Origin of the sequence: Pseudorhodoferax sp. LjRoot39 (assembly GCF_964253035.1) — a bacterium.
GTDB lineage: Bacteria > Pseudomonadota > Gammaproteobacteria > Burkholderiales > Burkholderiaceae_C > Pseudorhodoferax.
On record NZ_CAXUQL020000001.1, the window covers coordinates 6053445 to 6110051 of the forward strand.

The 56607-nt window shown below is 70.8% G+C and carries 50 protein-coding genes (2 of these 50 running past the window's edge); 23 read left to right on the forward strand and 27 right to left on the reverse strand.

Annotated features, from left to right (window positions below; genetic code table 11):
* Positions 1-526, forward strand: the end of a protein-coding gene (locus ACSQ4M_RS28255) for an ATP-binding protein (protein ID WP_436192705.1). It extends 1142 nt beyond the left edge of the window; only the last 526 of its 1668 coding nucleotides appear in the window; the start codon falls outside the window, past its left edge; its stop codon occupies positions 524-526.
* Here ACSQ4M_RS28255 and ACSQ4M_RS28260 read toward each other — a convergent pair.
* Entirely contained in the window at positions 523-2424 is a 1902-nt protein-coding gene (locus ACSQ4M_RS28260; protein ID WP_436192706.1) for an FAD-binding monooxygenase, read from the reverse strand. The two genes, ACSQ4M_RS28255 and ACSQ4M_RS28260, sit on opposite strands and share 4 nt — an antisense overlap.
* 83 nt (positions 2425-2507) lie before the next feature.
* On the opposite strand from ACSQ4M_RS28260, the gene ACSQ4M_RS28265 reads away from it, so the two are divergent.
* Together ACSQ4M_RS28265 and ACSQ4M_RS28270 are read left to right on the forward strand one after the other, a co-directional pair.
* Positions 2508-2993, forward strand: coding sequence for a MarR family winged helix-turn-helix transcriptional regulator (locus tag ACSQ4M_RS28265; RefSeq protein ID WP_436192707.1), 486 nt, complete (start codon positions 2508-2510; stop codon positions 2991-2993).
* A 113-nt stretch (positions 2994-3106) separates the two neighbouring features.
* Positions 3107-4039, forward strand: a complete 933-nt coding sequence (locus ACSQ4M_RS28270) for an exopolyphosphatase (RefSeq protein ID WP_436192708.1) — start codon at positions 3107-3109, stop codon at positions 4037-4039.
* A gap of 18 nt (positions 4040-4057) precedes the next feature.
* Here ACSQ4M_RS28270 and ACSQ4M_RS28275 read toward each other — a convergent pair whose 3' ends face one another.
* From ACSQ4M_RS28275 to ACSQ4M_RS28285, 3 genes are all read right to left on the reverse strand, one after another.
* Positions 4058-4996 carry an MYG1 family protein gene (locus ACSQ4M_RS28275; protein WP_436192709.1) on the reverse strand — a complete coding sequence of 313 codons (939 nt, stop codon included), beginning with the start codon at positions 4994-4996 and terminating at the stop codon, positions 4058-4060.
* A gap of 72 nt (positions 4997-5068) precedes the next feature.
* Complete coding sequence (locus ACSQ4M_RS28280; RefSeq protein ID WP_436192710.1) at positions 5069-7306, reverse strand: NADP-dependent isocitrate dehydrogenase; 2238 nt, start codon at positions 7304-7306, stop codon at positions 5069-5071.
* Between the two features lie 45 nt (positions 7307-7351).
* Positions 7352-9007, reverse strand: a complete 1656-nt coding sequence (locus ACSQ4M_RS28285) for an acyl-CoA dehydrogenase family protein (protein WP_436192711.1) — start codon at positions 9005-9007, stop codon at positions 7352-7354.
* A 122-nt stretch (positions 9008-9129) separates the two neighbouring features.
* Between ACSQ4M_RS28285 and dinB the strand changes: the two genes are divergently transcribed.
* On the forward strand, positions 9130-10332 hold the full coding sequence (dinB, locus tag ACSQ4M_RS28290) for a DNA polymerase IV (protein ID WP_436192712.1): 1203 nt from the start codon (positions 9130-9132) through the stop codon (positions 10330-10332).
* A 188-nt stretch (positions 10333-10520) separates the two neighbouring features.
* The gene (locus ACSQ4M_RS28295; RefSeq protein WP_436192713.1) at positions 10521-11954 is read left to right on the forward strand and encodes a YncE family protein; all 1434 of its coding nucleotides are present in this window, start codon (positions 10521-10523) and stop codon (positions 11952-11954) included.
* A gap of 67 nt (positions 11955-12021) precedes the next feature.
* Here the strand turns inward: ACSQ4M_RS28295 and ACSQ4M_RS28300 are convergent, their stop codons facing one another.
* From ACSQ4M_RS28300 to ACSQ4M_RS28315, 4 genes are all read right to left on the reverse strand, one after another.
* A complete protein-coding gene (locus ACSQ4M_RS28300) occupies positions 12022-12867 on the reverse strand; it encodes an alpha/beta hydrolase (RefSeq protein ID WP_436192714.1) in 846 nt (281 codons plus the stop codon).
* Positions 12864-13658 (reverse strand): ABC transporter ATP-binding protein, encoded by a 795-nt coding sequence (locus ACSQ4M_RS28305; RefSeq protein WP_436192715.1) that lies wholly within the window; start codon positions 13656-13658, stop codon positions 12864-12866. Before ACSQ4M_RS28305 ends, ACSQ4M_RS28300 begins: the two co-directional genes overlap by 4 nt.
* A gap of 56 nt (positions 13659-13714) precedes the next feature.
* Positions 13715-14785 (reverse strand): FecCD family ABC transporter permease, encoded by a 1071-nt coding sequence (locus ACSQ4M_RS28310; protein ID WP_436192716.1) that lies wholly within the window; start codon positions 14783-14785, stop codon positions 13715-13717.
* 186 nt (positions 14786-14971) lie between these two features.
* On the reverse strand, positions 14972-16072 hold the full coding sequence (locus ACSQ4M_RS28315) for an ABC transporter substrate-binding protein (protein WP_436192717.1): 1101 nt from the start codon (positions 16070-16072) through the stop codon (positions 14972-14974).
* Between the two features lie 259 nt (positions 16073-16331).
* Between ACSQ4M_RS28315 and ACSQ4M_RS28320 the strand changes: the two genes are divergently transcribed.
* The 8 genes from ACSQ4M_RS28320 to ACSQ4M_RS28355 are packed head-to-tail and all read left to right on the forward strand — an operon-like array spanning position 16332 to position 26684.
* Entirely contained in the window at positions 16332-17240 is a 909-nt protein-coding gene (locus ACSQ4M_RS28320; RefSeq protein ID WP_436192718.1) for an alpha/beta hydrolase, read from the forward strand.
* A gap of 2 nt (positions 17241-17242) precedes the next feature.
* A complete protein-coding gene (locus tag ACSQ4M_RS28325; protein ID WP_436192719.1) occupies positions 17243-18466 on the forward strand; it encodes an MFS transporter in 1224 nt (407 codons plus the stop codon).
* A 56-nt stretch (positions 18467-18522) separates the two neighbouring features.
* Positions 18523-20163 carry a (2,3-dihydroxybenzoyl)adenylate synthase gene (locus tag ACSQ4M_RS28330; RefSeq protein ID WP_436192720.1) on the forward strand — a complete coding sequence of 547 codons (1641 nt, stop codon included), beginning with the start codon at positions 18523-18525 and terminating at the stop codon, positions 20161-20163.
* Positions 20164-20166: 3 nt separating this feature from the next.
* Entirely contained in the window at positions 20167-20403 is a 237-nt protein-coding gene (locus ACSQ4M_RS28335) for a phosphopantetheine-binding protein (protein ID WP_436192721.1), read from the forward strand.
* The gene (locus tag ACSQ4M_RS28340; RefSeq protein ID WP_436192722.1) at positions 20400-24314 is read left to right on the forward strand and encodes an amino acid adenylation domain-containing protein; all 3915 of its coding nucleotides are present in this window, start codon (positions 20400-20402) and stop codon (positions 24312-24314) included. The genes ACSQ4M_RS28335 and ACSQ4M_RS28340 overlap by 4 nt, the downstream gene beginning before the upstream one ends.
* Entirely contained in the window at positions 24305-25507 is a 1203-nt protein-coding gene (locus ACSQ4M_RS28345; protein WP_436192723.1) for an isochorismate synthase, read from the forward strand. Before ACSQ4M_RS28340 ends, ACSQ4M_RS28345 begins: the two co-directional genes overlap by 10 nt.
* A complete protein-coding gene (locus ACSQ4M_RS28350) occupies positions 25504-26151 on the forward strand; it encodes an isochorismatase family protein (RefSeq protein ID WP_436192724.1) in 648 nt (215 codons plus the stop codon). The genes ACSQ4M_RS28345 and ACSQ4M_RS28350 overlap by 4 nt, the downstream gene beginning before the upstream one ends.
* Positions 26148-26684, forward strand: coding sequence for a hypothetical protein (locus ACSQ4M_RS28355; protein ID WP_436192725.1), 537 nt, complete (start codon positions 26148-26150; stop codon positions 26682-26684). Before ACSQ4M_RS28350 ends, ACSQ4M_RS28355 begins: the two co-directional genes overlap by 4 nt.
* A 4-nt stretch (positions 26685-26688) precedes the next feature.
* Here the strand turns inward: ACSQ4M_RS28355 and ACSQ4M_RS28360 are convergent, their stop codons facing one another.
* From ACSQ4M_RS28360 to ACSQ4M_RS28375, 4 genes are all read right to left on the reverse strand, one after another.
* A complete protein-coding gene (locus ACSQ4M_RS28360; protein WP_436192726.1) occupies positions 26689-27009 on the reverse strand; it encodes a DUF2845 domain-containing protein in 321 nt (106 codons plus the stop codon).
* Between the two features lie 16 nt (positions 27010-27025).
* Entirely contained in the window at positions 27026-27442 is a 417-nt protein-coding gene (vapC, locus tag ACSQ4M_RS28365) for a type II toxin-antitoxin system tRNA(fMet)-specific endonuclease VapC (protein ID WP_436192727.1), read from the reverse strand.
* Positions 27430-27669, reverse strand: a complete 240-nt coding sequence (locus tag ACSQ4M_RS28370; protein WP_436192728.1) for an antitoxin — start codon at positions 27667-27669, stop codon at positions 27430-27432. Before ACSQ4M_RS28370 ends, vapC begins: the two co-directional genes overlap by 13 nt.
* A gap of 77 nt (positions 27670-27746) precedes the next feature.
* A complete protein-coding gene (locus ACSQ4M_RS28375) occupies positions 27747-28613 on the reverse strand; it encodes an alpha/beta fold hydrolase (protein WP_436192729.1) in 867 nt (288 codons plus the stop codon).
* A gap of 90 nt (positions 28614-28703) precedes the next feature.
* On the opposite strand from ACSQ4M_RS28375, the gene ACSQ4M_RS28380 reads away from it, so the two are divergent.
* Positions 28704-30599 carry a bifunctional metallophosphatase/5'-nucleotidase gene (locus tag ACSQ4M_RS28380; RefSeq protein ID WP_436192730.1) on the forward strand — a complete coding sequence of 632 codons (1896 nt, stop codon included), beginning with the start codon at positions 28704-28706 and terminating at the stop codon, positions 30597-30599.
* A 12-nt stretch (positions 30600-30611) separates the two neighbouring features.
* Here ACSQ4M_RS28380 and ACSQ4M_RS28385 read toward each other — a convergent pair whose 3' ends face one another.
* The 13 genes from ACSQ4M_RS28385 to ACSQ4M_RS28445 all read right to left on the reverse strand — a co-directional run bounded on the left by ACSQ4M_RS28385 (position 30612) and on the right by ACSQ4M_RS28445 (position 43932).
* Entirely contained in the window at positions 30612-32738 is a 2127-nt protein-coding gene (locus ACSQ4M_RS28385) for a GAF domain-containing protein (protein ID WP_436192731.1), read from the reverse strand.
* Entirely contained in the window at positions 32735-33298 is a 564-nt protein-coding gene (locus ACSQ4M_RS28390) for a biliverdin-producing heme oxygenase (protein WP_436192732.1), read from the reverse strand. Before ACSQ4M_RS28390 ends, ACSQ4M_RS28385 begins: the two co-directional genes overlap by 4 nt.
* Positions 33299-33387: 89 nt before the next feature.
* Positions 33388-34632 carry a PEP-CTERM sorting domain-containing protein gene (locus ACSQ4M_RS28395; RefSeq protein WP_436192733.1) on the reverse strand — a complete coding sequence of 415 codons (1245 nt, stop codon included), beginning with the start codon at positions 34630-34632 and terminating at the stop codon, positions 33388-33390.
* A 115-nt stretch (positions 34633-34747) separates the two neighbouring features.
* Positions 34748-35593 carry an NADPH-dependent 7-cyano-7-deazaguanine reductase QueF gene (gene queF, locus ACSQ4M_RS28400; RefSeq protein WP_436192734.1) on the reverse strand — a complete coding sequence of 282 codons (846 nt, stop codon included), beginning with the start codon at positions 35591-35593 and terminating at the stop codon, positions 34748-34750.
* Positions 35580-36443 (reverse strand): 2OG-Fe(II) oxygenase, encoded by an 864-nt coding sequence (locus ACSQ4M_RS28405; protein ID WP_436192735.1) that lies wholly within the window; start codon positions 36441-36443, stop codon positions 35580-35582. Before ACSQ4M_RS28405 ends, queF begins: the two co-directional genes overlap by 14 nt.
* A gap of 19 nt (positions 36444-36462) precedes the next feature.
* The gene (gene yaaA / locus ACSQ4M_RS28410; RefSeq protein ID WP_436192736.1) at positions 36463-37236 is read right to left on the reverse strand and encodes a peroxide stress protein YaaA; all 774 of its coding nucleotides are present in this window, start codon (positions 37234-37236) and stop codon (positions 36463-36465) included.
* A gap of 51 nt (positions 37237-37287) precedes the next feature.
* A complete protein-coding gene (locus ACSQ4M_RS28415) occupies positions 37288-38079 on the reverse strand; it encodes a 2-keto-4-pentenoate hydratase (RefSeq protein ID WP_436192737.1) in 792 nt (263 codons plus the stop codon).
* Between the two features lie 101 nt (positions 38080-38180).
* The gene (locus ACSQ4M_RS28420) at positions 38181-39005 is read right to left on the reverse strand and encodes an SDR family NAD(P)-dependent oxidoreductase (RefSeq protein ID WP_436192738.1); all 825 of its coding nucleotides are present in this window, start codon (positions 39003-39005) and stop codon (positions 38181-38183) included.
* Positions 39002-39778, reverse strand: coding sequence for an SDR family NAD(P)-dependent oxidoreductase (locus tag ACSQ4M_RS28425; RefSeq protein ID WP_436192739.1), 777 nt, complete (start codon positions 39776-39778; stop codon positions 39002-39004). Before ACSQ4M_RS28425 ends, ACSQ4M_RS28420 begins: the two co-directional genes overlap by 4 nt.
* Positions 39775-40176 (reverse strand): Zn-ribbon domain-containing OB-fold protein, encoded by a 402-nt coding sequence (locus tag ACSQ4M_RS28430; protein WP_436192740.1) that lies wholly within the window; start codon positions 40174-40176, stop codon positions 39775-39777. Before ACSQ4M_RS28430 ends, ACSQ4M_RS28425 begins: the two co-directional genes overlap by 4 nt.
* 1 nt (position 40177) lies before the next feature.
* Positions 40178-41344: a thiolase domain-containing protein gene (locus tag ACSQ4M_RS28435; RefSeq protein ID WP_436192741.1), complete on the reverse strand. Its 1167-nt coding sequence runs from the start codon at positions 41342-41344 to the stop codon at positions 40178-40180.
* A gap of 16 nt (positions 41345-41360) precedes the next feature.
* A complete protein-coding gene (locus ACSQ4M_RS28440) occupies positions 41361-42893 on the reverse strand; it encodes an AMP-binding protein (protein ID WP_436192742.1) in 1533 nt (510 codons plus the stop codon).
* A gap of 37 nt (positions 42894-42930) precedes the next feature.
* Positions 42931-43932 carry a Bug family tripartite tricarboxylate transporter substrate binding protein gene (locus tag ACSQ4M_RS28445; RefSeq protein ID WP_436192743.1) on the reverse strand — a complete coding sequence of 334 codons (1002 nt, stop codon included), beginning with the start codon at positions 43930-43932 and terminating at the stop codon, positions 42931-42933.
* Positions 43933-44038: 106 nt separating this feature from the next.
* On the opposite strand from ACSQ4M_RS28445, the gene ACSQ4M_RS28450 reads away from it, so the two are divergent.
* A complete protein-coding gene (locus ACSQ4M_RS28450) occupies positions 44039-44821 on the forward strand; it encodes an IclR family transcriptional regulator (RefSeq protein WP_436192744.1) in 783 nt (260 codons plus the stop codon).
* Positions 44822-44838: 17 nt separating this feature from the next.
* On the opposite strand, the gene ACSQ4M_RS28455 is transcribed toward ACSQ4M_RS28450, so the two are convergent.
* Positions 44839-45705 (reverse strand): amidohydrolase family protein, encoded by an 867-nt coding sequence (locus ACSQ4M_RS28455; protein WP_436192745.1) that lies wholly within the window; start codon positions 45703-45705, stop codon positions 44839-44841.
* Positions 45706-45808: 103 nt separating this feature from the next.
* Here ACSQ4M_RS28455 and ACSQ4M_RS28460 point away from each other — a divergent pair, with 103 nt between their 5' ends.
* The 7 genes from ACSQ4M_RS28460 to ACSQ4M_RS28490 all read left to right on the forward strand — a co-directional run bounded on the left by ACSQ4M_RS28460 (position 45809) and on the right by ACSQ4M_RS28490 (position 54435).
* A complete protein-coding gene (locus tag ACSQ4M_RS28460; protein ID WP_436192746.1) occupies positions 45809-46582 on the forward strand; it encodes a crotonase/enoyl-CoA hydratase family protein in 774 nt (257 codons plus the stop codon).
* 23 nt (positions 46583-46605) lie between these two features.
* Positions 46606-48510, forward strand: coding sequence for a feruloyl-CoA synthase (locus tag ACSQ4M_RS28465; RefSeq protein ID WP_436192747.1), 1905 nt, complete (start codon positions 46606-46608; stop codon positions 48508-48510).
* A 10-nt stretch (positions 48511-48520) separates the two neighbouring features.
* A complete protein-coding gene (locus ACSQ4M_RS28470; RefSeq protein WP_436192748.1) occupies positions 48521-49285 on the forward strand; it encodes an SDR family NAD(P)-dependent oxidoreductase in 765 nt (254 codons plus the stop codon).
* 193 nt (positions 49286-49478) lie between these two features.
* Positions 49479-50468, forward strand: a complete 990-nt coding sequence (locus ACSQ4M_RS28475; RefSeq protein ID WP_436192749.1) for a Bug family tripartite tricarboxylate transporter substrate binding protein — start codon at positions 49479-49481, stop codon at positions 50466-50468.
* A 39-nt stretch (positions 50469-50507) separates the two neighbouring features.
* A complete protein-coding gene (locus ACSQ4M_RS28480; protein WP_436192750.1) occupies positions 50508-52199 on the forward strand; it encodes a tannase/feruloyl esterase family alpha/beta hydrolase in 1692 nt (563 codons plus the stop codon).
* Positions 52200-52222: 23 nt separating this feature from the next.
* Positions 52223-53932, forward strand: coding sequence for an acyl-CoA dehydrogenase family protein (locus tag ACSQ4M_RS28485; protein ID WP_436192751.1), 1710 nt, complete (start codon positions 52223-52225; stop codon positions 53930-53932).
* Between the two features lie 17 nt (positions 53933-53949).
* The gene (locus ACSQ4M_RS28490) at positions 53950-54435 is read left to right on the forward strand and encodes a MarR family winged helix-turn-helix transcriptional regulator (protein ID WP_436192752.1); all 486 of its coding nucleotides are present in this window, start codon (positions 53950-53952) and stop codon (positions 54433-54435) included.
* Between the two features lie 5 nt (positions 54436-54440).
* On the opposite strand, the gene sodC is transcribed toward ACSQ4M_RS28490, so the two are convergent.
* Positions 54441-54962 carry a superoxide dismutase [Cu-Zn] SodC gene (gene sodC / locus ACSQ4M_RS28495; RefSeq protein ID WP_436192753.1) on the reverse strand — a complete coding sequence of 174 codons (522 nt, stop codon included), beginning with the start codon at positions 54960-54962 and terminating at the stop codon, positions 54441-54443.
* Positions 54963-55153: 191 nt separating this feature from the next.
* On the opposite strand from sodC, the gene ACSQ4M_RS28500 reads away from it, so the two are divergent.
* Positions 55154-56607 carry the 5' portion of a valine--tRNA ligase gene (locus ACSQ4M_RS28500; protein WP_436192754.1) on the forward strand. The gene runs 1426 nt beyond the window's last position, so 1454 of the gene's 2880 nt are visible here — the first part of the coding sequence; its start codon is at positions 55154-55156; its stop codon lies off the right edge, out of view.

Genomic DNA, 56607 nt, shown 5'->3' on the forward strand with positions numbered 1-56607 from the left:
CGACACCGGCATCGGCATCGCGGCGCAGGACCAGGCCCGCATCTTCGAAGCCTTTTCCCAGGCCGATGGTTCGGCCAGCCGGCGCTTCGGCGGCACGGGCCTGGGCGTCACGCTGGCGCGGCAACTGGTCGAACGCATGGGCGGCACGCTCACGCTGCAGAGCACGCCCGGCCAGGGCAGCGTGTTCCGCGTGCTGGTGCCGCTGCAGGACGGCGCCGTGCCGCGGGCCACGCAGGCCGCCGACGGCGCGCCTTCCACTTCCCTGCACGAAGCACCCTTGCCCGCCGGCCTGCAGGCACTGTTCGATGCGCCCGACCCCGACGAGCAGCCCTGGCACGACTCGCTGCGTGCCACGGCGGCTGCCCTGCGCAACGGCGAGCAAGGCGAGGCAGACCTGCCCGTCCTGCTGCAACGCCTGCGCGGCCAGGGGCTCGCGCAGCATGCGGCCCAGGTCGAACAGGCGCTGGCCCGGTTCGACCTGGACCGTGCGGCCGAGCTGCTGGAAACGCTGCCGGCGCGGCGTTAAGCCGCCTGCATGAAGCCGGCGAAGAAGCCGGCCAGCGCCTGGTGCGCATCCAGCGGCAGCACCTGCGCCACGTACTGGTCCGGCCGCACCACCACCAGCGCCCCGCGTGCGCGGGCGATGCCGCGCAACGCGTAGATGCCCTGCCCCGGCCTGTCGTCGGCCGCGAAGACCTTCTCGTAGTCGATGAGGCCGTGCCGGCCCTTGCGCGGCAGCAGCAGCGGCGGCATGGCTTCCAACGCCAGTTCGTCGTGCCGCTGCGGGAACACGGCGCGCAGGTCGAACACGGCGTCCGGGTCCTGGCCAGCCGGCGTGTAGCGGCGCACCGGCGAGTCCGGCGCCTCGGCAAGGAAGCGGCACAGCGCACGCAGGCCGGTGCTGGCATCCCGGTGGTCGCCGGCTGCGGCGAAGGCGTACAGCCGCCAGCGGCCGTCGGCGCGCGCCACGTGGCCCAGCTGCAGCGGCCTGGCATCGGCCACGCGCACCACGGGCGCGGAGTGGAAGCGCGTGCCGACCACGAAGCCGCTGGCCAGCGCCTGGTGCGCGGCGTCGCCGCAGACCAGCGAGGGCCGGTACTGCGTGCCCACGCCGGCCGTGAAGCGGCCATGCTGCTCGAAGTAACGCTGGAAGGCCTTGGGGTCCACGCCACCGGCGCCGCCCTCGGCGGGCCGGTCGCTGAACATGCGCGCCCAGTCGCGGTCGAAGTCGATGAGCTGCTGGGCCACGGCCTGGCGCTCTTCGGTGTAGCTGCTCAGCAGTGCCGGGGTGCACTGGCCGCGCAGCACGGCCGCCAGCTTCCAGCCCAGGTTGAAGCTGTCCTGCATGGAGACATTCATGCCCTGCCCGGCCTTGGGGCTGTGGGTGTGGCAGGCGTCGCCGGCGATGAACACGCGCGGCAGTTGCTGGCCCGCCCGCTCGGCCGGCACGTCGTCGTAGCGGTCGCAGATGCGCTGGCCGATCTCGTAGACCGACCACCAGGGCACGTCCTTCACCTCCAGGGTGTAAGGATGCAGGATGCGCTGCGCCGCGGCGATCAACTGCTCCAGCGTGATGCCGCGCTGGGCGGCGCGTTCGTCCTCGCCCAGCTTGTCCATCTCCACGTACAGGCGCACGAGGTAGCCGCCCTCGCGCGGGATCACGAGCAGGTTGCCGTGTTCGGACTGCACGGCCACCTTGCTGCGGATGTCGGGAAAGTCGGTCACGGCGAGCAGGTCCATCACGCCCCAGGCCTGGTTGGCCGAGTCGCCCACGAGCTGCCGACCGATGGCCTTGCGCACGGCGCTGCGCGCGCCGTCGCAGCCGACCAGGTAGCGGGCGCGCACGGTCTCGGTCTGGTCCGACCCGTCACGCGCGAGCCGCACCGTCACGGGATGGTCGGCGGCCTGCGCATCCACCGCCACATCGACCACGCTGCGGCCGTAGTACGGCGCCATGCGGCCGGGCGCGTTGCGCATCTGCTCCAGGTAGAAGTCGTGCACGCGTGCCTGGTTCAGCACCACGTGCGGGAACTCGGAAAGCCCATCCGGCGTGTCCTGCACGCGGCCGTGGCGCACGATGCCGCCGTCCTGCGCGCCGGGCTTCCAGAAGGTCACCTCGTTGATCCAGCAAGCCTCCTGCAGCACGCGCTCGCTGAAGCCGAAGGCTTCGAACATCTCCATGGTGCGGCAGGCGATGCCGTCGGCCTGACCCAGCTGCAGCGGGCCGTCCTTGGCCTCCACGACGCAGGTGCGGATGTCGGGGAAGGCGGCCAGCTGCGCCGCCAGCGTGAGGCCGGCCGGGCCGCAGCCCACGATCAACACGTCCACCTGGGCCGGCGGCCGGTCCCGTGGCTGTTGCGCGGTGGCTGAAGCGGGTCGGACGCGGGGATCGCCGGCCTGAAAGCCGTCCAGATGGAATTGCATGGCGTGTCTCCTGTTGAGGTCAATTTCCGTATGCATCAATATTATCAGCATACGTATTATTTGCGCAATGAGAGAATACGGAGATGAGACAGACCAGCGCCAGCCAGCCGCCAGCCGACATCGACCTGCGCTCGCAGCCCGGTCACAGCATCCGGCGCCTGCAGCAGATCGCGTTCGCCGTGTTCATGCAGGAGGCGGCCAGCGCGGGCACCACTCCGGTGCAGTACGCGGTGCTGCAGACGCTGTCGGACCAGCCCGGCATCGACCAGCGCACACTGGCGCGGGCCGTGAGCCTGGACACCTCGACCATCGGCGGCGTGGTCGACCGGCTGGAAGCGCGCGCCCTGCTCGTGCGCAGCCTGTCGCCGCAGGACCGGCGCGTGCGGCTGCTGCATCTGACAGCCGAAGGCGAGGCGCTGCGCCGGGAACTGCTGCCCACCATGCTGCAGGCGCAGCAGCGCATGCTGGACCCATTGACGGCGGCCGAGCGCGGACTCTTCATGAACATGGTGCAGCGCGTCATCGCCCACCATGCCGGCGTGGACGACAGCACCACGCCCGAGGGCTGACACCGCTCGGCAGCAGCGCCACGCCTTCCGTCAGCGCAAGTCCGGCGCAGCGTGGCGGCCGTCGCAAGGCGCCACCACAATCGCGCGTTTATCCCTTCGGAAAGAGAGCGCGCATGCCCACGCCCAAGTACCGCCTCGTCACCCGCAGCGACTTCGACGGCCTCGTCTGCGCCGTGCTGCTGAACGAGCTGGACATGATCGACGACATCCTGTTCGTCCATCCCAAGGACATGCAGGACGGCAAGATCGCCATCACCCAGCGCGACATCACGACCAACCTGCCCTATGCGCCGGGCGCCCATCTGGCCTTCGACCACCACCTGTCGGAGACCATCCGCAACCAGGACGCGGGCAGCAACCACATCATCGACGCCAATGCGCCCTCGGCCGCGCGCGTGGTGTACGACCACTACGGCGGCAAGCAGCGCTTCCCGCGGATCTCCGACGAGATGATGGAGGCCGTGGACAAGGCCGACTCGGCCCAGTACGAACGCGACGAGATCCTCGCGCCCACCGGCTGGGTGCTGCTGAACTACCTGATGGATGCGCGCACCGGCCTGGGCCGCTTCCGCGAGTTCCGCATCAGCAACTACGCGCTGATGATGGACCTCATCAAGTACTGCCGCGACCACAGCATCGACCAGATCCTCGAACTGCCGGACGTGAAGGAGCGCGTGGACCTGTACGACGAGCATGCCGGCAAGGCGCGCGAGCAGATCCTGCGTTGCGGCAAGCTGCACGGCCATGTCGTGGTGCTGGACCTGCGCCACGAGGAAACCATCTGGGCCGTCAACCGCTTCATGGTCTACGCGCTGTTCCCGCGGGCCACGGTGTCGATCCACGTGATGTGGGGCGTGCAGAAGCAGAACACCGTGCTGGCCACCGGCAAGTCCATCCTGGACCGCAGCAGCAAGGCCAACATCGGCGAACTCATGCTGCAATACGGCGGCGGCGGCCACCAGGCCGCCGGCACCTGCCAGGTGGACAACGCGCAGGCCGACGCCACGCTGCGCGAGGTGGTCGAGAAGATCAACGCGGCCGGCTGACGCCGCCGCGCCGCGGCCTCACTTCGGATCGAAGGAGGCCGCCACGGCCAGTTCCGCGAGGCGCAGCGCGCCTTCCAGAGAGCGCGCACCGGCGATGAAGCGGCCGTTGTGGCAGAACACGGCATCGGCCACGCCGCTGGCTGCCGCCAGTTCGGCATCGCGCAAACCGGCCCAGGCGCGCGGCAGGTCCTTGCGGGCCGTGAACGACTGCGGCTCCACCGTCACCACATGCACCTGGTGCTGCTGGTCGCTGGCATCGGGGTAGACCACGAACCACAGGTCCGGCATCTCGGCGCTGGCCACGTCGCGCCACGGCAGGCCGCCGCGCGGCAACAGCAGCACGCGGCCGTCCAGCAGCGTTTGCGCCTCGCGCACCTGCTGCGCGCCCTGGTGGCGGGCCCGCTGCTGGTCCAGGGCGGCCAGCAGAAGCTGCGTGACCACGCCCATCGCCTGCTCGAAACGCGCCAGCGACGCGGCATCGTCTTGGGCGGCGCTGCCACGCCCGTCCCAGGGCAGGTTGAACTGCGCCAGCAAGGCCGACAGGCCGAACAGGCCCGGCGCGGCATTGGCGGCGCCGGTGTCGGCCCGGTCCAGGTGCTGGACCAGTTCGCGGTCCAGGCTGTCGGCGATGGCCTGGGCCTGCGTCGGCTCCATCACGCCACACTGCTGCGCAACCAGGGCCGGGCCATGTGCGGCCCAGACCAGGCCGGCGCTGGCATAGACCACGCCGCTGGCGCGCGCGCCTTCGAAGCCGCGCTGGTGGTGGTCGAAGCGGCCACGCGCGGCGTCCCATTCGCCGCCCACGTCGACAGCGAAGTCGGCGCCGGCAATCAGCGCCGCATCGCGCGTGCGCAGCAGGGTGGCGCCGGGGTACAGCAAGCGCAGCACGGCCACGCCGAACACGTCGTCCGCGTGAAAGGAGCCGTTGTGCGTGGCGATGGTGATCGGGGTATTCATCGTGTTCTGATCCCTATGAAAAAAGGGCCGGGAGCATCCGCTCCCAGCCCTTCGTGCCCAAGGTCCTGAGGATCAGGCCGTCAGCGCCGCCAGCGCGTCGTTCAGCGTCTTGCTCGGACGCATCACGGCCGCCACCTTGGCCTCGTCGAGCTTGTAGTAGCCGCCGATGTCCACGGGCTTGCCCTGCACTTCGAGCAGCTCCTTGGCGATGGTGGCTTCCTGCTCGGTCAGCGTCTTGGCCAGCGGCGCGAACTTGGCTGCCAGGTCCTTGTCCTCGGTCTGCGCGGCCAGTTCCTGCGCCCAGTACAGCGCGATGTAGAAGTGGCTGCCGCGGTTGTCGATCTGGCCGGTCTTGGGGCTCGGGCCCTTGTTGTTGTCCAAGAGCTTGCCGGTGGCCGCATCCAGCGCCTTGGCCAGCAGCTTGGCCTTGGGGTTGTTGTTCTTGAGGCCCAGGTCCTCGAAGCTCACGGCCAGGGCCAGGAACTCGCCCAGCGAATCCCAGCGCAGGTGGTTCTCTTCGACCAGCTGCTGCACGTGCTTGGGCGCCGAACCACCGGCACCGGTCTCGTACATGCCGCCACCGGCCATCAGCGGCACGATGGACAGCATCTTGGCCGAGGTGCCCAGTTCCATGATGGGGAACAGGTCGGTCAGGTAGTCGCGCAGGATGTTGCCGGTGGCGCTGATGGTGTCCAGGCCGCGGATCACGCGCTCCAGCGTGTAACGCATCGCACGCACCTGGCTCATGATCTGGATGTCCAGGCCGGCCGTGTTGTGCTCGTGCAGGTACATCTTGACCTTGGTGATCATCTGCGCCTCGTGCGGACGGTACTGGTCGAGCCAGAACACCACCGGCATGCCGGAATTGCGCGCACGCGTGACGGCCAGCTTGACCCAGTCGCGGATCGCGGCGTCCTTGACCTGGCACATGCGCCAGATGTCGCCCTGCTCCACGTTCTGCGACAGCAGCACTTCACCGGTGTTCAGGTCGGTGATGTTGGCCACGCCGTCTTCAGGCACTTCGAAGGTCTTGTCGTGCGAGCCGTATTCCTCGGCCTGCTGGGCCATCAGGCCGACGTTGGGCACCGTGCCCATGGTCTTGGGGTCGAAGGCGCCGTGCCACTTGCAGAAGTTGATGATCTCCTGGTAGATGCGGGCGAAGGTCGACTCGGGCATCACGGCCTTCACGTCCTTCAGGCGGCCATCGGCGCCCCACATCTTGCCGCCGTTGCGGATCGCCGCGGGCATCGAAGCGTCGACGATGATGTCGTTGGGCGAATGGAAGTTGGTGATGCCCTTGGCCGAATCGACCATGGCCAACTCGGGCCGGCCCTCATGGCAGGCGTGCAGGTCGCGCTTGATCTCGTCCTGCTTGCTCTGCGGCAGCGCGGCGATCTTGGTGTACAGATCGACCATGCCGTTGTTGACGTTGACGCCGAGCTCCTCGAACAGCTTGGCGTGCTTCTCGAAGGCTTCCTTGTAGAAGATCTTCACGCAGTGGCCGAACACGATGGGGTGCGAGACCTTCATCATGGTGGCCTTCACATGCAGCGAGAACATCACGCCGGTCTTGTGCGCGTCCTCGATCTCCTTCTCGTAGAAGGCCACGAGCGCCTTCTTGCTCATGAACATCGAGTCGATGATCTCGCGGTCCAGCAACGCCACCTTGGGCTTGAGCACGATGGCCTTGCCGCTCTTGGTGATGAGCTCCATCTTCACGTCGCGCGCCTTGTCCAGCGTCATCGACTTCTCACCGTGGTAGAAGTCGCCGGCGTGCATGTGCGAGACGTGCGAGCGCGAGGCCTGGCTCCACTCGGCCATGCTGTGCGGGTTCTTGCGCGCGTACTCCTTGACGGCCTTGGGTGCGCGGCGGTCGGAGTTGCCTTCGCGCAGCACGGGGTTCACGGCCGAGCCCGTGCACTTGTTGTAACGCGCGCGGATGTCCTTTTCTTCGTCGGTCTTGGCGACTTCCGGGTAGTCCGGAATCTTGTAGCCCTTGTCCTGCAGTTCCTTGATGGCCGCCTTGAGCTGGGCCACCGAGGCGCTGATGTTGGGCAGCTTGATGATGTTGGCCGAGGGCTTGAGCGTGAGCTTGCCCAGTTCGGCCAGGTTGTCGGCCACGCGCTGCTCAGGCGTCAGCAGCTCGGGAAACTGGCCCAGGATGCGGCCGGCGACCGAGATGTCGCTGGTTTCGACGTCGATGCCGGCCGGCGCGGCGAAGGCCTGCACGATGGGCAGGAAGGAATGCGTCGCCAGCAGCGGCGCCTCGTCGGTGAGGGTGTAGATGATCTTGGGTTTGGTCTCTGCCATGACGATTCCTAGAGAGCAGTGGTGAAACGGTAAAAAAAACGGTAGTCAGGCCAGGGCCTTCTCGAAGAGGCCGCGGGCGATGACCTTGAGCGCCAGAGTTTCCTCGGCGCCCTCGAAGATGGACAGCACGCGGGCGTCCACGAAGTAGCGGCTCACCGGCGTCTCCTCGGCGTAGCCCATGCCGCCGTGCAGCTGCAGGGCCTCGCGCGTGAGCAGTTCGGCCGAGCGGCAGGCCAGCAGCTTGATCTGCGCGGCCTCGATGCGGCCGTCGGCAGCCTCCAGCCGGCTGCCGACCGCATACGCGGTCTGGCGGCAGGCCGCCAGGCGCGCAGCCATGTGGGCCAGCTTGGACTGCGTGAGCGGGAAGCTGATGAGCGGCTGGCCGAAGACCTTGCGGTCTTGCGTGTAGCGCAGCGCCTCGCGCAACGCGGCGCGCATGACGCCGGTGGCGCGCGCCGAGGTCTGCATGCGCCCGCCGACCATGCCGGCCATGTTGAAGTAGAAGCCTTTGCCCAGGCCGGCCTCGCCGCCCAGCACATGGCTGTCGGGCACGAAGAAGTCCTCGAACGCGAGTTCATAGGAATGCATGCCGCGGTAGCCGATGGTCGGGATGGCCTTGCCGCGCAGGCGGCCTCCACCTTCGGGCTGGAAGTCGAAGGCGTGGTCCTCGGTCGAGGGTTTCTCGACCAGCAGGATGGACAGGCCCTTGTAGCCGGCCGCCTTGTCGGGATCGGTGCGCGCCACCACCATGAGCAGCCCGGCCTTGCCGGCGAAGGTGCACCAGGTCTTGGCACCGTCCAGCCGCCAGCCGCCCGCCACGCGCGTGGCCTTGAGCGCCAGGCTGGCCACGTCCGAGCCGTGGTCGGGTTCGGTCATGGCGATCGCGCAGAGCGGCGCGCCAGCGGCGATCTTCGGCAGGAAGGCCTGCTTCTGTTCCTCGGTGCCGCCCGCGAGCAGCGCGCGCGACAGGATCTCGGGCCGCGTGATCAGGCTGCCGGCCGCGCCCAAAGAGGCCTCGGACAGCGCCTCGGTCACCGCGATCATCATGGCAGTGTCGTCGTGCTGGCCGGGTGCGCTGCCGCCGTATTCCTGCGGGATCGACAGGCCGAACACGCCCATCTCGCGCAGCGGGCCGAGGATGGTCTCGGGAATCGTCAGGTCCTGCGCATGGATCTCGGCGGCCAGCGGCGCGACGACCTCCAAGCCGAAGCGGTGGAACGCGTCACGCGCCATGGCCACCTCCGCGCTGACCGTGACGGGGCCGATCTCGGACTCGGCCGCAGCGAGTGCGCGCGTGGCGGCCGCCAGCGCGGCGGGGCCGGCCGCGGCGCGGCGCAGCGCCGGCCATTGCGGGTCGGCGGCCCAGGAGCGCAGCGGGGCGCCATCCAGGTCGGCGTCGATGGCCACGGATTCGAGACGCCCCAGCACCGCACGCATGGCCTCGGTCGCGAACAGCAGCGCCAGCGCGCGGTCCAGGCCGGCGGCGGCGGGGGCCTGCAGCACGGTCTGCGCGGCCAGCAGCTCGGCACTGGCCCAGGCCAGCTCGTAGGACACGCCCTGGGCCGCGTCCAGCGCGGCCGGATCGAGCCGGCCGGCGTTGCCGCAGCGCCGCGCCACAGCCTGCACGGCGGTGTCGAACAGGGCCTGCAGGCCATCGCGCAGGCGGCGGGCAGCGTCAACGAGGTCCGGGTCGGACGTCATGGAAAAGGGCTCCGAGGGGGTGGGGTCGGAGGCGATGATAGCGACAGGGCCGACGCCCCCTGTACCCATCGGCTCAAAACCCGACACTGTATACCACCGCGATCCGCTCGTCGCCAGCACGTATGCTCGCGGGCTTGACCCCGCCTGCGCCCCTGCCCCGCCGCATTGCCCACCTCGACATGGATGCGTTCTACGCCTCCGTCGAACTGCTGCGCTACCCGCAGTTGAAGGGCCTGCCCGTGGTGATCGGCGGCGGCCGGCGCCGGACCGACAGCGTGCTGGCGCAGCGCGAGAACCTGCCGGTGGAGGCGTTCCCGCTGCTGGGCGACTACGTGGGCCGCGGCGTCATCACCACCGCCACCTACCCCGCGCGCGCCTTCGGCGTGGGCTCGGCCATGGGCATGATGAAGGCGGCCAAGCTGTGTCCGCAAGCCATCCTGCTGCCGGTGGACTTCGACGAGTACCGGCGCTTCTCGCGCATCTTCAAGAGCACCATCCTGGAGATCGCGCCGCGCATGGAGGACCGCGGCGTGGACGAGGTGTACGCGGACTTCACCGACGTGCCCGGCGGCCAGCGCGAGGGCGGCCGCGTGCTGGCCCGGCTGATCCAGAAGTCGATCTTCGAGCGCACCGGCCTGACCTGCTCCATCGGCGTGGCGCCCAACAAGCTCATCGCCAAGATGGCCAGCGAGTTCGACAAGCCCAACGGCATCTCCATCGTGCATGAGGCCGACCTCGAGACCCGCATCTGGCCGCTGCCCGCGCGCAAGATCAACGGCATCGGCCCCAAGGCCGACGCCAGGCTGCAGGCGCTGGGCATCACGACCATCGGCGAGATGGCCGCCAAGGACCGCGCCTGGCTGGTCGAGCATTTCGGCCGGGCCTACGGGGCCTGGATGCACGAGGCCTCCTGGGGCCGCGACAGCCGGCCCGTGGTGACCGAGAGCGAGCCCGTCTCCATGAGCCGCGAGACCACCTTCGAGCGCGACCTGCACGCCGTGCGCGACCGCGCCGAGCTCTCGGCCATCTTCACGCAGCTGTGCGAGAAGGTCGCAGAAGACCTGCAGCGCAAGGGCTACGTGGGCAAGACCATCGGCATCAAGCTGCGCTTCGACGACTTCAAGATCGCCACGCGCGACCAGACCATCGCCCAGCACACGGCCGATGCGCGGCTCATCCGCCAGACGGCGGGACAGTGCTTGAAACGCGTGCCACTGGAGCGGCGCCTGCGGCTGCTGGGCGTGCGCGTGGGCACATTGGCCCGGCCGCAGGAACTCGCACAGCAGGCCGAAGCGCCGTTGCCCGTCACGGGCGAGCTGTTCTGACGCTGGCGCAATGCAAAGAATTGCGAAGTAAGGGCATTCGCCCCGGGGCCAGGCCACACGACATTTAGAATCTTCTGCCAATACAAATCATTCTCATCCACTTTGCGCACCCGGCCTGCCCGGATTGCTGCAGTGCCACGGCCGACGACGGCCGTGCGCCGTTTTTCTTCAACCACTTGGGAGATTGCATGAACAACCGACGTACTGCTGCACGCTGGGCCCGCCCGGTCCAGACGGTGCTGGCCGTGGCCATGGCCCTGGGCCTGGCGGCCTGCGCTTCGGGCCCGCAGTTCGACGCCAACGACGCCGCCTTCAAGGGACGCATCAGCGTGACGGACACGCCAGTCGTGCTGGCAGGCAAGCCCGTGACGCTGGCTGGCCGCGACTTCAAGCCGGGCCAGAAGGTCACGGTGAGCTACGGCGGCGTGGCCCTGGGCCAGACCGCCACGGCCGACAAGGACGGCAACTTCCGCACCCAGTTCGTGCTGCCGGCCAACGCCGACGTCGGCCGCTATTCGCTGGTGGCCAGCGCCGCCGAACCGGCCGCCTCGCTGCTGGTGCCGCTCAAGATCTCGCCGAACGTGCCGCTGTCGGGCCAGGAACGCTTCAACGTGCAGTCGCAGACGCTGGTGCCGGGCCTGTACCAGGCTGGCTACTCGGCCAAGAGCAACGCCGTGTTCGTGACCTCGGCCGTGGGCCGCCCGCCCGTCACACGCAGCGAGCTCGTGAAGGTCAACGCCCAGACGCTGGCGATCGAGCAGCGCGTGACGGCCCCCGTGGCCCCCACGCCGCCGGCCCGTCCGGGCGCCCCCGCCCCTGCCGCCAACGCGCAGCCGGGCGTCTACGCGGTCTACGGCGTGGGCGTGGACGATGCCAACGGCAACGTCTGGGTCACCAACACGCGCCAGGACACGGTGGCGGTGTACCGCCAGTCCGACCTGGCCGTCGTCAAGCAGTTCGAGCCCGGCGTGGTGCCGCATGCGCGCGACGTGCTGGTCGACGACGTGCAAGGCAAGGCCTACGCCTCGCCGGTCGGTGAGCCGCAGATCGCGGTGTTCAACACCAAGACCCCGGCCCTGCTGAAGAACATCGCCATCCAGACCGGCATCCGCGGCCCGCAGGCGAAGGACTTCTCGCCCATGAGCCTGGCGCTGGACAAGGCCTCCAGCCGCCTGTTCGTGGTCAGCTCCGGCGGCGAAGTCGCTGTGATCAACACCAGGACCGACACCGTCGAGAAGGTGTTCGCGGTGGAAGGCGCCGTGTCGGCCTCGGGCATCGCCTACGACGCCCAGACCGACCGCGTGTTCGTCGCGGCCCAGGGCTCGGACAACGTGGTCATCGTCGACGTCAAGACCGGCAAGGTGTTCAAGGACGTGAAGGTCGGTGCCGGCACGTTGAACGTGAGCTTCGACCCCGCCAAGCGCCTGGCCTACGCCGCCAACCGCGCCAGCGACACCGTGACCATCCTGGACGCAGACGGCAAGATCGTCGGCAACCTGGACGTGGGCAGCTTCCCCAACCACATCGCCGTCGACGGCAAGGGCACGGCCTACACGGTCAACAAGGCGCGCGGCTCGGAAGACGGCGAAGGCGACCGCATCGGCCGCATCGTGACGCGCTGAGCGCCAGTTGCACCAACGCAAACGCCCCGGGCTGCAAAGCCCGGGGCGTTTTTTCATGGGGGCCGTGTCAGGAGCAGGCCAGGCGCAAGCTGCGCTGCGCGGCGACCAGCACGACGGAGGCATGGTCCTCGTCGGGGAACAGCCGGAACACGGCCTGCGCGTCGCCGAGCCAGGTGCGCAGGTCGGCGGCGAGTGCCTGCGCGCCGCCCACCATGTCGCGCCGCGCGCGGCGCGCCACCAGGTCCGCGTGGCCGGGCTGGCTGCGCTGCCAGGGCGGGATCTCCTTCTCCCACTCGCCCACCGCGAGCAACACGCGCAGGCCGGTGCGGCCAGGCAGCGTGGCGGCCAGCGCGGCCCGCAGGCCGGCCTCGTCCCACCAGACCGAGGGGCTGATGGCGGCCCAGCAGCGGAAGGCGTCCGGCCGCGCGGCCAGCGCCCGCAGCGCGAAATGGCCGGCCAGCGAGTGGCCGAACAGGGTCTGGCGCGCCGCATCCAGCGGGAACTCGGCGCGCAGCGCGGGGCCCAGCTCGTCGGCCAGGAAAGACAGCAGGGCCGGCCCGCCGCCCACGGTGCCGGCCGCGGGCGCCGGCTCGCCCGCGGGCGGGCCGAACGTGAAGTCGCGCCGGCGCAGCGCGTCGTCGTACAGGCTGTCGCCGTCGTGCGCGATGCCGACCACCGCCATCGGCTGGATGCCGGTCGCATCCGGCCGCCGGCCGGAGCGCTGCGCCAGTTCCACGAAGGTGGCGAACAGCGCATTGGCATCGAGCACGTAGACCGCGGGAAAGCCGCCGGGCGGCGGCGTGCCGGAGGGCAGCCAGACGCTGATGCGGTAGCGCTGGCCATTGGCCTGGGCCAGCCAGCGCCGGGTTTGCGCGCGCGGCAGTTCCACCGCGGACCAGTGGCCTGCGCTCACAGCGTGTCGTCCACCATGATCTGCAGCCCACCGCGCGAGCAATGCTCCACGCGCGCCTGCACGCCGTAGACCTGGGCCAGCGAGGCCGGCGTGATGGCCTCGCCCGGCGTGCCGGTGGCCACCACCGCGCCCTTGGCCAGCATCACGATGCCGTCCGACCAGCGCGCCGCGATCTGCAGGTCGTGCAGCACCATGATGGCCATCATGCCGCGTTCGCGTGCGAGCTCCTGCACGAGGCGCATCACGCGCAGCTGGTGCTGCAGGTCAAGCGCGCTGATGGGCTCGTCCAGCAGCAGCACGCGCGGCTCGCGCACCAGGGCCTGGGCCAGCGACACGAGCTGGCGCTGGCCGCCCGAGAGATGGTCCAGCCCCTCCAGCGCCAGGTGCAGGATGCCCACGCGCTGCAGGATGGCCACGGCGCGCTGCTGTGCGGCGGCGTGGCTGTCGCCGTCGGGGTGGCCCGTGGCTGAAGCTTGCAGCGCGCCCAGCACGCTTTCGAGCACCGACAGCGCCACGCCCTGCGGCAGCGTTTGCGGCATGTAGGTCACGCGGCGCGCGTGTTCAGCCAGCGGCAGGCCCACCAGCTCCTGGCCTGCGAGCTTGACCGAGCCGCGCGCGGGCTGCAGGCCGGCCAGCGCGCGCATCAGCGTGCTCTTGCCGGCCGCGTTGGGGCCGACCAGGGACAGCACCTCGCCGGCGCGGATGTCGGGCAGGTCCAGGCCCTGGATGATCTGGCGGTCCTTGTAGCCCGTGGCCAGGCCACGGACCTGCAATACGTCGGCGCCAATCACTGGACAACCTTCGCCTTCGGCTCCAGAGCGAGCGCCTTCGGGCGGCCGGGCGGCGCTCATGCGCGATCCTTGCGGCGGAAGATCAGGAACAGAAAGACGGGCACGCCCACGATGGCCGTCACGATGCCGACCGGCATGATCGCGCCCGGCACCAGGGTCTTGCTGGCCACCGAGGCCAGCGACATGATCAGCGCGCCGCACAGCAGGCTGGCCGGCAGCAGGAAGCGGTGGTCCTCGCCCAGCAGCAGCCGCGCCATGTGCGGGCCGACCAGGCCGATGAAGCCGATGGTGCCCGCGAAGGCCACCGAGGTCGCGGCCAAGAGGCTCACACGCAGCAGCGCCAGGAAGCGCAGCCGCCCCACGTCCACACCGAAGCTGCGCGCGCGGTCCTCGCCCAGGCGCAGCGAGGTCATGCGCCCGGCCGCCAGCAGCGAGAACGGCACGACCACGGCCAGCACCACGCCCAGCACGCCCAGGTGGCCCCAGGTGGCGCGCGACAGCGAGCCCATGCTCCAGAACACCAGCTGCTGCAGCGCCTCCTGCGAGGACACGAACTGCACCAGCGCGACCAGCGCGTTGAACGCGAACACCAGCGCGATGCCCAGCAGCACCACGGTCTCCACGCCGGCACTGCGCCGGCGCGCCATCAGCTGCAGCAGCAGCACCGAGCCGAAGGCGAACACGAAGGCGTTGATCGGCACCATCCATTCCAGCGGCACGAAGGGCAGGCTGATGCCCATCACGATGGCCAGCGCCGCGCCGAACGAGGCGGCCGAGGACACGCCCAGCGTGAAGGGGCTGGCCAGCGGGTTGTTCAGGATGGTCTGCATCTCGGCACCGGCCAGCGACAGCGCGGCGCCCACCAGCACGGCCATCAGCGCATAGGGCAGGCGCACCTGCCAGACGATGGCCTGCTGCGGCAGGCTCAGCGTCTCGGGCGACCACAGGCCGCCAATCACCTGCGCGGCCGTCAGCGAGGACGGGCCGGTCACGAGGTCGAGCAGGAAGGCCGCCACGCACAGCACGGCCAGGCCGGCCACGGTGAACACGCGCCGCGCGACGATGCGGCGGTAGGCGGCCAGCACCTCGTCCGCGCCCATGCGCGGCGCGGTCAACTCAGTTCCCATTTCAGTTGTCCATGGCGCAATGCGCCACCCTCAAAGTACGAAACCGGATAGCAAGGCGCTGCTCGAACGGCCGCGGAGCGGGCCATGCCAGCAGACGCCGCGGAACTGGCTCTGCCAGGCCGCTGGCGGCGCCCCTGGAGGGGGATGGGATGTCTACACGCAGTGAGACATCCAAACGGGGTGGTTTCATTTCAAGCCGGTCCAGCCCGTGCCCTGGTAGGGCACGGCCAGGAACTGCTGGTTGATCTCGGCCAGCGTCCTGGCCGGGTCCACGTCCTTGAACAGCGCGGGGTGGATCCAGGTCGCGAAGGCCTCGACGGCCACGATGTCGATAGGCGAGTTGATGAGCTGGTGCGCCAGGCCGAAGCTGTTGCCGCTCTTTACGGCCGACAGCTGGGCGATGCCCTGGCGCTGCACGATGGCCGCCAGCGAGGCGCGTGCGCGTGCGGCGTCGTAGCCCGCACCCAGCACCAGGCCGCCGGCCTTCTCCAGGTGCGCGCCGCCGGTGGCGATGTAGACCTGGGGGTCGCGCGAGATCACGTACTCGATGTTGAGCTTGCCGACCGGCGCCTTGAGCACGTCGGCGCCGATGTTGTGGCCGCCCACGAAGTCGATGTACTCGCCCATGTTGCCCTTGCCCGGCGAGTTGCAGCAGTCCTTGCTGATGCCGGCATGGGCTTCCAGGAACACGGTGGGCCGGTCGCTCGGCGCGAGCTTGGCCACGCGCTGGGCGATCCTGTCCAGATGCTGGCGCCGGAACGCGACATAGGCCTCGGCCTTGGCCTGGCCACCCGTCAGCTGGCCCAGGATGCGCAGGCTCGCGTCCTGGTTCTTGAACGGGTTGTCGAAGAAGTCGATGAACACCACCGGGATGCCGGCCGCCTTGAGCTGGGCGGTCTGGGCCTCCGTGGGGCCGGAGCCGACCGAGACCACGGCCACGTCAGGCGCGGCGGACAGCACGGCCTCCAGGTTGAAGCTGCCGGCCGAGGACGCCACCTGCGGCACGCTGCGCAGCGCCGGAAACTTGGCGACGAACTGGGCGTAGGTGGCATCGCCGATGCGGTGCACGTCGCGCGGCCAGGCCGCCAGCCACTTCACCGGGTCGGCCTGGATCAGCGACAGCGCCACCAGGAAGCGGCCGTCGTCGATGGAGATCTTGCGCACCTGGTCGGGCACGGTCACCTTGCGGCCGTTCAGGTCGGTGAGCTCCGCCGCGCCAGCGGGGGAAACCAGGGCGGCCAGCACCAGGCCGCAGGCCAGGAGGACGCGGTACAGGCTAGTTTTCAAGAACGATTCCTATCTGCAAGGCAAACCGCGGATGTTGCCACAGGGCCCTGCGCGCCCTGCCCCGGCCAGCCCTACGCCAATGCAAAGTATTGCGAAGCAAAGGCCCGACCGGCGCCACGGCCATCGCCGGCACCTAGAATCCGGCAGTACAAATCATTCTCAACTGGCTGGTGGGCCGCCTCGCGTGGTCCCAGCGCAGGGCCCTGGCTCCGGCACCGTCCGGCGTGGCGGTCCGCCGTCAACCCAGCCGCCGGAGCCCGTGATCCCCAGTTCTTCGTCTTCGTTTGTCCCGTTGCCGCGCCGCAGCCTGCTGCTGGCGCTGGCGGGCGCCGGCCTCGCGGCCTGCGGCGCGCCCGGCCCGGCCGCCATGCCCAACCGCCGCACCCAGTTCAGCCTCGCCTCCGCCGACGGCCAGCGCCGCTACCGCGTGCAGCTGGCGCTGCCCGGCACACCACCGCCGGCCGCGGGCTACCCGCTGCTCGTGATGCTGGACGGCAATGCCGCCATGGCCGCGCTGAGCGACGAGATACTGGCCGGCCAGACCCTCGCCATCGCCGCGCTGGGCTACGAGACCGAGGAGCGCAACGAGATCAACCAGGCCCGCGCCTTCGACTACACACCGCCCGTGCCCGGCGAGCAGCCGACCTGGGACGACGCCCAGCGCCAGCGCCCCGGCGGCGGCGCCGACCTGTTTCTGGACCTCGTGGAGCAGCAGGTGCTGCCCGCCATCCGCAGCCAGGTGCCCTGCGACCCGGCCCGCAGCACGCTCTGGGGCCATTCCTATGGCGGCCTGTGTGCGCTGTACGCGCTGTTCACGCGGCCGCAGCTGTTCACGCGCTATGCCGCGGCCGACCCCTCGCTGTGGTGGCACGACGGCTTCCTGCTGTCGGTGGAAGAGCGGGCGCGCCCGCTGCCGCCAGGGCGGAGCACGCAGGTGCTGCTGATGGCCGGCGGTGCCGGCACGGCCACCCGTTCGCAGCGCCCCGGCATGGAAGAGCAGGCGCGCAACCGCCGCGCCATGCTCAGCGACGCCACGCCCCACCTGGCCGAGCGCCAGGCGCAGCGCGCCGGCATGGCGCTGCGCTACCAGGCCTTCCCTGGCGTGGGCCACGGCCCGATGCGGCCGGCCTCGATCCCGCCCACGCTGGCCTTCGCCGCTGCCGCATGACCATGGACGCCACCTCTCCTCCCACGGCCGTCCCGGCCACGCCGCCGCCCATGCGCGCGCTGGTCTTCGCCGCGCTCACGGGCACCATGGCCATGATGGCCTTCGTCGCCGTGGTCGGCCCCATCGTGCGCCGGCTCGCGCTGCCCGAATGGGTGGCCGGCCTGTCGGTCACGGCCGGCGGCCTGCTCTGGATGCTGCTGGCGCGCTGGTGGGGCGGCGTGGGCGACCGGCGCGGCCGCAAGCCCGTGCTGCTGATCGGCTTCGCAGCCTTCGCCGTTGCTTATTGGGTGCTGGCCGTCGGCATCGACCTCGCGCTGCACCAGAAGATCGGCGGCCTGGCCGCGCTGGCGCTGCTGGTCGGTGCGCGCGCCATGATCGGCGCCTTCTACGCCGCCGTGCCGCCGACCGCGGCCGCCGTGGTGGCCGACCACACGCTGCCGCGCGAGCGCCCTGCCGCCATGGCCAAGCTGGGCTCGGCCAACGCCATGGGCCTGGTGCTGGGGCCGGCCGCGGCCGGCTGGCTGGCAGGGCACGACCTCTCGCTGGCGCTGTACGCTGCGGCGGCGCTGCCCGTCATCGCCTTGGCAGTCGTCTGGTTCTGGCTGCCAGGCGGCAAGCCGGCTGCGGCCAAGCGCCCGCCCGGCGCCAAGCCCATGGGGCTGCTCGATGCGCGCCTGCGCGTGGCTGCGTTGACCGGCTTCGCGGCCATGGGCTCGGTCGCCATCGCCCAGGTGCTGGTCGGCTTCTTCGCGATCGACCGGCTGGCCCTGCCCGTGGACCAGGGCGCGCGCGTGGCCGGCTTGGCGCTGACCTGCGTGGGCTGTGCGCTGATCGTCTCGCAGCAGTGCGTGATGCGCTTCAAGACCGTGCCGCTGGCCCGCTGGATCGTGCTGGGCGCGCTCGTCGCCGGCGGCGGCTTCGCCAGCGTGGCGGCCGTGCAGTCGCAAGGCATGTTGTTGGCCAGCTATGGCGTGGCGGCCTTCGGCATGGGCCTGATCTTCCCGAACTTCCAGGCCATGGCGGCCAATGCCGTGCAACCGCACGAACAGGGTGCGGCCGCCGGGACCTTGTCGGCCGCGCAGGGTCTGGGCATGGTGCTCGGGCCCCTCGTCGGCACGCTGCTGTACCGGGTCTCGCCCGCCATGCCCTACCTGCTCGTGGGCGTCGGGCTGTGGGCCCTGGCCCTGTTTTCCTTCGTGCGCCTGCGGCGCGCGACCACCGCATGAGCGCCGCCCGGCCGCCCGAAGGCGCTCGCACCGAAGGCGAAGCCGAAGGTATTCCGATGACTGAACCCCTGATCCCCCTGCGCCAGACCTGGCCCGCCGAGCTGGCCGCGCGCTACCGCGCGGCCGGCCATTGGCGTGGCGACACCTTCCCCGCCATGCTGCGCGAACGTGCCGCGCGCTTCGCCTCCCGCACCGCCATCGTCGGCGGCGACGAACGCTGGAGCTATGCCGAGCTGCACCGCCGCGCCGAGACCATCGCCGCCGGCCTGCTGGCGCGCGGCCTGCAACCCGGCGAACGCGTGGTCGTGCAGCTGGGCAACATCCCGGCCTTCTACGCCGTGGTGTTCGGCCTGTTCCGGGCGGGCCTGGTGCCGGTCTATGCGCTGCCCGCGCACCGCAGCACCGAGATCGCCCACTTCGTGAAGAAGGCCCAGGCCAGCGCCTATGTGGTCGCCGACAGGTACGACGGCTTCGACTACCGCACCCTGGCCCGCGAGATCCTGGCCATGGACATCGGCCTGCGCGAAGTCGTGGTGGTCGGCGAGGCCCAAGAGTTCACGGCGCTGGCCAGCCTGCAAGGCAACCCCTCCCTGCTGCCCCAGGACGACCCGGAACCGCAGTCCGTCGCCTTCCTGCAGATCTCGGGCGGCTCCACGGGGCTCTCGAAGCTGATCCCGCGCACGCACGACGACTACATCTACAGCTTCCGCGCGTCGAACGCCATCTGCGGCATCCGCGAGGACTCGGTCTACCTCGTCGCGTTGCCGGCCGCGCACAACTTCCCCATGAGTTCGCCGGGTGCCTTCGGCGTGTTCCACGCGGGCGGCACCGTGGTGCTGTCGCCCTCGCCCTCGCCGGACCAGGCCTTCCCGCTGATCGCCCGCGAGCGCGTGACCGACCTCGGCCTGGTGCCGCCGCTGGCCCTGCTGTGGGCCCAGGCCGCCGCCACCACGCCGCACGACCTCAGCAGCCTGCGCGTGCTGCAGGTCGGCGGCGCCAAGCTCACGCCTGAGGCCGCGCGCCGCGTGGTGGCCGGCCTGCCCGTCAAGCTGCAGCAGGTCTTCGGCATGGCCGAGGGCCTGGTCAACTACACGCGGCTGGACGACGACGAGGACACCATCCTCGGCACGCAAGGCCGCGCCATCAGCCCCGACGACGAGGTGCTGATCGTGGACGACGCCGGCAACCCCGTGCCCGAAGGCGAGGTCGGCTACCTGCTCACGCGCGGCCCCTACACCATCCGCGGCTACCACAACGACGAGGCCGCCAACGCGCGCAGCTTCACGGCCGACGGCTTCTACCGCACCGGCGACATGGTGCTGCGCAAGCCCGGCGGCTACCTCGTCGTGCAGGGCCGCGCGCACGACCACATCAACCGCGCGGGCGAGAAGATCTCGGCCGAAGAGGTGGAAGACCACCTGCTGGCCCACCCGCAGGTCTTCGACGTGGCCGTGGTCTCCATCCCCGACGAGTACCTGGGCGAGCGCATCTGCGCCTTCGTGATCCCGCAGGGCGACACCAAGCCGCGCCCGCCCGAGATCAAGGCCTGGATGCGCGGCCGCGGCGTCGCGGCCTTCAAGATCCCGGACCAGATCGTGTTCGTGGCGGCCTTCGACCAGACCGCCGTCGGCAAGACCAGCCGCAAGGAACTGCGCGCCCGTCTGCGCGCCGAATTTCTGGCCAACGAGGCCCAATGACCCATGCCTGAAGCTTTGACCCTGGAACGCATGCGCGCCGACGTGGCCCGCATGCTGCGCGAAGACCCCGCCGACATCGGCCTGGACGACAACCTCATGGACTGGGGCCTGGACTCCATGCGCCTCTTGAACCTCGTGCTGGCCTGGAACGAGGCCGGCCTGCAGCTGGACCTGTCGGAGATCGGTGCCGAGACCTCGCTCAGCGGCTGGTGGAAACTGGTCCAGCAACGCCAGGCATGACAGCAGCATACGCGCGCGACGCCGCGCGCTGGCCGCTGACCGAGGCCCAGAGCGGCCTGTGGTACGCCCAGCAGCTGGCCCCCGCCAACCCGGCCTTCAACTGCGGCCACGCGCTGTGGATCGATGGCCCGCTGGACGTGGCGGCCTTCACGGCCGCCGCCGAACAGGCCGCAGCCGAGTGCGAGTCGCTGGCGCTCGCGCTGTGCGACACGCCCGAAGGCCCGCAGCAGTGGTTCGACGCATCGCGCCGCCCGGCCCTGCAGACCATCGACCTCTCCAGCCACCCGGATGCCGCCGAGCGCGCACTGGCCGCCATGGGCGCGGACATGCAGACGCCGCTGGACCCCACGCGCGACGCACTGGCCGTGCAGCGCCTGTACCGACTGGCCCCCGACCGGCACTGCTGGTACCAGCGCGCCCACCACCTGGCCAGCGACGGCTACGGCATGGCGCTGTGGAGCCAGCGCCTGGCCGAGCTCTACGCCGAACGCATGGCTGATGCCCCCGCACGCACGCCGCTGGCCCCGTTCGCGCAGCTGGTGGCCGAGGACGCGGCCTACCGCGACAGCCCCAAGCGTGCCCAGGACGCCGCCTACTGGCGCGACGCCTTCACACCCATGCCCGAGGTGGCCGGCCTGGCCGCGGGCCGCGCGCACGCGGCGCACACCTGCCACCGCCTCAGCGCCCCGCTGGACGCCGATCTGCGCGCCGCGCTGCTGGCCAAGGCCCAGGCGCTGGACACCAGCTGGCCCGACCTGCTGACCGCATGGACCGCGCTGTACTGCCTGCGCATGGCCACGGCCGAAGCAACCGTGCTCGGCATCCCCTTCATGGGCCGGCTCGGCAGCGCGGCCTCGCGCGCCAGCGCCACCACCATGAACGTGCTGCCGCTCGCGGTGCGTGCCACGCCGGGCCAGCTGCTCGCGGAGTTCACCGAGCAGCTCGTGCGCGCCCAGACCCGCGCGCGCCGCCACGGCCGCTACCGCAGCGAGCAGCTGCGCCGCGACCTGAACCTGCTGGGCGGCCAACGCCGGCTGCATGCCGCGCTCATCAACGTGCAGCCCTTCTATAGGCCGCTGGTGCTGCCGGGCCTGGCCACGCGCCTGGAAGTGCTGGGCACCGGCCCCATCGACGACCTGACCATCGGTTTCCGCGGCGACGGCCAGCAGCAGCTGGAACTGGAGATCGAGGCCAATCCCGGCCTGTACAGCGCCGAGGCCGTGGCCGGCCACCTGGCGCGGCTGCCCGCCTTCCTGCGCGCCGCGTTGACGGCCGAGCGCGTGGACGACATGCCGCTGGCCAGCCCCGAGGAGGCCCAGCGCCACCTGTTCGCGCTCAACGCCACCGACCATGCCGTGCCCGCCACCACGCTGGCCGCGCTGATCGAGGCCCAGATGGCGGCGCGGCCCGAGGCCGTGGCGCTGGCGTTCGAAGGCACCAGCCTCACGTACACCCAGCTGGAGCAGCGCTCGCGCGCACTGGCGCTCACGCTGCGCGCGCGTGGCGTGGGCCGTGACAGCCTCGTGGCCGTGGCGCTGCCGCGCTCGCTGGAGCTGCTGGTCGCGCTCGTGGCCGTGCTGCGCGCGGGCGGTGCCTACCTGCCGCTGGACCTCGCGCACCCGCCCGAGCGGATCGCGCGCGTGGTGGCGTTGTCCAAGCCGGTCTGCGCGCTCGTGCGCGCCGAGGACGCGGCGCGCCTGCCGCCCACGCTCACACGCCTGCGCGCAGCCGACTGGCCCCAGCAATCCGACGCCGCGCTCGACGCCCCGCCCGCCCCGGGCGACGCCGCCTACGTGATCTACACCTCGGGCTCCACGGGCGAACCCAAGGGCGTGCTGGTCGAGCACCAGGCCATCGTCAACCGGCTCGAATGGATGCGCCAGCACTACGGCTTCGCGCCCGACGAGCGCATCCTGCAGAAGACGCCGGCCACCTTCGATGTCTCGGTCTGGGAGTTCTTCCTGCCGCTCATCACGGGCTGCACGCTGGTCATCGCGCCGCCCGAGGCGCACCGCGATCCGGCCGCGCTCGCGCACATCATCCGCGCGCAGCGCATCGGCACCTGCCACTTCGTGCCCTCCATGCTGGCCGCCTTCCTGGCCCACCCGGCCGCGCGCGGGCTCACGATGCAGCGCATCTTCTGTAGCGGCGAGGAACTGCCCGCGCCGCTGCGCGACCGGCTGCACGCCACGCTCACGAGCGAGCTGCACAACCTCTACGGCCCGACCGAGGCGGCCGTCGATGTGAGCTACTGGCCCGCCAGTGCCGACGACCACAGCCGCCCCGTGCCCATCGGCCTGCCGGTCTGGAACACGCGGCTCTACGTGCTGGACGCGCAGATGCGCGCGCTGCCGCCCGGCGTCGCGGGCGACCTCTATCTGGGCGGCGTGCAGCTGGCCCGCGGCTACCTGGGCCGGGACGACCTCACGGTCGAGCGCTTCCTGCCCAACCCGCACCGCCCAGGCGAACGCATCTACAGGACCGGCGACCTCGCGCGCTGGCGTGCCGAGGACGGTGCCGTGGTCTTCCTGGGCCGCAGCGACCACCAGGTCAAGCTGCGCGGCCTGCGCATCGAGCTCGGCGAGATCGAGGCCGCGCTGCACGCCACCGGCCTCGTTGCGCGCGCCGAGGTCATGCTGCGCGAGGACAACGCCGGCGACAAACGCCTGGTGGCCTATGTGCAGCTCAGCGAGATGGGCGCCGCCGCCTCGGCCGAGGAACTGCGCCAGCGCCTGGCCGCCCGTGTGCCCGACTACATGCTGCCCGCGGCCACGGTGGCGCTGTCGGACTGGCCCGTCACCGCCAACGGCAAGCTGGACCGCCAGGCCCTGCCCGCGCCGCGCTTTGCCGACGGCGCAGCGGCTGGCCGCGCCCCGCAAACCGCCACCGAGGAAGCCATCGCCGCGCTGTTCGCCGACCTGCTGCGCCTGCCCGCCGGCACGGTGGTGGGCGCCGAGGCCGACTTCTTCGCACTCGGCGGCGACTCGCTCTCGGCCGTGCAGCTGCTGCTGCAGATCGAGGAACGCTGGCACCGCAACCCGGGCCTGGGTTCGCTGTTCGAAACGCCCACCGTGGCCGCGCTGGCCGCCGCCATCGACGGCGAGGCCGTGCGCTTCGACAGCGGCCTCAAGCCAATCATCCGGCTGGCCGCAGGCGATGCGGCGCAGGACCCGCTGTTCGTCATCCACCCGGCCGGCGGCATCGCCTGGGGCTACCGGCTGCTGGCACGCGCCATCGCACCGGGCCGCAGCGTCTGGGGCCTGCAATCCCCTGCCCTGGCGCCCGAGCATCCGCTGCCCGACGGCATCGAAGCGCTGGCGCAGGACTACGCCGCCCGCGTCGCCACGCTGCAGCCCACCGGCACGCTGCACCTGGCCGGCTGGTCGGTCGGCGGCATCATCGCCCAGGCCATGGCCGTGGCGCTGCAGCAGATGGGCCGCAGCGTCGGCCTGGTCGCGCTGCTGGACGCCTACCCGGCCGACTGCTGGCGCGATGAGCCCGAGCCCACGCCGCTGCAGGCGCTGTGCGCGCTGCTGGCCATCGCGGGCTACGACCCCGAGGGCCACCCCGAACTGGACACGCGCGACAAGGTGATCGACTTCCTGCGCGCCGGCGACACCGCGCTCGGCAACCTGCCCGCCGCTGCGCTGGAGGGCGTGGTCCGCGTGGTGACCGACACCAACCGGTTGATCCGCCAGCACCGCCACCAGCGCATGGCCGGCACGCTGACCCATGTGCGCGCCGCGCGCGACCACGCCGGCAAGCCGCAGCTGCAGGCCGCGCGCTGGCTGGACTACGCCGACCACGTCGACACGCTGGAGGTGCCCATGCTGCATGCGCAGATGACGGGGGCCGACGCCACGGCCCTGATCGCGCCGCTGCTCGCGGCAAGGATGGCCGCATGGGCATGATGCGCGAAGACTTCACGCGGCCCGCGCAACAGACGGACGACGGTCGCACACGCATGCTGCTGCTGTCGCACGCAGGTGGCCTGCTCAGTGAAGGCGTGCAGGCGCAGCTGGCCGTGCCGGCCGCGCAGCTGGGCGACGCCGTCGCGCAGCACTTCGACCGGGCCGCCCCCGATGCACAGCTGGTCGGCGCCCTGCCCTTCGACCGCAACGCCCCGGCGCATCTGCTGGCACCGCGCCGCGTGTGCGACGCCGACACCGCGGCCGCCTGGCTGCATGGCATGGCCCAGCAAGCCGAGGCACCGCAGGACTGGTCGCTGCAGGCCGAGCCCACGCGCGCCGGCTACGCCGCGGCCGTGGCCGAGGCCGTGCAACGCCTGCAGCCGGGCGGCGCCCTGCACAAGGTGGTGCTGGCCCGCACGCTGCGCGCGTGCAGCGCCACGCCCATCAGCCCCTGGTGGCTGGCCCGGCGCCTGGCCGGCGACCCGGGCGTGCTGCGCTACGTGCTGCCGCTGCCCGTGCAGGCCGACGCCGCACCGGCCTGGCTGGTCGGTGCCACGCCCGAACTGCTGCTGTCGCGCCGCGGCGCCACCATCGTCAGCGAGCCGCTGGCCGGCTCCGCCGCGCGCGGCCCCGACCTGGCGGCCAGCGAGGCGCGTGCGCAAGCCCTGCGCGACTCCGCCAAGGACCAGGGCGAGCACCGCTACGTGGTGCAGGCCATCGCCGACCTGCTCGCGCCGCTGTGCCGCCAGCTGCGCGTGCCGGCCACGCCCGCGCTGCACGCCACGGCCAGCATGTGGCACCTGGGCACGCGCATCGAGGGCGAACTCAAGGACGCGTCGCCCGCCGGCCTGCCGCAGGCCAGCGCCGCCGCGCTGGCCGCGCTGCTGCACCCCACGCCCGCGGTCTGCGGCACGCCGCGCGCCACGGCGGCCCAGGCGATCGCCGAACTCGAGCCCGTGCCGCGCGGCTTCTACGCCGGCGCGGTCGGCTGGTGCGATGCCGCCGGCAATGGCGACTGGCATGTGGCGCTGCGCTGCGCCCACGTGCAGGGCCACGAGGCCCGGTTGTTCGCCGGCGCCGGCATCGTGGCCGATTCCCGGCCCGAGGCCGAGGCCGCCGAGACGCGCGCAAAATTCAACGCCATGCTCTACGCGCTGGGCATTCCCCCCGCATTGCTTTTCGACGACCGATGACCGACACCCCACGCCGCCTGCCCAGCATCCCCGCCTACGCGCTGCCGCGCGCCGACGAACTGCCGCCTTCGCGCGCGCCCTGGCGCCTGGAGGCCCCACGTGCCGCGCTGCTCGTGCACGACATGCAGGACTACTTCCTCGCCGCCTTCCCGCCCGCGGCCGAGCCGCTGCAGGGCGCCACCGCCAACCTCGCGCGGCTGCTGGCCTGGGCCCGCGCGGCCGGCGTGCCGGTGTTCTACACGGCCCAGCACGGCAACCAGGACCGGCGCGACCGCGGCCTGCAGGCCGAACTCTGGGGCCCGGGCATGCGCGCCACCGCCGAGCACGAGCAGATCGCCGCCGCGGTGGCGCCGCAGCCCGGCGACCAGGTGCTGACCAAGCACCGCTACAGCGCCTTCCAGCGCAGCAACCTGGAGACGCTGATGCGCGTGCGCGGCCGCGACCAGCTCGTCATCACGGGCGTCTACGCCCACATCGGCTGCCTGTGCACGGCCGCCGAAGCCTTCCAGCGCGACATCGAGCCCTTCTTCGTCGCCGACGCGCTGGCCGATTTCTCGCGCGAGAAGCACGACATGGCGCTGCAATGGGTGGCCGCCACCTGCGGCCAGGTGCTGACCACGGCGCAACTGCTCGAAGCGGCATGAACATGCGCGCATGCCACCGCACCGCACTGCTGGCCTGCGCCGCGGCCTTCGCGCTGCAGGCCCAGGCCCAGAGCCGCCACCCGCTGCTGACGCCGCCCGCCGCCCAGCGCTACCCCGAGGAGTTGAGCAAGGAGATGCAGCGCATCGCCGGCGGCACCACCGCGCAGGAACGCGCAAGGCAGCTGGTCGCCGCGCTGGCGAAGAGCCTGGCGCAGCCGCGTGAAGGCATCCGCACCCTCGTCGTTCCCGAACGGCCCATCGCCGGCCAGCTCTCGGCCGTGGCCATCGTGCCGCCCAGCAGCAAGCCCGGCGTGCCCATCGGGGTGTGCCTGCAACAGGGCATCGTCGGCGAGGACGGCCAGATGACGCACACCAACATCGGCATGCTGCAGATTGCCAGCGACGGCTCGGTCGCGCCGCACCTGTGGACCGGCGAACGCGTCGGCGCCGAGGTCGACGGCAAGCTGCAGGCCGCCTGCGCGCCGTACCGCGCCGGCTACATCACCTACATCCAGAGCGCAGCGCCCGGCTGAAAGGCTATTGCCGCGGCCCGTACTTCATCTCGCGCAGCTCGCCTTCGCGGAACTGCAGGATGGTGATGAACTGCCCGATGCCGGGCTTGTAGGTCCACTCCTCGACCATGTCGCAGGCCACGTGCGGCGGCCGGCCCACCGTGCTGGGCGCGATGCCGATCGGCTTGCAGAAGCTGTCCTTGGCGGCCGGCGCGCCGCACTTGGACTCGATCACGAACTTGGTCTCGCCGATCTGCGCGAAGTCGCGGCCGCAGCGCAGGGATTGGGCGCTGACCTGAGCACCACAGGACAGCAGCGCACAGGCCAGGATCAAGGGCTTCAGCATGGCAACACTCCTCGGGTCACACCCAGTTGTCCAGCACCAGGTCTGGGACCCGCTGGAACTCGCGCACATTGTTGGTCACGAGCACGCACCCCAGGGCCAGCGCGTGCGCGGCGATCAAGGTGTCGAGCGCACCGATCGGCGTGCCCAAACGCTCCAACTGGCTGCGCACCGCACCGTAGTGCCGCATCGCCGCGTCGTCGAAGGCGCACACGTCCAGCGGCGCCAAGAACTTGTCGAGCGCCTGCTGGTTGCGCGCCGACCCGCTCTTGGCCACTCCGAATGCGAGTTCCGCGCCGGTGATGCTGGAGATGCCGACCTCGCCGACCGCGAGCGCCTCGAAACGCACGAACACCTCGGCTGGTCGCCGGTTGATGATGTAGATGCAGGTGTTGGTGTCCAGCAGGTAGCGCGGGCCGGCGCTCAGCGCAGCCATTCTTCGCGCTCCTGCACCGGCGGTTGCTCACGCTCCAGCGCAAAGCCCGGCTCGAATTCGTCCAGCGCCTCGCGCATGAGCTGCCAGGGAGCCGCTGCGGGCAGCAGCAGCACGCCGTTGCCAAAGCGCCGTGCGATCACCTCCTCGCCCTCGAAACGCAGGCTCTTGGGCAGGCGCACAGCCTGGCTGCGGCCGGACATGAACAGCTTGGCGACGGCAGTGGTCATGGTGCACTCCTCGGTTGGTGGTTATCAATGATAACCACCACACCACAACCAGGCCAGGCGCTGGACAATGCCCTTGTTCAGAACCCGGGCGGTGCCGCGGTCAACACAGCGGCCAAAGCCGCGTCGAAGGCCGCGGCGCGCTCGTACTGCACCCAGTGCCCGGCGTCGTCGATCAGCGTCAGCCCCTGGAACTGCGGCCCGCGCGCGAAGGCCTCGGCCAGCAGGTCCATGCGCCCCGTGTACAGCACGTCCTCACGCCCGTAGATCGCCCAGACCGGGCAGCGCACCTGCTGCAGCGCGTCCTTGAGTGCCTCGGTGCGCGCCAGCCGGCGCCGCTGCATGCGGTCGCGCACCACGTTGGCACTGTGCAGGGCCAGCGCGAGTGCGTCGATGGCCTCGGCGCGGTGCAGCATCAGCACGCCCAGGTTGTGGCGGTGCACGGCGTCGCGTGCGGCGGCGTCTTCGAGGTGGCGCCAACCGCGCAGCACGATGCGGCCGGCGTCGGACACGCCCATGGCCGGCGCGCCGACCACCACCAGCCGCGCCGCGCGCTGCGGGTGCGCAGCCGCCAACAGGCCGGCCGTGAGGCCACCGAACGAGAAGCCGACGAGGTCGCAGCGCTGCGGGCCCAGCAGTTCGGCCAGGCCCTGCTCCACCGCGGGTGCCACGTCGTCGGCATCGCCGCCCCCTGGCGGGCGCGCAGAGTCGCCGAAGCCCGGCAGGTCGGGCACCAGCACCTGGCGGCCGGCAGCGACCAGCGCATCGATGTTGCGCACCCAGTGCGTCCAGCCGCCACTGCCGCCGTGCAGCAGCACCACGGGGCCGGCGGGGCCGGCATCGGCCGGACCCCAGCGGTGCCATTGGATGTGGCCATCGCCGCAGGGCGTCTGCAAGGCCTGAGCCGCGGCCTGCAGCCGCGCGATCGGATCGGGAAGAACGGACATTGGCGGTTTATACCGCCGGGCATTTCATGCCCATGTCACCGACGCTCACCAACATGACGGCTCCCTCTATCCGAATGATCTGGAGTTGCGATGACGATGTGGCGCAAGGGCCTGGTGGCCGTGGCGGTGGTGATGCTGGTGGTGGCCTGTGGCGGCTCCGACGACAACGGCCAGCCGCTGGAGCTGACCATCCTGCACATCAACGATCACCATTCCACGCTGGACAGCAAGGCCAAGACGCTCAAGCTGTCGGCTGGTGGCGCCGCGGCGCAGGACGTGACGGTGGACGCCGGCGGCTTCCCGCGCGTGACGGCGGCCATCGCCGAGCTGGCCGCCGCTTCGCCCAACGTGCTCAAGCTGCATGCCGGCGACGCGCAGACGGGCACGCTGTACTTCAACCGCGCCGGCGCCGACGGCGAGGCCGATGCGGCCATGATGAACACCGTCTGCTTCGACGCGTTCACGCTGGGCAACCATGAATTCGACAAGGGCGACAGCGGCCTGAAGGCCTTCATCGACCGCCTGCACGCCGGCAGCTGCCAGACGCCGGTGCTGAGCGCCAACGTGCAGTTCGGCGCCGGCTCGGCCCTGAACGCGAGCCGCGCGCCCGGTCTCGTGCGCCCGTCCACCGTGGTCGAGCGCAGCGGCCAGAAGATCGGCATCGTGGGCCTCACGATCGCCGGCAAGACCAAGGCCTCCTCCAGCCCCGATCCCGACACCAGCTTCGAGGACGAAGCCGTGGCCGCGCAACGCGAGATCGACAAGCTGCGCGCGCAGGGCATCGACAAGATCATCGTCATGAGCCACATCGGCTACGAGTACGACCAGGAAGTCATTGCCAAGCTGTCGGGCGTGGACGTGGTCGTGGGCGGCGACTCGCACACGCTGCTGGGCCCGGCCGCGTTGACCACGACTGGCGTGGGCACGCCGGGCGGCGCCTACCCCACGCGCGTGGCCGACAAGGACGGCAAGAACGTCTGCCTGGTCCAGGCCTGGGAGTACGCCCAGGTGGTGGGCGAGCTCAAGGTCAGCTTCGACGCCAAGGGCGAGATCACCAGCTGCAACGGCACGCCGCATGTGCTGATCGGCAACGACTACCGCATGGGCACGGCCCTCACCGCCCCCGCGGCCACCGACACCCAGCGCACGGCCATCGCGGCCAGCGTGGCGGCCACCGGCTTCCTGCGCGTGACCGCGCCGCAGGCCGCGGCCACGGCCGTGCTGCAGCCGTTCAAGGACAAGGTGGCGGTGTTCAACCAGACCCAGGTGGCGGTGGCGCCCCAGGAACTGTGCTCGCGCCGCGTGCCCGGTGGCCCGGGCTCGGCCGACTACGGCCGCTCCAGCGCGGCCTGCAACGCCGAAGGCAGCGTGAGCGTGCGTGGCGGCGACATCCAGCAACTCGTGGCCCAGGCCTACCTCGAGGTGGCGAACGCCAGGTACGGCGGCGCCGACATCACGCTGCAAAGCGGCGGCGGCGTGCGCGTGCCGCTGCTGGGCACGGTGACGGCGGCCCAGACGATCGCGGTGCTGCCCTTCGGCAACATGCTGTTCCGCCTCGACGTGACGGGCCAGGAGGTCAAGGGCATGCTGGAGGACGGCCTGGAAGCGGTCTACGGCACGGGCGGCTCGACCGGTCCCTACCCCTACACGGGCGGCATGCGCTTCGACGTGAACGCCCGCGCAGCCTTCGGCAGCCGCGTGAGCGGCATCGAGGTACGCGACAAGGCCACCGGCAACTGGGCGGCGCTGGACCTGGCCAGGACCTACAGGCTGTTCGTGCTGAGCTTCAACGCCACGGGCGGCGACGGCTACACCACGCTGAAGAACGTGCCGGCCGCGCGCCGCCTGGACATCGGGGTGCTCGACGCCGACGTGTTCTTCAGCTACATCGAAGGGCTACCCAAGGACACGGCGACCGGCCTGCCGCTGCTGGGCCGCCTGCCGCACGCGCTGTACAGCACCAGGAGCTTCGTCGGCCCCAACTGAGGCCGCACCGGCCTACGCCAGCAGCCGCAGTGTGAACACCACGTAGGGCTCGGCGTAGGCGTATTCCAGTTCGCCGCCGTGCGCCCGCGCGATCTGGCGGGCGATGTACAAGCCCAGCCGCAGGCCATCGCCGCCGGCACCCAGGCCGGCAGCCCCCGGCTGGAAGGGGTCGAACAACGCGGCCAGCACGGGGACCGCGATCTCGGGCGCCACGTTGCTGACGTCCAGCACCACGGCCTCGCCCTCGCGGCGCAGCTGCACCACCACCGCTTCGTCCACCGTGCCATGGCGCGCGGCATTGCCGACCAGGCAGGCCAGCGCCTGGCGCAGCCGCGCGGCGTGGCCGTCCAGCACCAGGCTGCGCGGCAGCTCGCGGATGAAGCGCTGCGCCGGCTGGCCCGCCTGCACCTCGTCGACGACGGCGTGCACCAGCTGCGCGAGGTCCACCGGCGCCAGCGGCAAGTCCAGGCCGGTGCCGCCGCGCACACGCGCTGCGTCCAGCACCTGGGCCACCAGGCGCTGCATGCGGCTGCCGGCCGGTTGCGCGTCGACCGGGCCGGGCACGCCACCGTCGACGCCCGCGCTCAGCAGTGCCAACAGATGGCTGCGTGCACGGTCCAGGTCGACGCTGCGCGCGGCGGCGGCCCGCGCCAGCTCGCTGAGCAGGGGCCGCGCGATCTCCAGGTCGGTCTCGCTCCAGGGCACGCAGCGGCCGCGCACCGTCTCCTTCCACACGTCGAAGCTGCCGCGTGGCGTGAGCCGCGGCCCCAGCGGGCCATGGCTGTATTCCTTGTCGGGCTGGCCGCCCCAGGCGATGGTCTCGACCTGCTCCTTGCGCAGCAGCATGAGCCAGCCGTCGGTGGCGTCCGAAAAGCGCAGCGCCAGCACGCCGCACCAAGGTCCCAGGGCCTCGCGCAGCGCGGGTGGCATGCCGTCCTGGCTGTCGCCCAGCCACAGGCCGCTGCGCAGCGGGGTCTGCGCGGCGAGGAAAGGCAGCAGCTCGCGTGCAGCCTCCGGTGCCACACCGGTGGTGGCCAGCACATGGCCGCGTTCGGCCAGCACCAGGCCATGGGCCTCGAACATGCTGGTCAGCGCCTCGGCCTCGCGCGCCAGCGCCTGCACGCCGTCCTCGGCGTGCAGCAGGGTCTCGATGGCGCGCGCACGCACGCCGGCCGCAGCGGCCAGGCGCTCGGCGCTGGCCCGCGCCAGCGCGGTCTGCACGTCGGCCGCCAGCACATGGGCCAGCACGTCGCAGGCACTGCGCACGCGGTAGGGCACGTGGCGCGGCCGCCTGTGGTGGCAGGCCAGCATGCCCCACAGCCGGCCCTGCACCACGATGGAGATGCTCATGGACGCGGCCACGCCCATGTTGGTGAGGTACTCGATGTGCACGGGTGAGACCGCGCGCAGCACGCTGTGCGAAAGGTCCAGCGGCGCGGCACCTTCGTCCTCGGCTTCGATGGGCACCGCCTGGCTGCCCGCCGCGACGATGGTGCGCAGCGTGTTGAGCAGGTACAGCCGGCGCGCCTGGGCCGGAATGTCGCTGGCGGGATAGCGGCGGCCGGCGAAGGGCTCCAGCGCGGCGTCGCGCGCCTCGGTCACCACGTCGCCGCTGTCGTCGTGGCGGAAGCGGTAGGCCATCACGCGGTCGAAGCCGGTCAGCGCGCGCACCTCCTGCGCGGCCACGGCCAGGAGATCGTCCACGCTGCGCTGGCGCTTGAGCCGCACCAAGGCCTTGTGGCCCTTGAAGGCGTCGTCGGCCAGCAGCGCGGCCTCCTCGCCCAGCAGTTCGAGCTCCAGCAGCAGCTGGCGGCCCTGGCGGTGGCCGATCAGCTCGAAATGCCGGTCAGCCAGCGTGACCTGGATGGCCACGGGCTGCGATTCGTCGGCCTCGGCCGACAGGCAATCCTGCACCAGGCCGTGCATGGCTGCGTCGGCGGCGAAGCAGGTCTCGCCGAGCGGCTGGCCCAGCACCGGCGCCGCGGCGCCCAGCAGGTCGCCGGCGTTGGCGCTGCGGTGCGACAGGCGGCCATCGGCGCCGAAGGCCAGCAGCACGCCGTGCGACTGGATGCGGCCAGGGATGTGGATGGGCTCCTGGTCGCAGTTGGACAGCCCCAGCGCAGCGGCTTGCGTGTTCACGGCATCAAGCCCCCCTGCCGAAAGCGCGCCAACAGGTCTTCGAACGCCCAGCGGGCGGCGGCACAGGCGGCGGCCACGTCGGCTGGCTGCACGAGCGCGGCACGCAGCGCCTGCAGGAAACCGTTCCAGTGCGAACCGGTGCCCGTGCCGCGGCCTTCCAGGTAACGCAACGGCGCATCGACGCCCGCGCGCCGCAGGCGCTGGTGCAGCACGCGGCCGCCCAATTGCGAGCCCTCGACCACATAGGCCACGCCCCAGGCGGCGGCATCACCGTCCAGCGGCGGCCGGGTGGCCCCCGCGGGAGCGGCGGCAAGGCTGGCACCGCCGAGGTCGGCGCACAGCGGCTCCAGCAGGCCCTGGCCCCAGCCGGTGCGGTGCAGCAGCGGCGTCAGGTCCGACAGCCAGCCGTGCAGCACGCGCAGGTGCTGGTGGTAGTGGTGCAGAGATTGGGTGGCATCGGCTGGCTGTGCCAGCGGCAGCTGGCTGTCCAGTCGAGCATGCAGCGCCTGCGTGGCACTGCGCAGCGCCTGCAGGGGATCACCCAGTGCAGCCGCCCGCATGGCGTCGTTTGACAAGGAAGAAATCGCCCCCGGGCGAGGTGGATGAGTGACGGGGCCGATGGTAATGCCGCGCCCTGCGGCGCTCTACATCATTTGATGGGCCGGCGCCGCCGCGCAAGCGCCCATCCGGCCGCCGCCAGGCCCAGCAACGCCGCCAGCGGGGGCTCGGGCACCTCGTTGCCGGGCGCGAAGCCCAGCTGCAGGCTGGCCACACGCTGCAGCAGCTCCGCATCGCGCCCGGAGATGCCCAGGTCGCGCGCGGCGATCTCGCCGGCGCCGAAGGCCGCCGGGTCCAGGCCGGTCAGCGTGCCGTACAGCGTCAGCGCGCTCAGGTAGGAGCCGTACAGGCTGGCGTGGGTGCCGTCGTCCCACCACAGGTCGGGCAGCCCATCCGTGCCGGCATCGGGCGCGTAGTGGTTGGCCGTGGCCACGCCCATGGCCAGCGCGAGCATGAAGGCCTCGCCCACGGGCGCCACGGCGGTGATGCCGCCGCTGCCGTCGGCACCGGCGTCCTGCGCGGCCTGCGCGTAGGCGTCGCGCAGGTCGACCGTCATGTCCTGCAGCGATGCGTAGAACGGGGTGGCCGGCGTGTCCGTGAAGCTGACGGCGCCGGTCACGGGATCGGTCACCGTGGTGAACGGCGCATTGACGAGGTTGGGCCGGGCCCAGGTCTGGTACAGGTAGACCTCGGTGTCGGCACTGGCGTTGGGATTGGCCGGGATCTCGCGCAGGTTGCCGCAGGTGCCGGTGGAGGCGCCCGTGATCGCGGCGCAGGCGGCATTGCTGCCGCCGATCAGCTCGCGCTCGCGGTAGGCCAGCGCCTGGCCCTGGTGGATGTAGTTCTCCAGCAGGTTCACGTAGGTGTTGAAGTAGGCCGGGTTGGAGGCGAGCCCGGCCTGCTTGGGCAGTGGCTCGTCGCTCTGCTCCTGCAGCACGACCTTGCTCCAGGCCTGGCTGGCGACATTGCCGCGCAGGTCCCAGCCGGCCGGGTTGCTGTTGAGGAAGTGGCCGCGCAGCGAGGCCGCGTTGCGCGTGGACAGCGCCACCTGGTAGTCGAGCCCGGCCTGCACGGTGAGCTGCTTGAAGATGCCGGCCACACCGCCCCAGGGGTGCGGCTCGAAGGCATTGCTGCCGGTGCTGTTGGCGGCGGCCATCGGCGCCGTGAGGTCGCGCACGTTGGCGGTGTTGTAGCTCATCACCGGGTCGACGCGGCCGAAGGTGTAGCTGTTGCCGACGAACAGCACGCTGATGGGTTCGGCCTGGGCGGCCGCGCAGGCCAGCAGGGCCGGCAGTGCCAGGGCGCGCAGCGTGGCGCGCGCGGTGGTGCGGTTCATGGATCTGTCTCCGTGTCGTTGGGGCGCCGATGCTAGGGCGGCCCCCAAGCCAGATCAAATACCTGAAACCGCTGCTCCGCATACGTTCTGCATATGCGGTGCGGAGCCTTGTCGGCTACTGCCGCGCCGTGCGCACGTTGGCCGGCACCGCGCCCGGATGGCTGGTGCGCCAGGGGTTGATGTCCAGGCCGCCACGCCGCGTGTAGCGCGCATAGACGGTCAGCTTGACCGGCCGGCAACGGCGCCAGATGTCCATAAAGATGCGCTCCACGCACTGCTCGTGGAACTCGTTGTGGTTGCGAAAGCTCACGATGTACTGCAGCAGGCCGGCCTGGTCGATCTGAGGCCCGGAGTAGCTGATCTGCACGCTGCCCCAGTCGGGCTGGCCCGTGACCAGGCAGTTGCTTTTGAGCAGGTCGGAGGTCAGCACCTCGGTGACGGGCGATTCATCGAAGGCCGCCGTCAGCAGCGTGGGGTCGGGCTGGTACTGCGTGCATTCGAGGTCGAGCCGGTCTAGGCTCAGGCCGTCGAGCTCGTGGATGGGCTGCTGGTCGAACTGTTCGGGCAGCAGCACGCGCACGCCCACCGTGGCCGGCGTGGCGCTGCCGCGCCAGACCGCCTCGGAGATGTCGGTGCGCAGGCGCGCGCGCACCTCGTCCACGCTCTCGAACTTCGTGTTCGTGAAGCTGCCCAGGTAGAGCTTGAAGGACTTGCTCTCGACGATGTTGGGCGTCTCGCAGGGGATGGTGAACTGCACCAGCGCCACCTGCGGCTTGCCGCGCGGGTTGAGCCAGCTCAGCTCATAGGCCGTCCAGAGGTCGGCGCCGAAAAAGGGGGTCTTGCCATCCGCACCGATCTCGGCGCGCTTTTCCGCGCGGGCGATCGGGAACAGCAGCGTGGCGTCGTACTGGTCGGCATAGGGCGAGGCCTTGCCGAGCGGGGAATGTTCAGGCGAATTCACGTTCTCTGAGCCACTTGGTGGCAATCCATTTTTCACCGGCCAGCACGGGCGAGCCACCGTGCAGGGTGCGCGTGCTCGGGTGCGGACGGTCGTAACTGAAGAAGACGGCGTTGCCGCGCTTGGGCGCGACTTCCAGGTGCACGTCGGGGAACACCGTGCCACCGCCGCGCTCGGGCTCGCCCAGGTACATCACCAGCGTGCCCACGCGCTGGCCACCGCGCTTCAGGATGCTGGGCGTGCCGGGTTCGGCGGGGTCGAAGTAGTCGTAGTGCGGCTTGTATTCGGCGCCCGGGCCGTAGCGCAGGATCTGCAGGCCCTCGCCGTTCTCCACCGGCCAGCGCAGCAGGGCCGCGATGCGCGCCTCGATGCGCGTGATGAGTTCGGTCTCGCCGCGCTGGAAGAACATGCCGTCGCTGGTGCGGTCGACGTTGATCTCCTCGCCGCCGGTCTTGGTGGCCACGGTGCGCGAACGCGCCATGCGCGGGTTCGCCAGGTCGATCAGCGCCTGGCATTCGGCATCGGACAGCAGGCTGCCGAACACCACGATGCGCGGCTGCAGCTGGGCGCTCAGCACATGCACGCGGCGGTCCTCGGCCTGCAGGTACAGCGGCGAATCGTCGAGTGCGGGCTCGGGTACGGTGGTCGCGGGCGGCAGCCCCGCCGCCACGGCGTTCTGCTCCAGGTGCTCGCGCAGCGTGTTCTCCAAGGCCTCGATGGCCACGTCTTCTTCCCAGCCCGCGTCGCGCATGGCCTGGAGCACCACCTCGGCCGCGTGGCCGGCCTGGGCCTGCTCCACGATCCATTGGCGCAGCTGCGGCGTGATGGCCTGGGTCGGTGCGTTGGCGGACATGCGGCTCCTTTTCTGTGGTTCAGCCGGCGCGGCGCCGGAACACCAGCCGGTTCGGCTCGGACACGTCGGCGTCGTAGGCATAGCCTTCCAGGTCGAACTGGCGCAGCTTGGCCGGCGTGGCGATGCGGTGGGTGATGGCGTAGCGCGCCATGAGGCCACGCGCACGCTTGGCGAAGAAGCTGACGACCTTGTAGTTGCCGGCCTTGTATTCCTCGAACACGCATTCGACCACGCGGGCCTGCAGGGTCTTGCGGTCCACGGCCTTGAAGTACTCCTGCGAGGCCAGGTTCACGACCACGGGGTGCTTGCTGCCGGCCAGCTCGCCATCCAGGAACTCGGCGAGGCGAGGCCCCCAGAACTGGTAGAGGTTGCTGCCACGCTCGGTGGCCAGCGCCGTGCCCATCTCCAGCCGGTAGGGCTGCATGCGGTCCAGCGGGCGCAGCACGCCGTACAGGCCCGAGAGGATGCGCAGGTGCTTCTGCGCCCAGCGCAGGTCTTCCGCCGGCATGGCGCGCGCGTCCAGGCCGCCGTAGACGTCGCCATCGAAAGCCAGCACGGCCGGACGCGAATTGCGCGCCGTGGAACGCGGGCTGTGCGCCTGGTAGCGCGCGACGTTGAGCGCGGCCAGCGTGTCGCTGAGATCCATGAGCTCGGCGATCTGCTGGGGCGACTTCTCGCGCAGCACGGCGATGAGCTCGGCTGTCTGCTCGGCGAACAGCGGCTGGGTGGGCGAGACCGGCGTGGCCGGGCTCTCGTAGTCGAGCGACTTGGCGGGGGACAGCAGGAACAGCATGCGTGGCAGGAAAGGGTGCAGCCGGAAATTATCCGGCACGCACCGAAACCCTCAACGCAGCGTCACCGCTAGGCTGTCGAACGGGGCCGTGATGCGCGTGGACCAGCGCTGGCCGGGCGCAATGGGCCAGGCATCGGTCCAGGTGCCCGTGGTGACCATATCGCCGGCCGCCAGGGCCGGCGCGCCGGGGCAGGCCTGCAGTTCCAGCACGAAGTGCAGCAGCGCGTGCAGCGGGCCGTCCAGCACGTTGGCGCCCAGGCCTTCGTCGACAAGGCGCTCGCCCTCGAACAGCTGCAGGCGGGCCGCGCCGAGCTGCGCATCGAGCGCGGCGCCGCTGTCGGCCAGCCGGCGCACGGGCGTGCGGCGCCCGACCAGCAGCCGGGCGTGCAGTCCGCCGTCGGCCACGGGCTCGGCCGCGCTCGCGAACTTCCAGGCGCAGTGCGACTGCACGACCTCGAAGCTGGGCGCGAGCCAGTCGACGCAGGCGAACAGCTGCTCCAGCGTGGCACCGGCCGGTGGCGCGGCGGCGAGGCCGAAGGCGATCTCGGGCTCGATGCGCGGGTGGACGGTGCCGGCCAGATCGACCGCGCCCTCGCCTTCGCAGAACTGCAGCGTCGTGTCCCAGACCGTGCCCCAGATCGGCGCGTGGATGCCGTAGCGCGGCCAGATCGTGCGGTTGGTGAAGCCGACCTTGTAGCCGCGCGGCTGCTCGCCCCGCGCGCTGCGCAGGGCGCGCACGGCCAGTGCGCTCTGGTAGCCGGCGGGCAGGTCCAGGCCGATGCCATGGGCGGCCGGCCAGGGGGCGGCGCTGTCGTAGTGCGAGAGCAGGGTCTGGGGTGTCATGCCCCCAAGCCTAGCAAACGCGGGGGGATGCGCAGGTCCGGGACCGGTGATGGGCGCCCCTCGTTCATGCTGGCTCCTGCTCTTGGGGTGGTCGTGCCGGTTCAGACGTACTTGCCCGTGATGCCCCCGTCCACCATCAGCGTGGTGCCCGTGATGTACGCCGCCGCATCGGACACCAGGAAGCCGCAGGCGTGGGCGACGTCCCAGGCCGTGCCCATGCGCCCGTTGGGCACCTGCCTGGCGCGGGCCTGGCGTGCGGCCTCGAAGTCGTCCGCGTCGAACTGCGCGGCCACGGTGGTGGCGATGCGCGGCGTGTCGATCAGGCCGGGCACCACGGTGTTGGCGCGGATGCCGGACGCGGCATGCTCCAGCGCGACCAGGCGGATGAACTGCTCCACGCCGGCCTTGGTCACGCCATAGGCCAGGTGCGGGTAGCCCAGGTAGCGGTGCGCGGCGATGGACGACACCGCGACGATGGCGCCGCGCCGGCGTTCCAGCATGTCGGGCAGCACCGCCTGCGTGGCCAGCAGCAGGCCGCCGACGTTCACGGCGTGGATGCGTGCCAGGTCTTGCGCCGACGTGGCCGCCGCTCCGCCCACCTTGCCGATGCCGACGTTGTAGTGCAGCACCTCGATGGGGCCGAACGCGGCGCGCGCCTCGGCAAAAAGGCGCTCCGCGTCCTGTGCGTCGGCCGCATCGCCGACCAGCGCGACGGCGCGGCCGCCTTCCTGTTCGATCAGCCGCACGGTCTCGACGGCCGAGGCTTGGTCGCGGTCGGCGACGCAGACGCTGGCGCCCTGGCGCGCGTAGGTGACGCAGGCGGCGCGGCCGATGCTCCAGCCGGGGCCGGCCGAGCCGCCGCCAGCGACGAACGCGGTGCGGCCGGCCAACCCCAGCGGCAGTGCGGGAGGTGTTGCGCCCGTCATCGCGGCTGCATCCGGATGGCGCCGTCCAGCCGCACCGTTTCGCCATTCATCATGTCGTTCTCCAGCAGGTGTGCGGCCAGCCGCGCGAACTCCGCCGGGCGGCCGAGCCGGGACGGGAACGGAACCGACGCCGCCAGCCCCGCCTTGACCTGGTCGGACAGGCGCACCAGCGCCGGCGTGTCGAACAGGCCCGGCGCGATGGTGTTCACCCGCACGCCATGCCTGGCCAGGTCGCGCGCCGACACCAGCGTCATGCCGACGATGGCCGCCTTGCCGGCGCTGTAGGCGATCTGGCCGATCTGCCCTTCGAACGCCGCCACCGACGCCGTCAGCACGCAGGCGCCGCGCTGGCCGCTGTCGCCATGGATCTCGTTCTTCGCCATCTGCGCGGCCGCCAGGCGCAGCACGTTGAAGGTGCCGATGACATTCAGGTTCGTGACCTCGGTGAACTTCTCCAGCGACCCTGGCGCGCCGTCCTTCTCCACGAGCCGGATCGGTGCGCCGCGGCCCGCGCAATGGACCAGCCAGCGCAGCGGCGCCACGGCGGCGGCGGTGGCGACGGCCTGCTGCACATCGGCCTCCGAGGTCACCGTGCCCGGCGAGAAGCGGGCGAGCGGGCCGAGTTCGGCGCAGACGTCAGCGCCCTGGGAGGTCGGCAGGTCGAGGATGACGACGTGGACCTCGCGGCGCACCAGTTCGCGCACGGCCGCCAGGCCCAGGCCGGAGGCACCGCCGGTGACGATGGCGCAGGTATTCGGAAACAGATGGTTCATGGTGTCGTGATGCTCGTGAACTTGGGGGCCATGCGGCCATCGGCGGTGCGCTGGAACACCACCTGCACCGGCGTGCCGATGCGCATGTCCGCCTCGGCCATGTCCACCAGGTTGGTCAGCATGGCCGGGCCTTCGGCGAGTTGGACGTAGGCCAGGGTGTAGGGCGGGTCGGCACGGCGCAGCGTGGAGCAGGCATAGACCTCACCGCGTCCGCTGAGCGGCACCCATGCGGTCTTGCTGCTGCGACAGAACGGACACACGGTGCGCGGGTACCAGTGGTGCTTGCCGCAATCGGTGCAGGCCTTGCCGAGCAGCCGCCCTTCCTCGGCCGCCTGCCAGAACGGCAGATGGTCCGGATGCGCGGCCACGTAAGGGTCTTCACGCCAGAGTTCACGCATGTCAATCTCTCCCCAGAATCAACGAAGAATGGGCATGGCCCGCGCCCAGCACGAAGCCCGGGCCCGAGGCCAGCGCGAACGCGCAGTCCGGCACCTGCACCATGGGGTGGGCCTCGCCACGCAGCTGGCGCACGGCCTCGATCACCTTGGTCACGCCGCCGCGGTTCTGCGGGTGGTTGTTGCACAGGCCGCCGCCGTCGGTGTTCCAGGGCAACGCGCCCTGCCCGGAGATCAGGTTGCCCTCGGCCACGAAGGCGCCGCCCTGGCCGCGCTTGCAGAACCCGAGGTCTTCGAGTTGCAGGACCACCATGATGGTGAAGTTGTCGTAGATCGACGCGTACTGGATGTCGCGCGGCTGCAGGCCGGCTTGCGCGAAGGCCAGGCGGCCGGACTGCGCGGCGCCGGTGGCCGTGAGATCGACCATGCCGCCGGCATTGGTCTGGATGGTCTCGCCGCTGCCCAACACCTTCACGAGCGGGCGCCCGGCGCGCAGCGCGGTGGCCCGGTCCGTGACGACCAGCGCGCCGCCACCGTCGGTGATGACGCAGCAATCCATCTTGTGCAGCGGGTCGGCGATGACGCCGGACGCGAGCACGTCTTCCACCGTCACGCGTTTCTTCAGCAGCGCGTGCGGGTTGTGCTGCGCGTGCGTGGAGGCCGCGACCTTGACGGCCGCCAACTGGGCCGAGGTGGTGCCGTGCTGGTGCATGTGGCGCTGCGCCACCATGCCGTAGATCGGCGCGATGGTCCAGTTGCTCGCGCCGTCGTAGGGCGTCTCGGGGCGGTCCGGCGGCAGGGCGCGCGGCTTCACGCCGACCGACTGGCCGGCGCTGCGCGGGCGGCCGGCCATGGTGATCAGCGCGACCGAGCAGCGCCCTGCCGCGATGGCGGCCGCGGCGTGCGCCACCAGCGTGATGTACGAGCAGCCGCCCAGGTCGGTCCCGTCCAGCCAGCGCAGCCGCAGGTTGAGGTGGTCGGCCATGACCAGGGGCGTGGCGCCCGGCGCGTCGCCAGCGCAGAAGTAGCCGTCGACATCGTCCAGCGTCAGGCCGGCGTCGGCCAGCGCGCCGGCCGCACACTCGGCATGCAGCTGCACGACGGACTTGTCCGGCGCGTGGCGCGTGGGATGCTCGAAGGCGCCGCAGATGTAGGCTTTGGAATCTTGCATTCGTCGTTCCCCTGGTTCAGTTCACCGCGCGCTCGCCGGCCGCCCAATGGAGGGCCCGCAAGGCCTTCTTGTCGACCTTGCCCAGCGCCGTCAGTGGCAACGCGGCCAGGAACTCGACGCGCTTGGGCGTGGCGACCGCTCCCTTGGCCTGGCGCACGCCCTCGGTGATGGCGTCCGCCGACAGCACGCTGCCCGGCCGCGGCTGCACGTAGGCCATCACCATCTCGCCCCACTTGGGATCGGGCACGCCGATCACGGCGGCCGCGGCCACACCGGACTGGCTGCAGATGGCGTCCTCCACCTCCTTGGGGTAGACGTTGAAGCCGCCCGAGATGATCAGGTCCTTCTTGCGGTCGACGATGTAGTACAGGCCGTCGGCATCGCGGTAGGCCACATCGCCGGTGTGCAGCCAGTCGCCGGCCAGGGCCGAAGCCGTTTCCTCGGGCTTGTTCAGGTAGCCCGACATGACCAGCGGGCCGCGCACGCAGATCTCGCCGACCTGGTCGTCGGCCACCGCTGCGTTGTTTTCGTCCAGCAGCGCGAGACGCACCTGCGGATACGGGCGGCCGGCACTGGCCAGTTGGGCGTCCGTCAGTTGGGCGTGCTCCGCACGGCCCAGGATGAGCAGGTCGTTCGGCGCTTCCGTCTGCCCGTAGCTCTGGATCAGGATGGGGCCCATGGTGGCCAGTGCCTGCCGGATGCGGGCGGGCGATGCGGGTGCGCCGCTGTAGACCAGCGCATGGAAGCGCGACCAGTCGACCTCGGCGTTGCGGCTGGAATCCAGGATGCCGTAGAGCATGGTCGGCACCAGCCAGGTGACGTTGCAGTCATGGCGCTTGACCGTGTCGATGAAGCCATCGACGCTGAACGCGCGCAGCAGCGTCACGCTGCCGCCCTGCATCAGGCAGGGCACGACCAGCGAGCCGGCACCGTGGGAGATCGGGGCTGCGCAGAGGTAGCGCACCTGCTCCGGCCATTCCTTGGCCGCGAGGTCCAGCAGCGCGTTGCTGACCAGCGCGCGGTTGGACAGCATGACACCCTTCGGGCGCCCGGTCGTGCCGCCGGTGTAGGCGAGCCGGACGATGTCCTCGGCCTGCCCGGAGCTGGCCAGCGGCTGCGGCGTGAAGGCGGCGATGGAAGACTCCAGCGTCGGGAAGCCGGGCAGCGCGCCGAGCGAGATCCAGTGGCGCACACCCGTGCAGCGTTCGCGCAGCACCGCAGCGCGGGCGCCGTGGTACGCGTCGGCGATGACCAGATCGGCGCCGCTGTCGTCCAGCACATAGGCGTGGTCGTCTTCGCTCCCCAGCGCGTGCAGGGTGACCGAGCGCAGGCCGCGCAGGTACACCGCAGCGATGACCGCGAACACCTCGAAGCGGTTGACGCCGAGCTGCGCCACCGTGTCGCCAGGCTTCAGGCCCAGGCTGTCGAAGAACTGCGCCAGCCGGCTGATCCACTCACCCAGTTCGCGGTAGCTCACGACGGCCTCGTCGCTGACGAAGGCCTTGCGCCCGGGGTAGCGGGAGATCGCGGCGACCAGCTGGTCACCCACGGTTGCGCCCTGGAAAAGCGCACTGCGCGCTGGTGCTTCATTCGACATGGACATCGCCCTCACGGATCATTTTTTGCCACTTCGGGAAATCGCTCTTCATCGACTCGGCGAAGGCCTGCGTGCTCAACTGCGACGGCATGAGGCCGAGTTCCTCCAGGCGCTTCTCTGCTTCGGGGGTGCGCATCGCCTGCAAGGCGGTGCCGGAGACCTTCTGGGAGACCGCCTCAGGCAGATGCGCCGGGCCGAACAGCGAGAACCAGCCCACGGGTTCGAAGCCCGGCACGCCCAGCTCCTCCAGCGTCGGCACCTGCGGAAAGCTCGGCGAGCGCTTCGGCCCGGTCACGGCGATGACCTTGAGCTTGCCGGACAGCACATGCGGCCGCAGCGATGCGATGTCGACGAACGCGCAATCGACCTGCTGGCCGATCAGGGCCGTCAGCAAGGGGGCGGAACCGCTGTACGGCACGTGCACCATGTCCAGCTTCTGCGAGGCGTTGAACAGCGCGCCGTGCAGGTGCGCCGTGCCGGCGTTGCCGTTGGACCCATAGCTCACCTTGCCGGGCCGGGCGCGGACCGAGGCCACGAAGTCCTTGACCGTGTTGAGCGGCGACGAAGCCGGCAAGGCCAGAAAGCTGACGGAGGTGGCGAGCTGGGCGAGCGGCGTGAAATCGCGGAAAGGGTCGTAGGGCAGGTTCTTGTACAGACCTGGCGCCTGGATCAGCGTCGTGATGCCCAGCAGCAGCGTGTGGCCGTCGGGTGCGGCCCTGGCGGCGAAGGCATTGCCGATCTGGCCGCCGGCGCCGGCCTTGTTCTCGACCACGACGGGCGAACCCCAGCGCCTGGACAGCTCCATGGCGAGCATGCGGGCCACGATGTCCGTGCCCCCGCCGGGTGCGAACGGCACGACGATGGTCACCGGCCGGGATGGGTAGGCGGCCTCGCTGGCGAGGCTTGGTCCGTGCGGCAGAACCGACGCCAGCGCCGCGGCACCGCTCGAAAGGACAAAGCTGCGCCGGCCCCGGCTGCATGGGTTTTCCATGGGGTCTCCTGGATGTGTTTGTGGGTTGGTGCAGAAATTCTTCCAGCTTGGCGCGAAACTGCGATCCCTAGAATGTCCGCTCAGCGGATGAAATTCAGGAGATGTTTTGACCGGTGCGACGCGTGGCAAGGCAGACAAGGACGCAGGCAACCGCTCCTTGCTGCGCGGCCTGGCGGTGCTCGACTGCATCGGCCGGCACGCCGGCCGGGGCATCCGGGTCTCGGACATCATGAGCGCGTGCCAGCTGGAACGCGCCACCGTGTACCGCCTGCTGGCCACGCTGCAGGACTGCGGCTACATCACGACCGCCGAACGCTTCCACTACGTTCCGACGAACCGGGTCGCACCGCACGACGGCTCTCAGACCGACGCGTTGGCCAGGCGACTGGCCCCGGTGCTGGAGCGGGTCAGCGAACAGACAGGAGACGCGGCGTTTGCGGTCGTGCGCGAGGGAACGCAGTCCCATTGCGTGGCGCGGCACATCGGCACCTTCCCCGTCCAGGTCCTGGGTGTCCAGGTCGGGCGCAGGCAGCCGCTCGGGGTGGGTGCGGCAGGTCTGGCGCTGCTCGCAACGCTCCCGCCTGCCGAGGCCGAGAGCATTGCCGAGTCCAATGCGGCCGCGCTGGATGCCTACGGCGGGATGACCAAGGCGAGACTGCTCAAGCTGTTGGCCGCCACCCGTGAACGCGGGTGGTCGGTGGTGGCCAACCATGTCGCGCAGAACACGCTGGGCGTCGGCATCGCCGTCTCCAGCGTCAAGGGCCAGTTCGACGCAGCCATCAGCGTGGCGGCGCCGCTCGAACGCATGTCGCCCGCGCGGCAGCTGCAGATCGCCAGGCTCATGAAGGAAGCGTTCGCCGTGCAGGAGCGCCAGCGGCGCTCCGCCTGATCTGCGGGGCTGCGTCGTCAGCCCGTCAGCCCCAGCAGCCGCATCGCATTGCCCTTCAGGATCCCCGGCATCACCTCGGGCTTGAACCCCGCCTCCTCCGAGTCCTTGAGCCAGCGGTCCGGCGAGATCAGCGGCCAGTCGCTGGCGAACAGCACGCGGTCTTTCAGCAGGGTGTTGGCGTACTGGATCAGCTGCTTCGGAAAGTACTTGGGGCTCCAGCCCGAGAGGTCGATCCACACGTTGGGCTTGTGCGTGGCGACCGACAGCGCCTCGTCCTGCCACGGGAAGCTGGGGTGCGCCATGACGATCTGCATGTCCGGGAAATCGATCGCCACGTCGTCCAGGTGCATGGGGTTGCTGTACTCCAGCCGCAGGCCACCGCCGCAGCGCATGCCAGAACCGATGCCGCTGTGGCCGGTGTGGAAGATGGCCGGCAGCTTGTGCTCGGCGATGACCTCGTAGATCGGCCAGGCCATCTTGTCGTAGGGGTGGAAGCCCTGCACTGTGGGGTGGAACTTGAAGCCCTTCACGCCGTGTTCCTCGACGAGCCGGCGCGCCTCGCGCGCGCCCATCTTGCCCTTGTGCGGGTCGATGCTGGCGAACGCGATCATGATGTCCGAATTCTTCTGCGCGGCCTCGGCGATCTCCTCGTTCGGGATGCGGCGGCGGCCCAGCTGCGACTCGGCATCGACGCCGAACATCACGAAGCCGATCTTGCGCTCGCGGTAGTAGTCGATGCTCTCCTGGATGGTCGGCCGGCGGCTGGAGCGGAAGTACTTGTCGGCCGCGCGGTCGTACTCCTCGCCGTAGTTGTCGAAAGGGTTCCAGCAGCTGATCTCGGCGTGCGTGTGGGTGTCGATGGCAATCAGGTTGGTGCAGTCCATGAGGTCTCCGTTCTAGGGGTAAGTACCAGGCATCCGGCTGTCGATTCTGCCTTGATTTGGTTATTTTTCATAACCATAATCGCATCACTTCCAGGACCCCATCATGACCCATCCCGACCTCACCTTCGAACGCCAGGACAGCATCGCCATCGTGCGGCTGAACCGCGCCGCCAAGCGCAACGCGCTCAACGACGGCCTGATCCTGGCGCTGCGCGACACCTTCCAGAACCTGCCCGAGGGCGTGGGCGCGGTGGTCATCGATGGCGCGGGCGAACACTTCTGCGCCGGGCTGGACCTGTCCGAACTCAAGGAGCGTGACGCGGGCCAGGGCGTGCTGCATTCGCGCATGTGGCACCAGGCGCTGGACTGCGTGCAGTCCGGCCCGGTGCCGGTGGTGGCGGCGCTGCACGGCGCGGTGGTCGGCGGCGGGCTGGAGCTGGCCAGCGCCTGCCACATCCGCGTGGCCGACGCGAGCACCTTCTACGCGCTGCCCGAGGGCACGCGCGGCATCTTCGTGGGCGGTGGTGGTTCGGTGCGCATCCCCAAGCTGATCGGCGTGGCGCGCATGACCGACATGATGATGACGGGCCGCGTCTACAAGGCCGAGGAAGGCGAGCGCGCCGGCTTCGCGCAGTACCTGGTGCCGCAGGGCCAGGCGCTGGACAAGGCGATCGAGCTGGCCCGGCGCATCGCGACCAACGCGCCGCTGACCAACTACGCCCTGATGCACGCCCTGCCGCGCATCGCCGAGCAGCCGGCCGACCACGGCCTGTTCACCGAAGCGCTGATGGCCGGCATCGCGCAGGACGCGCCGGCCGCCAAGGAGCGCGTGCGCGCCTTCCTCGAAGGCCGCGCCGCCAAGGTCTCGAAAGACTGATCCCTACTTCCCCGGAGGATTCGATGACGGAGACAAGACAGGCTGCCGCCGGCAGCCAGGGCGCTGCTGCGCCCCGATTCCGGGCCGCGCCCTACGGGGTGACCCGTGGCGTGCTGCGCGAAGGCGCCGACGGTGTGCGCTACCTCAGCGCCGAGGGGCCATTGCCGCACTACGCGCACCGCATGAACGACCGCCTGGTGCACTGGGCGGCCACGGCGCCCGAGCGCACCTTCATCGCCCAGCGCGAGCAACTGGCCGATGGCAGCCGTGGCGACTGGATCCGGCTGAGCTACAGCCAGTTCCTGGCCCGGGCGCGCTGCATCGCCCAGGCCCTGCTGCAATACGGCCTGTCGGACGAGCGGCCGGTCGCCATCCTGGCCGAGAACAGCCTGGACCACGCGCTCGTGGCCTTCGGCTGCCTGCTGATCGGCGTGCCGCATTGCCCCGTCTCCACGCCCTATGCGCTGGTCAGCAAGGACTACGAGAAGCTGCGCCACGTCATGCGCACGCTGACGCCCGGCCTGGTGTTCGCGGCCGATGCACGCTTCGGCCCCGCCATCGCCGCCACCGTGGAGCCTGGCGTGCCGGTGGTCCTGGGCACCGGCCGGCTCGAAGGCCGCGCCAGCGTGCCGCTGGCCGAGCTGCTGGCGACGCCAGCCACCCAGGCCGTGGACGAGGCCATGCACCACGTGCATCCCGGCACCATCACCAAGTTCCTGTTCACCTCGGGCTCGACCAAGAACCCCAAGGCGGTGATCAACACGCACCGCATGTGGTGCGCCAACCAGCAGCAGCTGCGCTCCGGCCTGCCGGTGCTGGCCCACAAGCTCGAAGACGGCTGCGGTCCCGTGCTGGTGGACTGGCTGCCCTGGAACCACACCTTCGGCGGCAACCACAACGTCGGCATCGTGCTGGACAACGGGGGCACGCTGTACATCGACGAGGGCAAGCCGACGCCGGCCGGCATCGCGGAGACCCTGCGCAACCTGCGCGAGATCGCACCGACGATCTACTTCAACGTGCCGACCGGTTTCGAGGCCATCGCCGACGCGATGGAAACCGATGCCGTGCTGCGCCGCAAGCTGCTGTCGCGCTGCCAGCTCTTCTACTATGCCGGCGCTGCGCTGCCGCCAGCGGTGTGGGACAAGCTCTACCGCATCGCGGAGCACGAAGTGGGCGAGCGCATCGTGATGGGCACCGGCCTCGGCATGACCGAGTCGGCGCCGTTCGCACTGTGCGTGACGCGCCCCGAGGTCGTCGCCGCGGAACTGGGCCTGCCGGCCCTGGGGCTGGAGGTCAAGCTGGTGCCCGTGGACGGCAAGACCGAGGTGCGCTACCGCGGGCCCAACCTCACCCCGGGCTACTGGCGCATGCCGGAGGAAACGCGCGAGGTCTTCGACGAAGAGGGCTTTTTCCGCAGCGGCGACGCCGTGGAGTGGATCGACCCTACGAGCATCCACCTGGGCCTGCGCTTCGACGGCCGCATCGCCGAGGACTTCAAGCTGGCCACGGGCACCTTCGTGAGCGTGGGGCCGATGCGCGCCAAGATCACGGCCTACGGCGCGCCCTATGTGCAGGACGCGGTGCTGACCGGCATCAACCTCAAGGAGGTCGGCGCGCTGATCTTCCCGACCCAGGCCGTGCGCGAACTGGCCCGGCTGCCTGCCGACGCCCCCATGGCCGAGGTGCTCGCGCACCACGCCGTGCAGGCACATTTCCAGCACGTCATCGACAAGCTCGCGCTTGACGCCACGGGCAGCGCCAACCGCATCGCCCGCGCCGTGCTCGTGGCCGAGCCGCCGTCCATCGACAAGGGCGAGGTGACGGACAAAGGCTCGATCAACCAGCGTGCCGTGCTCAAGCACCGCGACGCCATGGTGCAGGCCCTGCACGGCGGCACCCTGCCCCACACCATCACCCCGCGCTGAGGAGAACCGCATGAAGATCGAAGCACAGGCCGCCCTCGTCACGGGCGGCGCATCCGGCCTGGGCGAGGCCACGGCCCGCGAACTGGCGCGCCTGGGCGCCAAGGTCGCGGTGCTGGACCGCAACCTCGAACGCGCACAGCAGGTGGCCGCCGAGATCGGCGGCACGGCACATGCCTGCGACATCGCCGACACCGCGAGCGTGGAGGCCGCGCTGGACGCGGCCGCCGCCGCGCACGGTCCGGCCCGCATCCTCATGAACGTGGCCGGCATCGGCTCGGCCAAACGCATCGTGGGCAAGGACGGCCAGGCCGCACCGCTCGAAGACTTCGCCAAGGTGATCGGCGTCAACCTGATCGGCACCTACAACATCAGCCGGCTGTTCGCGGCGCGCTGCGCCAAGCTCGATCCACGCGATGGCGGCGAGCGCGGCGTGATGGTGTTCACCGCCTCGGTCGCGGCCTTCGACGGCCAGGTCGGCCAGCAGGCCTACAGCGCGTCCAAGGGCGGGCTGGTCGGTATGACGCTGCCGATGGCGCGCGATCTGGCGCAGCACGGCATCCGCGTCTGCACGGTGGCGCCCGGCATCTTCGCCACGCCGCTGCTGCTGGAGTTGCCAGAGCCCGTGCAGGCTTCGCTGGCAGCCGCCATCCCGTTCCCGCCGCGCCTGGGCAAGCCTTCGGAATTCGCCGAACTGGCCTGCCACATCGTCACCAACGGCCACCTGAACGGCGAGGTCATCCGTCTGGATGGCGCGCTGCGCATGGCCCCGAGATGAGGCCCTCCCCCGTTTGGCCGGTCTCACTGCGTTCGACCGTCCTATCCCCCCTCCAGGGGGCGCACCCAGCGGCCTGGCAGAGCCAGTTCCGCGGGTGCACTGGCATGGCCTGCTCCGCGGCCCTCGGCACCGCGGCTTGCAGGACCTCTCTTTGTCCTCACAGCTGAACCACGATTTCACACGGAGACCCACCATGCAACACCGTCGCCATTTCCTGCAGGCCCTGGGCAGCGCCGCCGCCCTGTCCGCACTCTCGCCACTGTCCGCGCTCGCCCAGGCGCTGGACCAGATCAAGATCATGTACGGCTTTCCGGCCGGCAGCGCGGGCGACAGTGTGGCCCGCCGCGTGGCCGAGAAGCTGGGCGGCACGCCCTACAGCAAGAACCCGGGCTATGTGGAGAACAAGCCTGGCGCGGGTGGCCGCATCGCGGTGGAGTCGCTCAAGGCCGCACCGGCCGATGGCTCGGTGCTGACGCTGGCACCGGTCTCGGCGCTGGCCGTCTACCCGCACATCTACCCCAAGCTCAGCTACAAGCAAGAGGAGGTCACGCAGGTCTCCATCGGCGCCATCATGTTCCACGGCCTGGCCGTGGGCCCGGCCGTGCCGGCCGAGGTCAAGACGCTCAAGGACTTCCTGGCCTGGGCCAAGGCCAACCCCGACAAGGCCAGCTACGGCACGCCGGGCGCCGGCTCCATGCCGCACCTGCTGGGCGCGCTGCTGGGCATCCGCGCGGGCGTGGACCTGAAGCACGTGCCCTACCGCGGCACCGTGCCCAGCATCACCGACCTCGTGGGCGGCCAGATCGCCGCCGCCATGAACCCCAGCGGCGACTACCTGCAGTACATGAAGACCGGCCGCGTGCGCGTGCTGGCCACCTCGGGCAAGAAGCGTTCGCCCTTCCTGCCGGACGTGCCGACCTTCATCGAGCTGGGCTACCCCGATGTGACGTCTGAAGAGTGGTTCGGCTTCTACGCGCCGGCCAAGACGCCGCCGGCCACGCTGGCCGCCGCCAACGCAGCCATCAACGCCGCGCTGAAGGACAAGGCCGTCATCGACGCGCTGGCCATCGTCGGCCTGGTCGCGCACGGCAGCACGCCGCAGGAGATGGCGGCCGACCAGAAGGCCGAGTTCGAGCGCTGGGGTCCGCTCGTCAAGCAGATCGGCTTCACGGCCGAATCCTGATCCCCTGACCCCACCCACCACCACCGGAGGAGACACCAGATGCCGAAGAGCAATTTCACCCTCGCCGCCGCGCTCGCGCCGGCCCTGTTGCTGGCCGCCTGCGGCTCGGGCGACGACGACCTGCCGCAGCTGCCGGCAGCCACGCCGGCCACGCTGCTGTCCTGCACGGATCTCGCGGGCAAGATCGCGTTCGCCAACACCACCATCACGGCGGCTGAATCCATCGCGGCCGGCACGCTCAAGATCGCCGGCAAGGACGTGCCCGAGCATTGCCGCGTGACGGGCCGCATGTTCGACCGCGTGAGCGCCGTGGACGGCCAGAGCTATGCCATCGGCTTCGAGATGCGCATGCCCAGGAGCTGGAACGGCCGCTTCTTCTACCAGGCCAACGGCGGCCTGGACGGCAGCGTGGGCACGGCCGCCGGCGGCATCGGTGGCGGCGGTCCGCTGGACAACGCGTTGAACAAGGGCTTCGCCGTGCTGAGCTCGGACGCCGGCCACGCCGGCTCGCTCGGCCCCTTCTTCGGCCTGGACCCGCAGGCCCGGCTGGACTACGGCTACCAGGCCGTGGGCAAGCTCACGCCCATGGCCAAGAGCGCCATCCAGACCGCCTACGGCAAGGCGCCCGACCGCTCCTACCTCGGTGGATGCTCCAACGGCGGACGCCACGCCATGGTGGCCGCCTCGCGCTATGCCGAGCAGTACGACGGCATCATCGCCGGCAACCCCGGCACCCGTCTGCCGCGCGCGGCCATCGCCAACATCGCCGGCGCCAAGACCTACGCGGCGCTCGCCACGACCGCAGGCAACCTGGGCACCGGCTTCACACAGGCCGAGCGCGCGCTGGTGGGCCAGGCCGTGCTGGCCAAGTGCGATGCGCTCGACGGCACCAGCGACGGCCTGGTGCAGGACACCGCTGCCTGCCAGGCCGCATTCGACCTGGCCCGCGATGTGCCCACCTGCGGCGGCGCACGCGACGGCACCTGTCTGAGCGCGGACCAGAAGGCCGGCATCGCGGCCCTGTTCAAGGGCGCCACGACCGAGAGCGGCACCAAGATCTACGCAAGCTTCCCGTACGACAACGGCCTGCAGACCACGGGCTGGGCCGGCTGGAAGTTCAACAACTCGCTGACCCTGGACACCGGCGCGGTCGGCTTCGTCTGGCAGGTTCCGCCGGAGGACCGCAGCAGCTTCAACGGCACCAGCTTCGCGCTCACGGGCAACCTGGACAGCATGCTCGCCAAGGTGCAGGCCACCAACGCCACCTACACCGAGAGCGCGCTGTCGTTCATGCTGCCCACCAACTACGGCAAGCTGCCCGCACTCAAGGACCGCGGCGCCAAGCTGATGGTCTACCACGGCACGGCCGACCCGATCTTCTCCAGCGACGACACGGTGGACTGGTACCAGACGCTGCGCCAGGACAACGGCGGCGATGCCTCCGACTTCGCCCGCCTGTTCCTCGTGCCCGGCATGAACCACTGCGCCGGCGGCCCGGCCACCGAGCAGTTCGACATGCTGGAATCGCTGGTGAACTGGGTCGAGAAGGGCGTGGCCCCCGACCGCGTGATCGCCAGCGCCCGCGGCGCCGGCAATGCCGGCGGCGTGAACGCAGATGTGCCGGCGGACTGGGCCGCCGACCGCAGCCGCCCGCTGTGCCCCTACCCCCAGGTCGCCCGCTACAACGGCAGCGGCAGCCTGGAACTCGCCAGCAGCTTCAGCTGCAAGTAAAGCCTCTCCCGCACCGAACCGCCATGGACTACCTGCCCCGCCCCGACGACACGCGTTTTCTGCTGCACCAGGTGCTGGGCGCGGGGCCGCAGTGGCGCGCCTTGCCGGCCTTCGCCGAGGTCGACGATGCGCTGGCGGACCAGGTGCTGGAAGAGGCCGGCAAGTTCGTGGCCGCGGCCATCGCGCCGCTGAACCGCGGTGGCGACGAAGTCGGCTGCCGCTTCGAGGCCGGCGCGGTCACGGCCCCGCCCGGCTTCCGCGACGCCTACCAGGCCTTCTGGCAAGCCGGCTGGCCGGCCCTGTCGGCCGATGCGGCCCATGGCGGCCAGGGCCTGCCGGCCGTGCTCGAGGCCGTGCTGTACGAATGGCTGTCGGCCGCCAACCACGGCTTCACGATGGCGCCGGGCCTGCTGCACGGCGCCTACGAGTGCCTGAAGCACCACGGCAGCGCGGAGCTCCAGCAACGCTACCTGGCCAAGCTCGCCACCGGCGAATGGCTGGCCACCATGTGCCTGACCGAAGCCCATGCCGGCAGCGACCTGGGGCTGGTGCGCACGCGTGCCGTGCCGCAGGCCGATGGCAGCCTGCGCGTGGACGGCAGCAAGATCTTCATCTCGGGCGGCGAGCACGACCTCTCCAGCAACATCGTGCACCTGGTGCTGTGCCGCCTGCCTGATGCGCCGCCCGGCCCCAAGGGCCTGTCGCTGGCGCTGGTGCCCAAGCTGCTGCCGGACGGCGGCCGCAACGCGGTGTTCTGCGAGCGCATCGAGGAGAAGATGGGCCTGCACGGCAGCCCCACCTGCGCGATGCGCTTCGAGGGCGCGACGGGCTGGCTGATCGGCGAACCCGGTCGTGGCCTGGCCGCCATGTTCGTGATGATGAACGCGGCCCGGCTGCACGTGGCGCTGCAGGGCATCGGCATGCTGGACGCGGCCTGGCAGAAGGCCAGCGCCTACGCCGCCGAGCGCCGGCAGATGCGCGCGCCCGGTGCGCCCGGCCCCGACCCCAGCCCCATTGCAGAGCATCCGGCCATCGCCCGCATCCTGGACACCCAGCGCGCCTGGATCGACGGCGCGCGCCTGCTGGCCTACCGCACCGGCCTGCGGCTGGACCTGGCCCGCCATGCCGAGGACCCCAAGACCCGCGCCGCGGCGCAACGCTGGTGCGCGCTGGCCACGCCGGTGCTCAAGGCGGCCTGCACGCAGCAGGGCTTCGAGGGCGCGAGCGCCTGCCTGCAGGTGTTCGGCGGCCACGGCTACGTGCGCGAATGGGGCGTCGAGCAGCACGTGCGCGACGTGCGCGTGGCCATGCTCTACGAGGGCACGAACGAGATCCAGGCGATCGACCTGCTGGTGCGCAAGGTGCTGCCCGACGCCGGCGCGGATTTCAGCGCGATGCTGCTGGAACTGCGCGACGAACTCGACGCCGCGCGCGAGGCCGACGCCGATGCCCAGCGCCGGCTGGCCCAGCTGCGCTACCTGGCCACCAGCGTGGCGCTGGCCGCCCAGGCCCGGCCGCGCCTGGCCTACGAGGTGGCCGACGATTTCCTGCGCGTGACCGCGCTCGCGCTGCTGGCCTGGGCCTGGGCGCGCATCGAGGCCAGCGCAACGGGTGACGCACGCTGGGTCCAGCCCGCCGCCGCGTTCCGGCGCTGGGTGCTGCCCGAATTCGACATGCGGCTGGGCATGGTCAAGCAGGCGGCACAGGCCGTGGCCCAGGCGGCCGCAGCTTGAGCGCCACAATCGCCCGCATGCCCCGCGCACGCAAGACCTCCACACCCCCTGCCCCCAACAACGCCGAGCCGCTGGACACCAGCGTGCTCGAAGGCCTGATCGGCTACAACGCGCGCCGCGCCGCCATCGCCATCGGCGGCGTGTTCTTCGAGCGCATGGCGCCCTACGGGCTCACGCAGGCCGATTTCTCGGTGCTGGCGCTGCTGGCGCACAACCCCGGCGCCACCTCGCGCCAGCTCTGCGCCACGCTGGACATCCTGCCGCCCAACTTCGTGAACCTGATCGCCGCGCTGGACCGGCGCGGCCTGATCGAGCGCCGGCCGCATCCGCGCGACGGTCGCGCCGTCGGCCTGCACCTGACCGAGGCCGGCCATGCGCTCGCGCAGGAGACCGAGAAGGTCGTCGTGGAACTGGAGAACGAGCTCGCTGGCCGCCTGACCGCGCGCGAACGCACGACGGTGCAGCGGCTGCTGCAGAAGTTCTACCTGCGCGCGGAGCGCTGAGAAGCTCAGTCGCCGATCACGCCGCAGGCGATGCGCGCACCACCACCGCCCAGCGGGGCCGGGTGGTCGGCGTGGTTGTCGCCGCCCGCATGCACCATCAGCGCGCGCTTGCGCACGTCGGCCAGCTTCAGGCGCGGGCCCAGCACGGGCGCTGTGGCATTGCCATCGGCCGCAACGTACAGGGGCGGCAGATCGCCCAGGTGGCCGTCGCCCCAGGGTTCGCCGTGCTTCTTGGTGCCCGCGGGGTCGAGGTGGCCGCCGGCGCCGCCGGCCGGCACGACATTGCCCGCGTTCTCGCTGGGCGCGCACGAGGGGTTCTCGTGCACATGGAAGCCATGCAGGCCGGGCGGCAGGCCCTTGAGCATGGGATAGAAAGCCAGGCCGTAGGCCGTCTCGACGATGCGGACCGTGCCCACGTCGGCGCCCGTGCCCTGCTTGTCGGCGATGCTGAGCGGCACCGTGATCTCGGCGGCCCAGGCCACCGAAGCGGCCAGCAGCGCGGCAGCTGCAACCAGCGTATGTTTCATCGAATCTCCCTGCTCGTCCGTTGAAAGAAGGATGGCTGACCGACAGCGCCGGGCCGCCGCTTGGCTGGTGGCATGGTACACAGCACGGCCTGCAGCGCTCCGACGCCGCGGCGCGCAGCCCCTAAAATCCCCGCCTTCGCGTTCCCGCCCCGCAGCGCCCCTGCCGGCACTGCCTCCCGTCTGGATTCCCCATGAGCGACACCCCCGAACAACCCGGCCTGGCCGAACTGTCCAAGTCCTTTGAACCCGCCGCCATCGAGGCCCATTGGGGGCCCGAGTGGGAGCGCCGCGGCCTCGGCGCCGCGGGCGTGCGTGGCACCGGCGTGCCCGATGCGAACGCGCCCTCCTTCGCGATCCAGCTGCCGCCGCCCAACGTCACGGGCACGCTGCACATGGGCCATGCGTTCAACCAGACCATCATGGACGCGCTGACGCGCTACCACCGCATGGCGGGCTTCAACACGGCCTGGGTGCCCGGTACCGACCACGCCGGCATCGCCACGCAGATCGTGGTGGAGCGCCAGCTGCAGGAAAAAGGCATCAGCCGCCACGACCTGGGCCGCGCAGAATTCACAGCCAAGGTCTGGGAGTGGAAGCAGCACTCCGGCAACACCATCACCACGCAGATGCGCCGCATGGGCGACAGCGTGGACTGGAGCCGCGAGTACTTCACGATGGACGACAAGCTGTCCAAGGTCGTGACCGACACCTTCGTGAAGCTCTACGAACAGGGCCTGATCTACCGCGGCAAGCGCCTCGTGAACTGGGACCCGAAGCTGCAGTCCGCCGTGTCCGACCTGGAGGTCGAGAGCGAGGAGAAGGACGGCTCGCTGTGGCACATCGCCTACCCGCTGGCCGATGGCTCGGGCAGCCTCACGGTGGCGACCACCCGGCCCGAGACCATGCTGGGCGACGTGGCCGTGATGGTGCACCCCGAGGACGAGCGCTACCAGCACCTGATCGGCAAGAGCGTGATCCTGCCGCTGGTGGGCCGCGAGATCCCCGTGATCGCCGACGACTACGTCGACAAGGCCTTCGGCACCGGCGTGGTGAAGGTCACGCCGGCGCACGACGTGAACGACTACGCCGTGGGCCAACGCCACAAGCTGCCGATGATCTGCGTGCTGACACTGCAGGCCACCATCAACGACGAGGCGCCCGAGAAGTACCGCGGCCTGAACCGCTTCGTGGCGCGCAAGGCCATCGTGGCCGACCTCGAAGCCCTGGGCGCGCTGGTCGAGACCAAGAAGCACAAGCTCACGGTGCCGATCTGCACGCGCACGGGCGAGGTGGTCGAGCCCATGCTGACAGACCAGTGGTTCGTGGCGATGACCAAGGTGTCGGAGCAAGACCCGACCGGCAAGAGCATCGCGCAGAAGGCCATCGACGCCGTCAAGAGCGGCGAGGTGCGCTTCGTGCCCGAGAACTGGGTCAACACCTACGACCAGTGGATGGGCAACATCCAGGACTGGTGCATCAGCCGCCAGCTTTGGTGGGGCCACCGGATCCCGGCCTGGTACGACGAGGATGGCAAGGTCTACGTGGCACGCAGCGAGGTCGATGCCCAGGTGCAGGCGCCCGGCAAGACCTTGAAGCGCGACGAGGACGTGCTGGACACCTGGTACTCCTCGGCCCTGGTGCCCTT

Coding starts and splice junctions, on each gene's coding strand:
- ACSQ4M_RS28260 (WP_436192706.1), bottom strand. CDS start 2,424: ATGCAATTCCATCTGGACGGCTTTCAGGCCGGCGATCCCCGCGTCCGA.
- ACSQ4M_RS28265 (WP_436192707.1), top strand. CDS start 2,508: ATGAGACAGACCAGCGCCAGCCAGCCGCCAGCCGACATCGACCTGCGC.
- ACSQ4M_RS28270 (WP_436192708.1), top strand. CDS start 3,107: ATGCCCACGCCCAAGTACCGCCTCGTCACCCGCAGCGACTTCGACGGC.
- ACSQ4M_RS28275 (WP_436192709.1), bottom strand. CDS start 4,996: ATGAATACCCCGATCACCATCGCCACGCACAACGGCTCCTTTCACGCG.
- ACSQ4M_RS28280 (WP_436192710.1), bottom strand. CDS start 7,306: ATGGCAGAGACCAAACCCAAGATCATCTACACCCTCACCGACGAGGCG.
- ACSQ4M_RS28285 (WP_436192711.1), bottom strand. CDS start 9,007: ATGACGTCCGACCCGGACCTCGTTGACGCTGCCCGCCGCCTGCGCGAT.
- dinB (WP_436192712.1), top strand. CDS start 9,130: ATGCTCGCGGGCTTGACCCCGCCTGCGCCCCTGCCCCGCCGCATTGCC.
- ACSQ4M_RS28295 (WP_436192713.1), top strand. CDS start 10,521: ATGAACAACCGACGTACTGCTGCACGCTGGGCCCGCCCGGTCCAGACG.
- ACSQ4M_RS28310 (WP_436192716.1), bottom strand. CDS start 14,785: ATGGGAACTGAGTTGACCGCGCCGCGCATGGGCGCGGACGAGGTGCTG.
- ACSQ4M_RS28325 (WP_436192719.1), top strand. CDS start 17,243: ATGGACGCCACCTCTCCTCCCACGGCCGTCCCGGCCACGCCGCCGCCC.
- ACSQ4M_RS28330 (WP_436192720.1), top strand. CDS start 18,523: ATGACTGAACCCCTGATCCCCCTGCGCCAGACCTGGCCCGCCGAGCTG.
- ACSQ4M_RS28335 (WP_436192721.1), top strand. CDS start 20,167: ATGCCTGAAGCTTTGACCCTGGAACGCATGCGCGCCGACGTGGCCCGC.
- ACSQ4M_RS28340 (WP_436192722.1), top strand. CDS start 20,400: ATGACAGCAGCATACGCGCGCGACGCCGCGCGCTGGCCGCTGACCGAG.
- ACSQ4M_RS28345 (WP_436192723.1), top strand. CDS start 24,305: ATGGGCATGATGCGCGAAGACTTCACGCGGCCCGCGCAACAGACGGAC.
- ACSQ4M_RS28350 (WP_436192724.1), top strand. CDS start 25,504: ATGACCGACACCCCACGCCGCCTGCCCAGCATCCCCGCCTACGCGCTG.
- ACSQ4M_RS28355 (WP_436192725.1), top strand. CDS start 26,148: ATGAACATGCGCGCATGCCACCGCACCGCACTGCTGGCCTGCGCCGCG.
- ACSQ4M_RS28360 (WP_436192726.1), bottom strand. CDS start 27,009: ATGCTGAAGCCCTTGATCCTGGCCTGTGCGCTGCTGTCCTGTGGTGCT.
- vapC (WP_436192727.1), bottom strand. CDS start 27,442: ATGGCTGCGCTGAGCGCCGGCCCGCGCTACCTGCTGGACACCAACACC.
- ACSQ4M_RS28370 (WP_436192728.1), bottom strand. CDS start 27,669: ATGACCACTGCCGTCGCCAAGCTGTTCATGTCCGGCCGCAGCCAGGCT.
- ACSQ4M_RS28375 (WP_436192729.1), bottom strand. CDS start 28,613: ATGTCCGTTCTTCCCGATCCGATCGCGCGGCTGCAGGCCGCGGCTCAG.
- ACSQ4M_RS28380 (WP_436192730.1), top strand. CDS start 28,704: ATGACGATGTGGCGCAAGGGCCTGGTGGCCGTGGCGGTGGTGATGCTG.
- ACSQ4M_RS28390 (WP_436192732.1), bottom strand. CDS start 33,298: ATGCGGGCGGCTGCACTGGGTGATCCCCTGCAGGCGCTGCGCAGTGCC.
- ACSQ4M_RS28395 (WP_436192733.1), bottom strand. CDS start 34,632: ATGAACCGCACCACCGCGCGCGCCACGCTGCGCGCCCTGGCACTGCCG.
- ACSQ4M_RS28405 (WP_436192735.1), bottom strand. CDS start 36,443: ATGTCCGCCAACGCACCGACCCAGGCCATCACGCCGCAGCTGCGCCAA.
- yaaA (WP_436192736.1), bottom strand. CDS start 37,236: ATGCTGTTCCTGCTGTCCCCCGCCAAGTCGCTCGACTACGAGAGCCCG.
- ACSQ4M_RS28415 (WP_436192737.1), bottom strand. CDS start 38,079: ATGACACCCCAGACCCTGCTCTCGCACTACGACAGCGCCGCCCCCTGG.
- ACSQ4M_RS28420 (WP_436192738.1), bottom strand. CDS start 39,005: ATGACGGGCGCAACACCTCCCGCACTGCCGCTGGGGTTGGCCGGCCGC.
- ACSQ4M_RS28425 (WP_436192739.1), bottom strand. CDS start 39,778: ATGAACCATCTGTTTCCGAATACCTGCGCCATCGTCACCGGCGGTGCC.
- ACSQ4M_RS28430 (WP_436192740.1), bottom strand. CDS start 40,176: ATGCGTGAACTCTGGCGTGAAGACCCTTACGTGGCCGCGCATCCGGAC.
- ACSQ4M_RS28435 (WP_436192741.1), bottom strand. CDS start 41,344: ATGCAAGATTCCAAAGCCTACATCTGCGGCGCCTTCGAGCATCCCACG.
- ACSQ4M_RS28445 (WP_436192743.1), bottom strand. CDS start 43,932: ATGGAAAACCCATGCAGCCGGGGCCGGCGCAGCTTTGTCCTTTCGAGC.
- ACSQ4M_RS28455 (WP_436192745.1), bottom strand. CDS start 45,705: ATGGACTGCACCAACCTGATTGCCATCGACACCCACACGCACGCCGAG.
- ACSQ4M_RS28460 (WP_436192746.1), top strand. CDS start 45,809: ATGACCCATCCCGACCTCACCTTCGAACGCCAGGACAGCATCGCCATC.
- ACSQ4M_RS28465 (WP_436192747.1), top strand. CDS start 46,606: ATGACGGAGACAAGACAGGCTGCCGCCGGCAGCCAGGGCGCTGCTGCG.
- ACSQ4M_RS28470 (WP_436192748.1), top strand. CDS start 48,521: ATGAAGATCGAAGCACAGGCCGCCCTCGTCACGGGCGGCGCATCCGGC.
- ACSQ4M_RS28475 (WP_436192749.1), top strand. CDS start 49,479: ATGCAACACCGTCGCCATTTCCTGCAGGCCCTGGGCAGCGCCGCCGCC.
- ACSQ4M_RS28480 (WP_436192750.1), top strand. CDS start 50,508: ATGCCGAAGAGCAATTTCACCCTCGCCGCCGCGCTCGCGCCGGCCCTG.
- ACSQ4M_RS28485 (WP_436192751.1), top strand. CDS start 52,223: ATGGACTACCTGCCCCGCCCCGACGACACGCGTTTTCTGCTGCACCAG.
- ACSQ4M_RS28490 (WP_436192752.1), top strand. CDS start 53,950: ATGCCCCGCGCACGCAAGACCTCCACACCCCCTGCCCCCAACAACGCC.
- sodC (WP_436192753.1), bottom strand. CDS start 54,962: ATGAAACATACGCTGGTTGCAGCTGCCGCGCTGCTGGCCGCTTCGGTG.